The sequence below is a fragment of the Paenarthrobacter nitroguajacolicus genome, from assembly GCF_051027655.1.
Taxonomy (GTDB): Bacteria; Actinomycetota; Actinomycetes; order Actinomycetales; family Micrococcaceae; genus Arthrobacter; species Arthrobacter nitroguajacolicus.
In genome coordinates this window covers 3,994,002-4,050,101 of sequence record NZ_CP073234.1, presented here as the reverse complement: position 1 = coordinate 4,050,101, position 56,100 = coordinate 3,994,002, and the positions used below count along the sequence as shown (strand labels likewise).

The 56,100-nt window shown below is 61.7% G+C and carries 56 protein-coding genes (2 of these 56 running past the window's edge); 32 read left to right on the top strand and 24 right to left on the bottom strand.

All coding sequences use genetic code 11. The features are described 5' to 3' along the window. A protein-coding gene (locus KCX59_RS19060; RefSeq protein ID WP_179017697.1) for an FAD-binding oxidoreductase crosses the window boundary here: on the bottom strand, nt 1-167 show its 5' end (the start). Its footprint begins 1,168 nt before the window's first position; 167 of the gene's 1,335 nt are visible here — the first part of the coding sequence; its start codon is at nt 165-167; its stop codon lies off the left edge, out of view. Between the two features lie 246 nt (nt 168-413). On the opposite strand from KCX59_RS19060, the gene KCX59_RS19055 reads away from it, so the two are divergent. The 4 genes from KCX59_RS19055 to KCX59_RS19040 are packed head-to-tail and all read left to right on the top strand — an operon-like array spanning nt 414 to nt 3,520. Further along, on the top strand, nt 414-824 hold the full coding sequence (locus KCX59_RS19055) for a TOBE domain-containing protein (RefSeq protein WP_054809108.1): 411 nt from the start codon (nt 414-416) through the stop codon (nt 822-824). Further along, entirely contained in the window at nt 821-1,621 is an 801-nt protein-coding gene (modA, locus tag KCX59_RS19050) for a molybdate ABC transporter substrate-binding protein (RefSeq protein ID WP_179017696.1), read from the top strand. The genes KCX59_RS19055 and modA overlap by 4 nt, the downstream gene beginning before the upstream one ends. Nucleotides 1,622-1,637: 16 nt before the next feature. Next, complete coding sequence (locus tag KCX59_RS19045; RefSeq protein WP_179017695.1) at nt 1,638-2,450, top strand: ABC transporter permease; 813 nt, start codon at nt 1,638-1,640, stop codon at nt 2,448-2,450. Continuing rightward, nucleotides 2,447-3,520 (top strand): sulfate/molybdate ABC transporter ATP-binding protein, encoded by a 1,074-nt coding sequence (locus KCX59_RS19040; RefSeq protein WP_179017694.1) that lies wholly within the window; start codon nt 2,447-2,449, stop codon nt 3,518-3,520. The genes KCX59_RS19045 and KCX59_RS19040 overlap by 4 nt, the downstream gene beginning before the upstream one ends. Before the next feature lie 27 nt (nt 3,521-3,547). On the opposite strand, the gene KCX59_RS19035 is transcribed toward KCX59_RS19040, so the two are convergent. Next, a complete protein-coding gene (locus KCX59_RS19035; RefSeq protein WP_179017693.1) occupies nt 3,548-4,165 on the bottom strand; it encodes an MSMEG_1061 family FMN-dependent PPOX-type flavoprotein in 618 nt (205 codons plus the stop codon). A gap of 258 nt (nt 4,166-4,423) precedes the next feature. Between KCX59_RS19035 and clpB the strand changes: the two genes are divergently transcribed. Continuing rightward, nucleotides 4,424-7,081 (top strand): ATP-dependent chaperone ClpB, encoded by a 2,658-nt coding sequence (gene clpB / locus KCX59_RS19030; protein WP_179017692.1) that lies wholly within the window; start codon nt 4,424-4,426, stop codon nt 7,079-7,081. 9 nt (nt 7,082-7,090) lie between these two features. On the opposite strand, the gene KCX59_RS19025 is transcribed toward clpB, so the two are convergent. Continuing rightward, nucleotides 7,091-7,876, bottom strand: a complete 786-nt coding sequence (locus tag KCX59_RS19025; protein ID WP_370629191.1) for a septum formation family protein — start codon at nt 7,874-7,876, stop codon at nt 7,091-7,093. Between the two features lie 363 nt (nt 7,877-8,239). Here KCX59_RS19025 and KCX59_RS19020 point away from each other — a divergent pair, with 363 nt between their 5' ends. The 3 genes from KCX59_RS19020 (at nt 8,240) to KCX59_RS19010 (ending at nt 10,195) form a co-directional block, all read left to right on the top strand. Continuing rightward, nucleotides 8,240-8,464 carry a DUF3073 domain-containing protein gene (locus KCX59_RS19020; protein ID WP_011776148.1) on the top strand — a complete coding sequence of 75 codons (225 nt, stop codon included), beginning with the start codon at nt 8,240-8,242 and terminating at the stop codon, nt 8,462-8,464. Nucleotides 8,465-8,645: 181 nt separating this feature from the next. Continuing rightward, nucleotides 8,646-9,428 carry a VOC family protein gene (locus KCX59_RS19015; RefSeq protein ID WP_179017690.1) on the top strand — a complete coding sequence of 261 codons (783 nt, stop codon included), beginning with the start codon at nt 8,646-8,648 and terminating at the stop codon, nt 9,426-9,428. Next, complete coding sequence (locus KCX59_RS19010; RefSeq protein WP_179017689.1) at nt 9,425-10,195, top strand: VOC family protein; 771 nt, start codon at nt 9,425-9,427, stop codon at nt 10,193-10,195. The genes KCX59_RS19015 and KCX59_RS19010 overlap by 4 nt, the downstream gene beginning before the upstream one ends. 76 nt (nt 10,196-10,271) lie before the next feature. On the opposite strand, the gene purM is transcribed toward KCX59_RS19010, so the two are convergent. From purM to KCX59_RS18975, 7 genes are all read right to left on the bottom strand, one after another. Beyond that, nucleotides 10,272-11,420 (bottom strand): phosphoribosylformylglycinamidine cyclo-ligase, encoded by a 1,149-nt coding sequence (gene purM / locus KCX59_RS19005; protein ID WP_179017688.1) that lies wholly within the window; start codon nt 11,418-11,420, stop codon nt 10,272-10,274. Then, nucleotides 11,417-13,048 (bottom strand): amidophosphoribosyltransferase, encoded by a 1,632-nt coding sequence (gene purF, locus KCX59_RS19000; RefSeq protein ID WP_091470142.1) that lies wholly within the window; start codon nt 13,046-13,048, stop codon nt 11,417-11,419. The genes purM and purF overlap by 4 nt, the downstream gene beginning before the upstream one ends. A 136-nt stretch (nt 13,049-13,184) precedes the next feature. After that, on the bottom strand, nt 13,185-13,517 hold the full coding sequence (locus KCX59_RS18995; RefSeq protein WP_014922809.1) for a hypothetical protein: 333 nt from the start codon (nt 13,515-13,517) through the stop codon (nt 13,185-13,187). Nucleotides 13,518-13,607: 90 nt separating this feature from the next. Further along, the gene (uraH, locus tag KCX59_RS18990) at nt 13,608-13,949 is read right to left on the bottom strand and encodes a hydroxyisourate hydrolase (RefSeq protein ID WP_017199951.1); all 342 of its coding nucleotides are present in this window, start codon (nt 13,947-13,949) and stop codon (nt 13,608-13,610) included. Continuing rightward, nucleotides 13,946-14,455, bottom strand: a complete 510-nt coding sequence (gene uraD, locus KCX59_RS18985; RefSeq protein WP_178998023.1) for a 2-oxo-4-hydroxy-4-carboxy-5-ureidoimidazoline decarboxylase — start codon at nt 14,453-14,455, stop codon at nt 13,946-13,948. The genes uraH and uraD overlap by 4 nt, the downstream gene beginning before the upstream one ends. Nucleotides 14,456-14,610: 155 nt before the next feature. Beyond that, entirely contained in the window at nt 14,611-15,441 is an 831-nt protein-coding gene (locus KCX59_RS18980) for a phosphatase PAP2 family protein (protein ID WP_179017687.1), read from the bottom strand. Between the two features lie 81 nt (nt 15,442-15,522). Then, nucleotides 15,523-15,984, bottom strand: a complete 462-nt coding sequence (locus tag KCX59_RS18975; RefSeq protein WP_179017686.1) for a winged helix-turn-helix transcriptional regulator — start codon at nt 15,982-15,984, stop codon at nt 15,523-15,525. 63 nt (nt 15,985-16,047) lie between these two features. Here KCX59_RS18975 and KCX59_RS18970 point away from each other — a divergent pair, with 63 nt between their 5' ends. Both KCX59_RS18970 and KCX59_RS18965 read left to right on the top strand, forming a co-directional pair. Beyond that, nucleotides 16,048-17,289, top strand: coding sequence for an MFS transporter (locus KCX59_RS18970; protein WP_179017685.1), 1,242 nt, complete (start codon nt 16,048-16,050; stop codon nt 17,287-17,289). A 26-nt stretch (nt 17,290-17,315) separates the two neighbouring features. Next, the gene (locus KCX59_RS18965; protein WP_179017684.1) at nt 17,316-18,410 is read left to right on the top strand and encodes a pyridoxal-phosphate-dependent aminotransferase family protein; all 1,095 of its coding nucleotides are present in this window, start codon (nt 17,316-17,318) and stop codon (nt 18,408-18,410) included. A 161-nt stretch (nt 18,411-18,571) separates the two neighbouring features. On the opposite strand, the gene KCX59_RS18960 is transcribed toward KCX59_RS18965, so the two are convergent. The 12 genes from KCX59_RS18960 to KCX59_RS18905 form a co-directional block, all read right to left on the bottom strand. Beyond that, nucleotides 18,572-18,979 carry a hypothetical protein gene (locus tag KCX59_RS18960; RefSeq protein WP_434122531.1) on the bottom strand — a complete coding sequence of 136 codons (408 nt, stop codon included), beginning with the start codon at nt 18,977-18,979 and terminating at the stop codon, nt 18,572-18,574. Nucleotides 18,980-19,578: 599 nt separating this feature from the next. Continuing rightward, nucleotides 19,579-19,998, bottom strand: a complete 420-nt coding sequence (locus tag KCX59_RS18955; protein WP_179017682.1) for an ATP-binding protein — start codon at nt 19,996-19,998, stop codon at nt 19,579-19,581. Further along, the gene (locus KCX59_RS18950; protein ID WP_091470163.1) at nt 19,991-20,323 is read right to left on the bottom strand and encodes an STAS domain-containing protein; all 333 of its coding nucleotides are present in this window, start codon (nt 20,321-20,323) and stop codon (nt 19,991-19,993) included. Before KCX59_RS18950 ends, KCX59_RS18955 begins: the two co-directional genes overlap by 8 nt. Next, on the bottom strand, nt 20,313-22,289 hold the full coding sequence (locus KCX59_RS18945; RefSeq protein ID WP_179017681.1) for a glycosyltransferase family 2 protein: 1,977 nt from the start codon (nt 22,287-22,289) through the stop codon (nt 20,313-20,315). Before KCX59_RS18945 ends, KCX59_RS18950 begins: the two co-directional genes overlap by 11 nt. A gap of 19 nt (nt 22,290-22,308) precedes the next feature. After that, on the bottom strand, nt 22,309-23,427 hold the full coding sequence (locus tag KCX59_RS18940; RefSeq protein WP_179017680.1) for a PP2C family protein-serine/threonine phosphatase: 1,119 nt from the start codon (nt 23,425-23,427) through the stop codon (nt 22,309-22,311). A gap of 146 nt (nt 23,428-23,573) precedes the next feature. Next, nucleotides 23,574-24,041, bottom strand: coding sequence for a thioredoxin-dependent thiol peroxidase (gene bcp / locus KCX59_RS18935; protein WP_091470169.1), 468 nt, complete (start codon nt 24,039-24,041; stop codon nt 23,574-23,576). A 98-nt stretch (nt 24,042-24,139) separates the two neighbouring features. Then, the gene (locus tag KCX59_RS18930; RefSeq protein ID WP_179017679.1) at nt 24,140-24,880 is read right to left on the bottom strand and encodes a winged helix-turn-helix domain-containing protein; all 741 of its coding nucleotides are present in this window, start codon (nt 24,878-24,880) and stop codon (nt 24,140-24,142) included. Between the two features lie 10 nt (nt 24,881-24,890). After that, nucleotides 24,891-26,240 (bottom strand): allantoinase AllB, encoded by a 1,350-nt coding sequence (allB, locus tag KCX59_RS18925; RefSeq protein WP_179017678.1) that lies wholly within the window; start codon nt 26,238-26,240, stop codon nt 24,891-24,893. Further along, nucleotides 26,233-27,402, bottom strand: a complete 1,170-nt coding sequence (locus KCX59_RS18920; protein WP_179017677.1) for a glycerate kinase — start codon at nt 27,400-27,402, stop codon at nt 26,233-26,235. Before KCX59_RS18920 ends, allB begins: the two co-directional genes overlap by 8 nt. Before the next feature lie 28 nt (nt 27,403-27,430). Continuing rightward, the gene (gcl, locus tag KCX59_RS18915) at nt 27,431-29,206 is read right to left on the bottom strand and encodes a glyoxylate carboligase (protein WP_179017676.1); all 1,776 of its coding nucleotides are present in this window, start codon (nt 29,204-29,206) and stop codon (nt 27,431-27,433) included. A 127-nt stretch (nt 29,207-29,333) separates the two neighbouring features. Beyond that, a complete protein-coding gene (locus tag KCX59_RS18910; protein ID WP_179017675.1) occupies nt 29,334-30,212 on the bottom strand; it encodes a 2-hydroxy-3-oxopropionate reductase in 879 nt (292 codons plus the stop codon). Between the two features lie 128 nt (nt 30,213-30,340). Then, complete coding sequence (locus tag KCX59_RS18905; protein WP_026543504.1) at nt 30,341-31,144, bottom strand: hydroxypyruvate isomerase family protein; 804 nt, start codon at nt 31,142-31,144, stop codon at nt 30,341-30,343. Between the two features lie 733 nt (nt 31,145-31,877). Between KCX59_RS18905 and KCX59_RS18900 the strand changes: the two genes are divergently transcribed. The 9 genes from KCX59_RS18900 to KCX59_RS18860 all read left to right on the top strand — a co-directional run bounded on the left by KCX59_RS18900 (nt 31,878) and on the right by KCX59_RS18860 (nt 42,966). Further along, complete coding sequence (locus KCX59_RS18900; protein WP_179017674.1) at nt 31,878-32,663, top strand: hypothetical protein; 786 nt, start codon at nt 31,878-31,880, stop codon at nt 32,661-32,663. Further along, entirely contained in the window at nt 32,656-35,967 is a 3,312-nt protein-coding gene (locus KCX59_RS18895; protein ID WP_179017673.1) for a DEAD/DEAH box helicase, read from the top strand. The genes KCX59_RS18900 and KCX59_RS18895 overlap by 8 nt, the downstream gene beginning before the upstream one ends. Nucleotides 35,968-36,182: 215 nt before the next feature. Further along, nucleotides 36,183-37,178 carry a LacI family DNA-binding transcriptional regulator gene (locus KCX59_RS18890; RefSeq protein ID WP_179017672.1) on the top strand — a complete coding sequence of 332 codons (996 nt, stop codon included), beginning with the start codon at nt 36,183-36,185 and terminating at the stop codon, nt 37,176-37,178. Between the two features lie 200 nt (nt 37,179-37,378). Then, on the top strand, nt 37,379-38,692 hold the full coding sequence (locus tag KCX59_RS18885) for an ABC transporter substrate-binding protein (protein WP_179017671.1): 1,314 nt from the start codon (nt 37,379-37,381) through the stop codon (nt 38,690-38,692). A 2-nt stretch (nt 38,693-38,694) separates the two neighbouring features. Beyond that, nucleotides 38,695-39,654: a carbohydrate ABC transporter permease gene (locus tag KCX59_RS18880; protein ID WP_179017670.1), complete on the top strand. Its 960-nt coding sequence runs from the start codon at nt 38,695-38,697 to the stop codon at nt 39,652-39,654. Beyond that, nucleotides 39,651-40,553 carry a carbohydrate ABC transporter permease gene (locus KCX59_RS18875; RefSeq protein WP_179017669.1) on the top strand — a complete coding sequence of 301 codons (903 nt, stop codon included), beginning with the start codon at nt 39,651-39,653 and terminating at the stop codon, nt 40,551-40,553. The genes KCX59_RS18880 and KCX59_RS18875 overlap by 4 nt, the downstream gene beginning before the upstream one ends. A 37-nt stretch (nt 40,554-40,590) precedes the next feature. Then, nucleotides 40,591-41,694 carry a Gfo/Idh/MocA family protein gene (locus tag KCX59_RS18870; protein WP_178994084.1) on the top strand — a complete coding sequence of 368 codons (1,104 nt, stop codon included), beginning with the start codon at nt 40,591-40,593 and terminating at the stop codon, nt 41,692-41,694. A 1-nt stretch (nt 41,695) separates the two neighbouring features. Next, nucleotides 41,696-42,445 carry a ThuA domain-containing protein gene (locus KCX59_RS18865; protein WP_178994086.1) on the top strand — a complete coding sequence of 250 codons (750 nt, stop codon included), beginning with the start codon at nt 41,696-41,698 and terminating at the stop codon, nt 42,443-42,445. A gap of 110 nt (nt 42,446-42,555) precedes the next feature. After that, nucleotides 42,556-42,966 (top strand): hypothetical protein, encoded by a 411-nt coding sequence (locus KCX59_RS18860; protein WP_179017668.1) that lies wholly within the window; start codon nt 42,556-42,558, stop codon nt 42,964-42,966. 505 nt (nt 42,967-43,471) lie between these two features. Here KCX59_RS18860 and KCX59_RS18855 read toward each other — a convergent pair. Next, nucleotides 43,472-43,993, bottom strand: coding sequence for a hypothetical protein (locus KCX59_RS18855; protein WP_434122530.1), 522 nt, complete (start codon nt 43,991-43,993; stop codon nt 43,472-43,474). 295 nt (nt 43,994-44,288) lie between these two features. Here KCX59_RS18855 and mpaB point away from each other — a divergent pair, with 295 nt between their 5' ends. The 13 genes from mpaB (at nt 44,289) to KCX59_RS18790 (ending at nt 54,560) form a co-directional block, all read left to right on the top strand. Then, complete coding sequence (mpaB, locus tag KCX59_RS18850; protein WP_179017667.1) at nt 44,289-45,311, top strand: daptide biosynthesis RiPP recognition protein; 1,023 nt, start codon at nt 44,289-44,291, stop codon at nt 45,309-45,311. Beyond that, nucleotides 45,311-46,597 carry a daptide-type RiPP biosynthesis aminotransferase gene (mpaD, locus tag KCX59_RS18845; RefSeq protein WP_179017666.1) on the top strand — a complete coding sequence of 429 codons (1,287 nt, stop codon included), beginning with the start codon at nt 45,311-45,313 and terminating at the stop codon, nt 46,595-46,597. The genes mpaB and mpaD overlap by 1 nt, the downstream gene beginning before the upstream one ends. Beyond that, on the top strand, nt 46,594-47,796 hold the full coding sequence (gene mpaC / locus KCX59_RS18840) for a daptide-type RiPP biosynthesis dehydogenase (RefSeq protein WP_179017665.1): 1,203 nt from the start codon (nt 46,594-46,596) through the stop codon (nt 47,794-47,796). The genes mpaD and mpaC overlap by 4 nt, the downstream gene beginning before the upstream one ends. Nucleotides 47,797-47,816: 20 nt before the next feature. Continuing rightward, nucleotides 47,817-47,960, top strand: coding sequence for a daptide-type RiPP (locus KCX59_RS18835; RefSeq protein WP_179017664.1), 144 nt, complete (start codon nt 47,817-47,819; stop codon nt 47,958-47,960). Nucleotides 47,961-48,009: 49 nt separating this feature from the next. Beyond that, nucleotides 48,010-48,135: a daptide-type RiPP gene (locus tag KCX59_RS18830; RefSeq protein WP_256870618.1), complete on the top strand. Its 126-nt coding sequence runs from the start codon at nt 48,010-48,012 to the stop codon at nt 48,133-48,135. Between the two features lie 47 nt (nt 48,136-48,182). Beyond that, nucleotides 48,183-48,320 (top strand): daptide-type RiPP, encoded by a 138-nt coding sequence (locus KCX59_RS18825; protein ID WP_166660325.1) that lies wholly within the window; start codon nt 48,183-48,185, stop codon nt 48,318-48,320. An 85-nt stretch (nt 48,321-48,405) separates the two neighbouring features. Beyond that, entirely contained in the window at nt 48,406-49,224 is an 819-nt protein-coding gene (gene mpaM, locus KCX59_RS18820) for a daptide-type RiPP biosynthesis methyltransferase (protein WP_179017663.1), read from the top strand. Continuing rightward, the gene (locus KCX59_RS18815; RefSeq protein ID WP_179017662.1) at nt 49,221-50,450 is read left to right on the top strand and encodes a YcaO-like family protein; all 1,230 of its coding nucleotides are present in this window, start codon (nt 49,221-49,223) and stop codon (nt 50,448-50,450) included. Before mpaM ends, KCX59_RS18815 begins: the two co-directional genes overlap by 4 nt. Nucleotides 50,451-50,488: 38 nt before the next feature. After that, on the top strand, nt 50,489-52,165 hold the full coding sequence (gene mpaP / locus KCX59_RS18810) for a daptide biosynthesis intramembrane metalloprotease (RefSeq protein ID WP_370629190.1): 1,677 nt from the start codon (nt 50,489-50,491) through the stop codon (nt 52,163-52,165). After that, nucleotides 52,162-52,872: an ABC transporter ATP-binding protein gene (locus KCX59_RS18805; RefSeq protein ID WP_179017660.1), complete on the top strand. Its 711-nt coding sequence runs from the start codon at nt 52,162-52,164 to the stop codon at nt 52,870-52,872. The genes mpaP and KCX59_RS18805 overlap by 4 nt, the downstream gene beginning before the upstream one ends. Then, a complete protein-coding gene (locus tag KCX59_RS18800; RefSeq protein ID WP_256871448.1) occupies nt 52,869-53,636 on the top strand; it encodes a hypothetical protein in 768 nt (255 codons plus the stop codon). The genes KCX59_RS18805 and KCX59_RS18800 overlap by 4 nt, the downstream gene beginning before the upstream one ends. Next, on the top strand, nt 53,637-54,341 hold the full coding sequence (locus tag KCX59_RS18795) for a hypothetical protein (RefSeq protein WP_179017659.1): 705 nt from the start codon (nt 53,637-53,639) through the stop codon (nt 54,339-54,341). It begins immediately after the preceding gene. Nucleotides 54,342-54,371: 30 nt separating this feature from the next. Then, a complete protein-coding gene (locus KCX59_RS18790) occupies nt 54,372-54,560 on the top strand; it encodes a hypothetical protein (RefSeq protein WP_091470216.1) in 189 nt (62 codons plus the stop codon). A gap of 45 nt (nt 54,561-54,605) precedes the next feature. Here the strand turns inward: KCX59_RS18790 and ggt are convergent, their stop codons facing one another. Next, a protein-coding gene (gene ggt / locus KCX59_RS18785; RefSeq protein ID WP_179017658.1) for a gamma-glutamyltransferase crosses the window boundary here: on the bottom strand, nt 54,606-56,100 show its 3' portion. It continues 341 nt past the right edge of the window; only the last 1,495 of its 1,836 coding nucleotides appear in the window; its start codon lies beyond the right edge, outside the window; its stop codon occupies nt 54,606-54,608.

Sequence of the window (56,100 nt, the reverse complement as noted above, 5' to 3'; positions counted from 1 at the left end):
GAGCGCACGGCGACGTCCAAATTGTGGTTGTGCGCATAGCTCAGCGCTTCAGCCACTTCGCCGGGATCAGAGCATTTGGCGATGACAGCCGGTTTGCGGTCGATCATCGCATTGAAGAGTTTTCGGGCTTGGTCATAGTCCGGGCTGTCCGGACGAATCCATTCCATGGGACGTTCCTTCGCATCGGAAACTCTCCCCTAGAACAGGGTACGTCCGCACCTCCCATCGGACCATGGGTAAAGCAAAGAAGTACGACGACGGCGGCGCACCACTTCGCACCGAGCGCACCAGAGCTTACGGGCGCGTCATGCGGTAATGGGAGCGTCGTGCAGCTCACTATCGCTTGGCGGTCACATAACGTATGCGGCGGATTAGATGGCGAAGATCCGCAAATACGGAACTATGATGCATTTATGCCGCAGATACGAATATCCGAGGCCGCGCGCTTTCTTGGTGTCAGCGACGACACCGTGAGGCGATGGACGGAAAACGGAACGCTTACTGCCCGGAAGGACTCAGCCGGGCGCCTCGCAGTGGATGGCTTGGAACTGGCCACGCTTGCCCGCGACCAATCCCATCTCCCCGACGACCCCTCCCGGGCCGGAAGCTCAGCCCGAAACCGCTTCATCGGACTGGTTACCGGCATTACCGCGGACAAGGTCATGGCCCAAGTAGAGCTTCAGTGTGGTCCGTTTCGCGTTGTGTCGCTGATGAGCAGCGAAGCCGTCCGGGAGCTCGGGCTGGAACTCGGTTCGGTAGCCACAGCCGTGGTGAAGGCCACCACAGTCATCATCGAAACACCGCAGGGAAAGAGCGTCATATGAGGATCAGCCGCAAGCCTTTCGCCGCAGTGTTGATTGCGGGTGCCCTGGCGGTGAGCCTGGCAGCCTGTGCCCCCGGGACCACACGTCCATCCTCAGGATCGGCCAACCCGGAGTCGTCGATGTCCGGGGAGATTACCGTTTTCGCTGCGGCATCCCTGAAAACGACCTTCACGCAGCTGGCCAAAGACTTCGAAGTCCAGCACCCGGGAACCAAAGTCACTCTCAGCTTCGCAGGGTCCTCTGACCTGGTCACGCAGATCACCCAGGGTGCCCCAGCGGACGTTTTCGCTTCAGCAGATACCAAGAACATGGCCAAGCTCGCCGACGCGGATCTCGTGGACGGCACGGCAACGAACTTCGCCACCAATGTCCTTGAGATCGCAGTCCCGCCAGGCAATCCGGCGTCGATCTCTTCCTTCGCGGACCTCGCCAAGCCCGGCGTCAAAGTGGTGATCTGCGCCAGCCAGGTTCCCTGCGGCGCTGCAACGAAGACAGTCGAAAAGGCGACAGGAACCACGTTGAGCCCGGTCAGCGAGGAATCATCCGTGACCGATGTCCTGGGCAAAGTCACCTCGGGCGAAGCCGACGCCGGCCTGGTCTACGTTTCGGACGTCAAAGCGGCCGGCAATAAGGTCCAGGGCATCCCCTTCCCCGAGTCGGACAGGGCCGTCAACACCTACCCCATTGCCACGGTTGGTACCAGCAAGAACAAAGAACTCGCAGCTGCGTTCATTGCAAACGTCACTAGCGAAGCCGGCAAGAAGGTCCTTATGGACGCCGGCTTCGGAACGCCGTAGAGGAGGCCAGGGCATCGTGATCAGGCGCAGCGGCTACCACGGCATTCCGCGGTGGATTTATGTCATCGCAGCTGTGGGTGGACTCCTGATGGTGCTTCCCTTGGCGGCGATGCTGCTGCGGGTGAATTGGCCGCAATTCATTCCACTCATCACGTCGGAGTCGTCCCTTGCCGCCCTGGGCCTGAGCCTAAGGACGTCGGCTGCCAGTACCGTCCTCTGCGTCGTCTTGGGGGTTCCGTTGGCGCTGGTGCTTGCCCGCGGCGAGTTCCCCGGACAAAGGCTCCTCCGCTCCTTCGTCCTGCTGCCGCTGGTGCTGCCGCCCGTCGTCGGCGGACTCGCTCTCCTGTACACGTTCGGGCGGCAGGGGCTCCTCGGAAAGTCCCTTGAACTGGCTGGGATCCAGATCGCGTTCTCCACCTCGGCGGTGGTTTTGGCCCAGGCTTTCGTGGCACTGCCGTTCCTGGTTGTCAGTCTGGAAGGCGCACTGAGATCGGCCGGAAGTAGATACGAAGCTGTGGCGGCGACCCTCGGGGCACGGCCTACTACCGTTCTTCGTCGCGTCACGCTTCCGCTAGTGCTGCCTGGGCTTGCGTCCGGTGCTGTGTTGTCGTTCGCGCGAAGCCTGGGCGAGTTCGGTGCCACCTTGACCTTTGCCGGCAGTTTGGAAGGCATCACCCGCACCTTGCCGCTCGAAATTTACTTGCAGCGTGAGGCCGATGCGGACGCCGCCGTCGCGCTGTCGTTGGTGCTGGTGGCGGTTGCAGTTGCGGTGGTTGGGCTCAGCTATGGGCGCCGGCGAAGCAGCACTCCTGTGGAGGTCCAGCCATGAGCTTCGAGCTGCAGGCAAGCGTCCGCGCCAGGAACTTCGACATGTCCCTAAGCCTCGCTGAAGGTGAGACTGTGGCCATACTCGGTCCGAATGGTGCCGGGAAGTCCACTCTGCTGGGCGTGATCGCCGGGCTGCTGCGGCCGGATGCCGGCTCGGCGCGAATCGGCGACAAAGAACTGTTCAAGCTCGACGGCGGCACTCACTCTTGGAGCCCGCCACATCTGCGGGGGACTGCGCTTCTGGCCCAGGAGGCTCTCCTGTTTCCGCATCTGAATGCCTTGGACAACGTGGCATTCGGGCCGCGAAGCGGGGGTGCTTCGAAGGCGGCCGCACGGGAAATTGCACAACACTGGCTGGCCGAAGTTGATGCCCTGCCACTGGCTGACCGGAAGCCCGCCCAGTTGTCTGGAGGGCAGGCCCAACGCGTCGCCGTGGCACGCGCCCTGGCTGCTCAGCCCGAGTTGTTGCTTCTTGACGAGCCGATGCCCGCCCTCGATATTCACGCAGCACCATTGCTCCGCCGCGTCCTCAAACGAGTCCTGCGGGACCGCAAAGCCATCATCGTCACGCACGACATCCTGGACGCCTACATGCTCGCCGACCGAGTCTTCGTGGTGGAGAAAGGGCGCATCGCGGAAGAAGGACCCACTCGTCAGGTCCTTGAAAGACCACGAAGCCACTTTGCCGCTGGCCTCGCCGGCCTCAACCTCGTCGCCGGGACCATTGCTTCCGAGGGAATTACGACGCCGGATGGCCGGCTTTTCGCGGGCCGGCATGATCCGGACTGGTCACCAGTACTCGGCCAGGCAGGCGTGGCCGCCTTCCCGCCGTCGAGCGTTTCCGTCTTCCTGGGCGATGTGCACGGAAGCCCCCGCAATTCCTTCCCGGTGACCATCACTGACCTGGAACCCTACGGGGACCAGATCCGAGTCCGCGCTAGCGGGGTGCATTCGGCACAAGCTTTGTCAGCTGACATCACGCCCGCGGCATCAGCCGATCTTGGTCTGGTACCGGGCATGGAAGTCAGGTTCGTGGTCAAATCTGCGCTGGTATCGGTCTACCCGGCCTGAAATACGCTTGGCCGAATACCCTTGGCGCTACTCGCGATACATCCGCTCCGCATAGGACGGCCCGTAGTAGGACTCCAGATCCTCCAGTGGTGTTTCGGGTTGCGTGTAGGTCTGGGACAGCATGGCGATGCTCGGCAGGCCGTCAGTGTCCCAGGTTTCCGGTTGCCACAGTCCGCTCCGCATGAAGGCCTTACCGCAATGGGTGAACACTTCCTCCACAGCAACCACAACAGCGGCGCGCGGCCGGTGCCCCTTGACCACCAGATGATCGAAGAAGCCGGCGTCACGGACAATCTGTGCCGTGCCATTGATCCGCAGGGTATCCGTTCTGCCCGGGACCATGGACAGGATTCCTACGTTCGGGTTCTCCAGGATGTTGTGGAAGCCGAACGCGAGCTTGTTGCCGGGGCGTTCCGGTATGGCGATTGTGTGCTCGTCCAGGACATGAATGAAGCCAGCGGGATCGCCCTTGGGTGAGGCGTCCACGCGGCCCTGTGCGTCCGAAGTCGCGATCACGCAAAACGGGCTGGCTGCCAGCCATTGGCGGTCGAAATCGCTGAGGGATGTGCGCACTTTCCGGCGCACACGGTCCAAGGGCAATCCGATCAGTTCTTCGAGTTCATCCACGCTGGAAATGGTGTCCATGGCCCCAGCCTACGGGTGTTTTTGGCCCGTGGACCGCCCGCGCCACTTGCCGCCATCCGCGCCGGTTCTCGCTGGTGCGATAGGCGGAAACGGGAGCGAGAGCTATGAGAAGACCCCCCGATATTCACATAGCCATGGTTTTGTGTGGACAGCAGTTTCGCCGTGGGCAAACATGGTACTCAACGGGCCAAAAGCAAAGTTGAGCGTAGTAGACTCAACTTTGTAATCATAGGTATCACTCCAGAAAGGGAGCACTCTTTGGACGTCAAATTCACCACCAAAAGCCAGGAGGCCCTTTCTGCGGCCGCCATGAACGCCTCGACTGCCGGCAACCCGCAGCTTGAGCCTGCCCACCTGTTGAAAGCCCTCATGGACCAGCGCGAGGGCGTCGCCGTGGCACTTCTGCGTGCCACCGGGGCCGATCCCGATGCCGTGAGCGTTCAGGCTAGCTCAGCCATTAAATCGCTGCCGTCGTCATCGGGCAGCTCGGTCCAGCAGGCCCAGTTGTCACGCCAGTCCATGCAGGCCATCCAAGCTGCCCAGAATGAGGCCGACAAGCTCGGCGATTCCTTTGTGTCCACGGAGCACCTGCTGCTCGGACTCTCGGCCGGAAGTGACGCCGTGGGTAAGTTAATGCGCGACGCCGGTGCCTCCCACGAAGCGCTGCTCGCCGCCCTGCCGGGTGTCCGGGGGGACCGGAACGTCAACTCGCCGGATCCGGAAAACACCTTCCAGGCCCTGGAGAAGTTCGGCACGGACCTCACTGCCGTGGCCCGTTCAGGCAAACTGGATCCTGTCATCGGGCGCGACAGCGAGATCCGACGCGTCGTGCAGGTCTTGAGCCGCCGCACCAAGAACAACCCCGTGCTGATCGGTGAGCCGGGCGTTGGCAAGACCGCCGTCGTCGAAGGCCTTGCGCAGCGCATGGTGGCCGGCGATGTCCCCGAAAGTTTGCGCGGCAAAACGCTCATCGCCCTGGACCTCGCGTCCATGGTGGCCGGAGCAAAGTATCGCGGCGAATTCGAGGAACGCCTGAAGGCCGTTCTGGAGGAGATTAAGAACTCCAACGGGCAGATCGTGACGTTCATCGATGAAATCCACACGGTTGTGGGTGCCGGCGCCACGGGTGAAAGCGCCATGGACGCGGGGAACATGCTCAAGCCCATGCTGGCCCGCGGTGAGCTGCGCCTGATTGGTGCCACCACCTTGGACGAGTACCGCGAGAACATTGAGAAAGACCCTGCACTGGAACGCCGCTTCCAGCAGGTCTATGTTGGCGAGCCCAGCGTCGAAGACACCATCGGCATCCTCCGTGGCCTGAAGGAACGTTACGAGGCGCACCACAAGGTGGCTATCGCCGACTCTGCTTTGGTCGCAGCCGCAACGCTGTCCAACAGGTACATCTCGGGACGCCAGCTTCCGGACAAGGCAATCGACCTCGTGGACGAGGCCGCGTCCCGGCTGCGCATGGAGATCGATTCCGCGCCGGAAGAAATTGACCAGCTCCGCCGCGCCGTCGACCGTCTGACCATGGAGGAGCTGGCTCTGCAAGGGGAAACTGATCCTGCTTCGGTGGAACGGTTGGCTGCGATCCGAGCAGACAAAGCAGACAAAAATGAAGAGCTCAGCGCTTTGAACGCGCGCTGGGAAGCTGAGAAAGCCGGACTCAACCGGGTGGGCGATCTTAAGGCGAAGATCGACGAACTGCGCTCGGCAGCGGACAAGTCTCAACGCGAAGGTGATCTCGAGTCGGCGTCGCGGATCCTGTACGGCGAACTGCCCGCTCTGGAACGGGAGCTGAGCGCCGCTGCTGAGGAGGAGTCCGCCCGGAGCGATTCGAAACCGGAACTGATGGTTGCCGAGGACGTGACCGCTGACGACATTGCGGAGGTCATCTCCGCCTGGACCGGTATCCCTGCCGGGCGAATGCTCCAAGGTGAGTCCCAGAAGCTCCTCCACATGGAGGAAGAACTCGGCAAGCGCCTCATCGGCCAGACCAAAGCCGTCCAGGCTGTCTCAGACGCTGTGCGCCGTGCCCGTGCCGGTATCAGCGACCCCAACCGTCCTACGGGCTCGTTCCTGTTCCTCGGTCCTACGGGCGTGGGTAAGACGGAGCTGGCCAAGGCCTTGGCGGACTTCCTCTTCGATGACGAACGCGCCATGATCCGGATCGATATGTCCGAGTACAGCGAGAAGCACTCCGTCGCCCGTCTGGTGGGTGCCCCTCCGGGATACGTCGGCTATGAAGAAGGCGGCCAACTCACAGAGGCTGTCCGTCGCAGGCCCTACTCCGTCGTGCTGCTCGACGAGGTGGAGAAGGCCCACCCTGAGGTCTTTGACATTCTCCTGCAGGTTCTCGACGACGGCCGCCTCACCGATGGCCAGGGCCGCACCGTGGACTTCCGCAATACCATCCTGGTGCTGACCTCCAACTCCGGAAGCCAGTTCCTTGTAGACCAGTCGCTGGATGCAAGGGCCAAGCGGGACGCCGTCATGGCCGTGGTCCAGGCATCGTTCAAGCCCGAGTTCCTGAACCGGCTGGATGAGATCGTCCTCTTCGATCCGCTGACAGTCGAGGAACTTGCCCGGATCGTTGAGCTGCACGTCGCCGAGCTGAGCAACCGGCTCCGCGATCGCCGCCTAAGCCTTGAGGTAACTGATGGGGCACGCGCATGGTTGGCCATGTCCGGCTTTGATCCCGCCTACGGTGCACGGCCGCTGCGCAGGCTGGTTCAACGGGAGATCGGCGACCGCCTCGCCAAGGAGATTCTTGCAGGCGAAATCAGCGACGGCGACACAGTGCTCGTGGATACCGCTGCGGACCTCGACGAACTCACCGTTGAAGGCTTCGAAGCGCTGACAGGTCCCGACGGCGGAGCTCCCGCAGGTACGGGCCTCACGGTTCGTCGGAAGTAGCGTTTCAGGCTACTTCGCGAGGAGATCTTCGGTGATGGTGTTGCCCGAATCCACCACGATGAAGCAATCAACGCGGCGGTCGCCCCGATCCCAACTGGTGGTGCTCGGGTATACGTTCTGCTGAAGCAGCACGTAATTGTCGGCCGCTGCGTTGAGCTTCACGTCCTTGCAAACCTCGCGCCCTTTGTCCCTGAGGGCATTGGTTCCAGGGAAGGATTCGTCAGCCCCGTATGAGTGGACGGCTCCGAGTTGGGCCGAGTGCTCAGTGTCGCAGGCTACGGCCCTGGCTTTTGAGGCGTTGGCATCAAAGTCGGCAAAGCAGTCACCCACTTGGAAGTCCTTAGCCTCTGCATCACGGGGGAGTGGGCCGGCGGTCGGAGCTGCACTGGGTGTGGATACGGCGGCTTCCGGCCGGGTGCCCAGCAAGTTGAGCAGGACCCAAATCACGACGCCAATGAGTATGAGCACGCCAACAACGATTCCGCCGATAACCAACCGCTGCCGCTTGACCGGATCACCATGAGGTTCCGGCTGCCCGTGCAGGGCTTGATTGCCCTGCGGCTCCGGCCTCCATTCCTGACCCGTGTATGGCTGTTGGCCGGCGAAGGGTTGCTGCCCCGCGTAAGCAGGCGCATTGGCGTGAACGGGTGCATGGGCATTTTCCGGCGACGCTGAATCCCCAGCTGGCTGTGCATCCGTGGGTGGCAACGCGGGATCGGGCTGGCCTGCCGGATTGGTAACAAAGTCAGGATCGAGCTCGGGTGCGGGATCCGGTTGCAGACCCGAGGGTGGCACCCAGGGAGCGGATGGCGGTTGCTGACCGGGCGAAGGTGGTGTTTGGGGCGCAGGGGGCACTCCATCCTCGCCTTGTTCGCGTCGTGAACCGTCACGGGGTGAAGTGTTGTCCTGGCTCATATTCCGGGGTGTGCCTTCCTGCTGTGGAGCCGCATTGAGGCAGACTCTACCCAATTTTTGCTTCTCTTGGAGGTGTAACCGCGTGGTTTCAACCGTAGTCGGCCCGGACGCGGGGCCGTGGTGGCGCGCAGGCACCCCCGAAAGCATGTAATCTAGACATACGACAAATTGACCAAACATTCCGGGGCCTCACCGATAGCCAAGGTGACCACCTCCGGTCCAAGTACAAAAGGGGGTCACGCCATGGGGCGCGGCCGTCAAAAGGCAAAAGCTACCAAGCAGGCTCGGGATATTAAGTACTATTCCCCGAACACTGACTATTCGGCACTTGAGCGGGAGCTCACGGGTCCGTCCAGTCGTGTCAAGAGCCACTTCCCCGACGATCCCCCGGAGCCGGACTATTCGGCCTACGAGGACAAGTACGCGGAAGATGACGACGACGAGGTAGACACCCGTCGGATCGGATAGCTGTCGCAACCAACAGGTGCTTATGGCACTGAGTTGCGGACCGCCGTCGTACAAGGTCATCGAGCATTTCCGAATGCCGTATATCTTTTGAAAAGGGCCTCCAGGCCACGCCATTCTTTGGCGTACCCTGGGGGCTCTTTTTTGCGTAGGCTTGAGTTCGGGCGCATCGAAAGGGAAATCCATGCCGGAGGTCGAGAGTTATCAGCAGGGAACACCGTGTTGGGTGGACCTGTCCTCCACCGACATAGAAGTTTCCAAGAAGTTTTACAGCGACCTCTTCGGGTGGGGGTTGGATGCCATGGATGCCGGAAATGGCATGACCTATTACATGGCCAAGCTCAAAGGCCGCTACGTCGCCGGAATGATGCAGCAACTGCCCGATGCCCCGGAGGGAATGCCTTCCTATTGGGCGAACTATCTTGCCGTTGATTCCGCTGACGAGGCCGCCCGGCGCGTGGAAGGCGCTGGCGGAACCCTGCTTTTCCCTCCAGATTCGGTTCCCAACGGCAGCGGACGTATGTTCTTCGCCACAGATCCGACGGGTGCTCAGATCGGCTTCTGGGAAGCCGGTAACCATCCCGGTTCGGGCTTGGTCAACGAGCCTGGGACCATGATTTGGAATGAACTGCAGACAGATGACGTCCACAAGGCCGTGGCGTTCTACGAGGCTGTGACAGGTTGCACCAGCGAGACTGCGCCGGCCGGCGACCTGCAGGAGTACACGAGCCTGCTGGTGGATGGAAAGCGAATCGCGGGTGCCCTTAAGTTGCCTATTGAAGGCCTGTCACCGTTCTGGATGACGTACTTCAACGTGGTGGACATCGATGACACGGTGAAGCAGGCCGTTGAGCTGGGCAGCCATATCATTGCACCGGCTTTTGATGTGTCGGGAGTTGGGCGAATGGCCGTTCTCATGGATCCAGCGGGAGCAGCGTTCAGCATCATGACAGGCTTGGCAGCATGACATCACGAAAGCACTATGCCAGTGGAGAGCCGTGCTGGGCCGACCTTCAGACACGGGACGTCGCGGCAGCCAAGACTTTCTATGGACAGGTCTTCGGCTGGACTTTCAAGGACCTGCCTACGCCGGACGGCCGCAGTTATGCGCAGGCCTTCGTCAAGGATCAGTTGGTGGCTGTGATCGCCCCGCAGAACTCCATGCAGGAGGCCGCCGGAACGCGTGGCCAGTGGAACATCTACATTTCGGCCACCGACACCGAGGAAATCGCGGAGGACGCGGTCCACGCGGGAGGGAAACTCCAGTTCGGCCCAGAGGCTGTGGCCGACACCGGGGTCTTGGCGTTCATCGAGCCTCCGGGCGGCGGCACCACGGGCATCTGGCAGGCCGGCACCCATGTGGGAAGTCACTTGTTCAACGAGCCCGGGGCGCTGGCCTGGGCGGAATTGCTGACGCCCGAGCCGCAAGCCGCCGTCGCGTTCTTCCAGCAGCTTTTCGGGCATGAGGTCACCGAATATCCCCAGGACGACGGCGGCAGCTACAGCACGCTGATGGTCAAGGGCGACGAAGTGGCTGGCATAGTTCCTGCCGATGAAGGTGACGAGGCCGGCTGGCAGATCTACTTCGGCGTAGCGGATCTGCGAAAAGCAGCGGAAGCAGCAGCCGCAGCCGGTGGAGAGCTCCTCGTTGAACCGGAGGCTAAACCCGAAACGGGGTCACTTGCCACCATTCAGGACCCGCAGGGTGGTGTCCTAAGCCTGGTACAGGTCTAGGAGGGGCAGCAGCAGAAAAGAGCGGCCGGGCAGTCCATGACTGCCCGGCCGCTCTCTTTATGAAGCGATAACGCGCTTAGGCGTAGGCGTTCACCAAACGGACAGCGCCGCCGTCGACGCCCTTGGCGCCCTGGACGTAGTCCGGACCGGTCTTGTCGATCGAGTCGCTGTCGGCTGAAACGGTACCCATGACCCAGGACGGCAGGCCGCGGTCGTTGAGGCGGGCCACTGCAGCATCGGCCGCTTCGGAGGAAACAATGGCAACCATGCCCACACCGAGGTTCAGCGTGCGCTCCAGGTCCGCCAGCGGAACGTTGCCGAGCTCGGAGACCAGCTTGAAGATCGCAGGCAATTCCCAGGTGTTGCGGTCCACCGTGGCTACGAGGCCCTGCGGGAGGACACGGGCCAGGTTGGCAGCCAGGCCGCCACCGGTGACGTGGCTGAAACCGTGCACTGCAGCACTGCCCGTGACCGGGAAGGTGCGGGCGAGGTCAAGGCAGTCAGCTGCGTAGACGCGGGTGGGCTCCAGGAGTTCTTCGCCCAGCGTGCGGCCGAGTTCGGAGACCTGGCGGTCCAGGGCCCAGCCGGCGTGGTTGATGACGCGGCGGACCAGGGAGTAGCCGTTGGAGTGCAGGCCGGAGGAAGCCATGCCGATGACCACGTCGCCAGCGCGGACGCGGTCCGGGCCGAGCAGGGCGTCTGCCTCGACGATGCCTGTTGCGGCACCTGCGACGTCGTACTCGTGCTCACCCAGGAGACCCGGGTGCTCAGCGGTTTCGCCACCCACCAGGGCGGTGCCGGCCACGGAACACGCAGCAGCGATACCGCGGACGATGTCCGCGATGCGCTCCGGGACAACCTTGCCGCAAGCGATGTAGTCGGTCATGTAGAGCGGCTCAGCACCCACCACAACGATGTCGTCCACCACCATGCCCACCAGGTCAAAACCGATGGTGTCGTGGATGTCCATGGCCTGCGCAATGGCAACCTTGGTGCCAACACCGTCAGTGGACGTTGCCAGCAGCGGCTTCTTGTAGGTCAGCAGCCGGGAGACGTCGTAGAGGCCAGCGAAACCGCCGACGCCGCCAATCACCGAAGAGTTGTGCGTCGCCTTGATGGCGCCCTTCATGAGTTCGACTGCGCGGTCGCCCGCTTCAACGTCGACACCCGCAGAGGCGTAGGTGATACCGGAGTTATTCTCAGCGGCGGGTGTTGCGGAGCTCATACAGACTCTTTCTTGTCGGCGTCGGTCAAACGATCAGCGTCGGTAAGCAGGTTTTCGAATTCGGCGTCGGGTCCGGGATCGCAACCCGTGGCACCTGGCTTCTCGGCAGGGTCCTCGGAATCGTCCACCGAAGCGGCCTCGTCTGCAGCAGGCAGGCCGCCAAGGTCGGTGCGCTCCAGCAGGTTCTTGCCCAACTTGTCCGCGTGCGGCAGCTCGATGGGGTACTTGCCGGTGAAGCAGGCCGTGCAGAGGCGTTCGCGCGGCTGCTGGGTAGCGCCGATCATGCCGTCTTCGGAGATGTAGGCCAGCGAGTCAGCGCCGATTGCCTGGGAGATCTCCTCGATGGTGGCGCCGTTGGCGATGAGTTCCGCGCGGGACGCGAAGTCGATGCCGTAGAAGCAGGGCCACTGAACCGGGGGAGAGGAAATTTTGACGTGCACTGCGGCGGCGCCGGCTTCGCGGAGCATCCGAACGATGGCCCGCTGGGTGTTGCCGCGGACGATCGAGTCATCCACCACAACAATGCGCTTGCCACGGATCACGGATTCCAGGGCGTTGAGCTTGAGACGGATACCCAGCTGGCGCAGGGTCTGCGACGGCTGGATGAACGTGCGGCCCACGTAGGCGTTCTTGACGAAGCCGTGCGCAAACGGAATGCCGGACTGTTCTGCGTAGCCCACAGCGGCGGGTGTGCCGGACTCGGGCACCGGGATAACAAGGTCCGCCTCATGCGTGTTTTCGCGGGCCAGCTGGCGACCCATTTCCACGCGGGCCTCGTACACGGAGCGGCCGGCGATGGCAGCATCCGGGCGGGCGAGGTAGACGTATTCGAAGACACAGCCGGCGGGGGTTGCCTCGGCGAAGCGCTGCGAACGGACGCCGTCCTCATCAATGGCAATGAACTCGCCGGGCTCGATCTCGCGGATGAAGCTCGCGCCAACAGTAGCCAGGCCGGCCTGCTCGGAAGCGACAACCCAGCCGCGCTCCAAACGGCCCAGGCACAGCGGACGGATGCCATAGGTATCGCGGGCTGCGTAGAGGGTTCCCTCATCCATGAAGACGAAGCAGAAGCCGCCCTTGATCTTGGGCAGCAGCTCCAGGGCAGTCTGCTCCAGGGTCTTGCCCTCTTCGCCCTCGAGGAGAGCGGTCACCAGTGCGGTGTCCGAGGTGTTGCCCTGCTTCATTTCACCGGTCAGCTGGCCATCGTTGCGCTCAAGGATCATTTCCCGAAGCTCAGCGGTGTTGGTCAGGTTGCCGTTGTGAGCCAAGGCAACCGTGCCGGTTGCTGTCGCACCCAGGGTTGGCTGCGCATTGGCCCAGTGGCTTGCACCGGTGGTGGAGTACCGGCAGTGGCCAACGGCCAGGTGCCCGGTAAGGGTGTTCAGGGTTGTCTCATCGAAGACCTGGGACACAAGGCCCATGTCCTTATAGACATTGATGCGCTTGCCGTCACTGGTAGCAATACCAGCCGATTCTTGTCCGCGGTGCTGCAGCGCATACAGCCCGTAATAGGTGAGTTTTGCTACTTCTTCACCGGGAGCCCAAACCCCAAAGACGCCACAAGCGTCCTGGGGGCCTTTTTCGCCGGGGAGAAGATCATGAGAAAGTTTTCCGTCGCCACGTGCCACTGGTCGATTGTCTCATGTTGTGGCCGTGGTACGTTCCCCCGCTGCCTATGTGACCCCTTGAACTGGCGTGTTCCCGCGAAAATGCGGTGTGTCTCACATTCGGGACCCCTGTGAAGAGGCGGGCCGGGCGCCTGACTTAGCGGACGTCGTCGTTCTCTGGTCCTTCATCCGGAACCGAGTCCGGAACGGGCTCCACCACGGCGCGCTGGGTGCGCTTGACGCTGAGGCGGTCCAGGATCAGGGCGAGGATGGAGAACAGGATGACGCCGCCGCCTGCGCAGACGATGAGGAAGAATCCGAACACCGTGCCGGCATCAAAAGCGGGGTCGGCCTGGCGGCCGTAGGCGATGATTGCAGCCACGATTGCACCAACCACGGCTCCCAGAATCATGAAGGGTACGAACTTGGGTGCCCGGCGAACCGTGATCTCGCGGCGGGCGGAGTTGGGGGTGGTGTCCTCTGAAGCCATGCCTTCAAGCGTACCTTTCTCCGCCCAAGTGACAGATAAACCCCATGTTTCCGAAGAACATGGGGTTTATCTGTGAACTCGGTGGGGTGGCTAGCTGCCGCGGTAGGTCGAGAAGGCGAACGGGCTCAGCAGGAGCGGCACATGGTAGTGCTCGCCGGCGTCCGAAACTGTGAAGTTCAGGTCGACTTCCGGGAAGAAAGTCTCCGTGCCGAGGCCCTCATAGTAGGCGCCGGTCGCGAAGTTCAGGCGGTAAGCACCACCTGGAATCCGTTCCGGACCAAGGGTCTTGATGCGGCCATCGGCGTCAGTTTCGCCCTTCGCCACCAAGGTCCAGTCGTCACCTTCCCGGACGTAAAGTACGACGGCGACACCCGCCGCCGGGCGGCCGGAACCGGTGTCCAGGATGTGGGTTGTTACTTGTGAAACGCTCATGCGTTGACTCCTTCGCTGATCAGTCCGGAGAGGCGCAGCAGTGCGATCTCCCGCAGCTGGCCGGCCACGATTGTGTCTTCTTCTTCGGGGGTGTGGGTGAGGCGCTCCTGAAGGGCACCCAGCATTTCCTGCGCGCTGCGGCCTGCAGCGCGGATCAGGAAGACCCTGCCGAATTTTTCTTCGTAGGCCCGGTTTCCCTCGGCGAGTGCCGCTGTTGTCTGGTTGTCGCCGGGATCCACACCTGCCTGCTCCGAACGCGACATGGCCGCCTCGGTGGTCTGGGCCTTGGGACGTTCGCCAATCCGTGGGTGGTGTGCCATGGCGGACTCCACCTCGGCCGCGGTAAACGGCTCGGCGGCGCGCTGGGCTTGCCCCAGCAGCTCGTCGACGCCGGCGTAAGGGCGCGCGTCGACGATTGCTTCCACCCAGCGGCTGATGTCCAGGCAGGGGGTGAGAGTCCTGATGGCCTCGTCACGGTCAACACTGTTGAATACTGCAAGCTCCATGCTTGTGTCATCCTCATGCAAAATGCTGGCATCCATGGTGTGGGCTATGCGGAACTCCTGCTGGTACAGGAGGAAGCCCGTGCTTCAAGCTTCCGCATCATGGAACTGTTATTTCAGCATACGTAATTCAATTAAGCCGAGTGAACGGGCTGGTGTCAAGAGACTATCGCCCTGTGACGGCGTGTTCGGACCGTAAGGTAGAGGCGGTGGGCGGTAATTACCAACGCCAGCCAAGCGATGCCGATGGCCCATGCCGCCAGGACGTCCGTCAGCCAATGGTGACCTAGATAGACCCGGCTTAGACCCATGGTGAAAGCAAACACTAAAGCCACGAGTACCGTGATGACCCTGGCCTTTGCCGTCTTGAGCCTGAGGATAATCAAGTAGGCCACGATTCCGGCGATCACTAGTGAGTTGAGCGAGTGACCGCTGGGGAAAGATGCCGAGTGCTCGTAGGGCGGGATTGCATCTGCGATATCCGGACGGGTACGGCCGAAGATCGGCTTGCCGAGCAGGGTGATGATCAGCGATCCCAGTCCGGCTGCGAGCATCAGGATGACAGGTGTCCATGATCGCCGTTTGGTGGCCAGGAAAATCATGATGCCCACGGCAATGATGGGCATGCCGACGGTGCCGCCAATATTGGTATAGGCCGTGGTGGCCATGTCCAAGGCGGGGGAGCGCACCGTCTTGGCTGCTGCTAGCACGGGATCATCCAGTCCGGCCACGCCGTCGGCTTCCGTCACCGACTCGTAGACCTCGCCGAACACAAGGGCCAGTGACAGGGCGATGCCAAGTCCTGCGATAAGCGTGATAATCAGCGCTGCATAAGGGCCGAGCAGGGACGTGACTTTTTCAGCGCCGCCTGCCAGCGCCCGGCCGGCAGGGGATTTCCAGCGCGTCAGGTCCTGCCCGGCGACGAATCGGTCTTGGCTTACCTCGCCGCTGACGCCTTGCTCTGGCGCCTGTTTTCCTTCAGTCGTCACTCTCGTCCCCTATCCGTGGCGGCCTCAGTATTGGTGAGTAACCTTAGCAGTTTGGACTTGGCGGGTCCTGAGAGCGCGGCTTTACGGCAGCGATTCGCCAACCTTGACCAGCAGTGTTTGTTCCGGTGTAAGTTCCGCGCCGTCTTCCCGGAGTGGGTGGAGCTGCGGGACCGGCTCACCCGTCGCCGGGTCCACGAGGGCGGAGTGGGCTTCGCCGTCGTTGAAGGCGTTGCGTTCGCCCCATTGCCGGAGGCTGAGGATCAACGTAAAGAGGTCTCGTCCAGCGCTCGTTAGCTCATATTCACTCCGCGTCCCGCGGTCATTCGGGATACGGGTCAGGACGCCCCTGTCCACGAGGAGGCTAAGGCGGTCCGAGAGGATGTTTTTCGCCACCCCCAGCGACCTCTCAAATTCTGAGAACCGCCGCTTGCCGTCCAATGAGTCCCGAATGATCAGCAGGGTCCATTTGTCGCCCACGAGGTCCGCTGCCCTTGCCACCGGACATTCGGGGTCAGTCCACTCGATATCACTTGGTTGCAACATGAAACCATTCTGCCATAGGCTCGAATGGTTGCATATTGAAACCGAAAGTGTGAGGCCGGAAAAATGAGCAGTGATCAGCTGTCGAAAACCACACAGGGACTCAGTCGTGGCCTCTTGCTGCTGCTCGCCGTCGTGGCCGGGTTCATGGTGTCGAACATCTACTACGGCCAGCCCCTCTTGGAGCGCATCGGTTTCGACCTGAGTATCCCCGCGGCGAGCATCGGATGGGTCGTGGCATCATCACAAGCCGGGTATCTTGTGGGGCTGGTTCTCCTGGTGCCATTGGGAGACTTGGTGGACCGCCGCATACTCATCACCGTTCAGGTGGCAGCGAGTGCTGTGGGTGCCTGTGGCGTGACCCTGGCTTCATCCCAAGCTGCCTTGCTGCTTGCGTTCGGGATACTGGGGTTGGCCTCATCCGTTGTACAGGCCATCGTCGCGTACACCGCAGCCTCCAGTACCCCGGACAAAAGGGGCGGAGACATCGGAACTGTCACCGCCGGCGTCGTGAGTGGCCTCATCCTTGCGCGGACCGTGGCCGGTGGCATGACGGACCTCTGGGGTTGGAGGTCGGTTTACATCTTTGCCGCAGTTGCTGCTGTTGTCCTGTCGGTGGCAGTCCTCCGCGCCATGCCACGGGAACAGACATCAAGGGGCGAGGTGCGTTATTGGCAGGCCGTTTCATCAGTGGTGGTCCTGACGCGGCGCATTCCCGTTTTCCGTACCCGTGCGCTTATCACCATGCTGCTGTTCGCGTCTTTTGGGGTGCTGTGGAGCGGCATGTCGCTTCTGCTCAGCGGCCCCGCCTGGAACCTTCCGCCAGGGGTGATCGGGCTCTCTGGGCTTGCCGGTCTTGTAGGGATACTGGCCGCATCCAAGGCCGGTGCCGCTGCGGACAGGGGATGGGGCCAACGGGTCACGGGTTTGAGCCTGGTGGCGCTCTTGGGCTCGTGGCTCGCGTTGTCCTTGGGGAGCTGGTCGCTGCTCTGGTTCATCGCCGGCATTGTGGTGCTGGACGCCGCGGTGCAGGCCGTCCACGTGACCAGTCAGACCATGATCGTGGCGGGCGCCGAAGAGTCGGCCAGCAGCATCATTGGCAGCTACATGGTGTTCTACTCGGTGGGAAGTGCCGTGGGAGCAGCAGCCGTTGCGCCGGTCTTCGATGCCTGGGGTTGGACCGGTGCCAGCCTTCTGGGGGCAGTCTTCGCGCTGGGCGCTTTGGTGATCTGGGGCGTTGACCGGGCTCGGCTGCAGGGTGCTGGGGTGCGTTTGGTTCGCTCCTCACAGCCCGCTGGGGCAGAATGACCTCAACCAGCTGAAGGAGTTCGCACATGCCGCACATTCTGACGTCCAGGTTCCTGTTCGGTCCCGGCCCGAGCAATTGCTACCCCGAAGCCATGGCTGCCTTGGCCTATCCCGTGCTCGGCCACCTTGATCCTGTGTTCATCGAGCGACTCGACCATACCTGCGAAGGTCTCCGGACTGTTTGGGGTACCTCCAATGCGCGCACACTCCCGTTGAGTGCCACAGGTTCCGGCGGGATGGAAGCGGCTTTCGTGAACACCGTGTCCGACGGCGACGTGGCTGTCATCGCTGTCAACGGACTCTTCGGGGCGCGCATGTGTGAAGTCGCCCGGCGTTGCGGGGCCACGGTGGTCCGCGTCGATCACGAGTGGGGCCAGCCCGTAGATGCCGAGCGCGTTCTGTCCGCGCACCCGAAGCCCAAGGTGATCGCCGCCGTCCACGCTGAGACTTCCGTCGGCGTGCTCTCGGACATCGCCGCGCTGGGTGCCGGTAATGGAGACGCCCTGCTGATCACTGACGCCGTGACGTCCATTGGCGGACTGGAGCTCCGAGCGGACGACTGGGGGATCGACGTCGGATACGCCGGAACGCAGAAATGCCTTGGTGTGCCGCCAGGACTTTCGCCCTTCACGGTGTCCGACCGTGCCTTTGAGCGCCGCGTCAAAGATCCGCGCTCCTGGTACCTCGACATCGGGCTCCTGGGCGGGTATGTCGGCGCCGCCAGCGGTGCCCGGACGTACCACCACACAGCGCCGGTCACCATGATCGCCGGACTCGAAGCCGCCTTGGACCGCATCCTTGCTGAGGGCCTTGAGAATGTGCAGGCCCGGCACCGTGCCGCCGGGGCGGCTTTGCAGGCCGGGCTTCAGGAGATGGGGCTCGAATTGTTCGCTGCCGAAGGCGCCCGGTTGCCGAGCCTCACCACCGTGAAAGTGCCCGACGGCGTCAACTCGGCTGCCGTCCGCGCTTACCTTCTGGAGAACTTCAGCATGGAAATCGGCTCGGGCGTCGGGGAGTTCGCGGACACTGTATGGCGCATCGGCATGATGGGCCCGAACGCCAACGGCGCTTCTGTCACGCTGGTTCTCGGAGCTCTGAAAGAGGCAATCGCGAAAGCCTAGCCCTGTTGCTCTCTCATGTCCCGCTGGTTTGGGCGGGTCGCTCTCTCATGTCCCGCGGGTTTGGGTGGGTCGCTCTCTCATGTCCCTCGGGTTTGGGTGGGTTGCTCTCTCATGTCCCTCGGGTTTGGGTGGGTTGCTCTCTCATGTCCCGCGGGTTTGGGTCAGCTGGCCGGGATTTCTTTCGGGTCGCAGCTCTCGGACTTAACCGGGACTGTGAGTTCGAGGTAGGCCGGGAACTTTGATCGGATGCTCAACGTGGCGCCAACAGCATCTGTGCTGCGTGTTACCACCCACCCGCCGGGAACGGGATCGATGCCGTTGAAGGCAGGAAATCCGTGCTTCTCCAGGACGGGATCGGCCGCAGCGAAGAGATCCTCAAAGTTCTTGGACGGTTCCACGATGTCCGCGCTGCTTTGCATGCTTTGCAGATAGAGCATGCATCTGCCGTCTTGGGCTGGGCTCATGTCTGCCGTATCGTCCACGGCCCAGGTGATGCCGGGCATCTTCTCTTCCAGGGCGGCAACAAGTTCCGCGGTCAGAGCGTCGTACTTGGCGATGCTTTCAGCCACAGGAGCAGGTTCGGAAGTAATGGGAGGTGCCTTGCTGGGTTCCCGTTTGGTTTCGCCGGGGACGCTGCAGCCGGCAATCCCAACAGATCCCACGACAAGGGCAGCGGCCAGCGCGAAGGGGCGTGCTGATGTTCGAAGCGTGCGGCAATTCATCTAGTCCCCAGTTTCGTTTAGCGCTCGACGGCGGATCTCACCGAATGCTTTCACGCAGAGTTGTCGCGCGGCGATGGGCAGAACAACCCGTTGCGCTCAAGCGCGCGGGAGGTGATAGAGCATTGCGCCTGAAGCGCGCGGGAGGTGAGAGAGCATCGCGCCTGAAGGGCGCGGGAGGTGAGAGAGCATCGCGCCTGAAGGGCGCGGGAGGTGAGAGAGCGTTGCGCTCAAGCGCGCGGGAGGTGATAGAGCATTGCGCCTGAAGCGCGCGGGAGGTGAGAGAGCGTGGCGTTGAAGGGCGCGGGTGGTGAGAGAGCGTGGCGTTGAAGGGCGCGGGTGGTGAGAGAGCGTGGCGTTGAAGGGCGCGGGAGGTGAGAGAGCGTGGCGTTGAAGCGCGCGGGAGGTGAGAGAGCGTGGCGTTGAAGGGCGCGGGATGTGAGAGAGGATCAGGTGTTGCGGGTCAGGATCCACGTGTTGGTGCCGTCTTGGCGCTCGAAGGTCACAGTGGTCACCAGCGCCTCGATGAGCGCGAGCCCGCGCCCGGACTCCGCATCCTCATCCGGCATATTGGCCTGCATGTCATTCGCAAATGGCTCACGGGCGTTGAACGCACTGACCCGTGCAATCAGCCGGGAGGGTCGGACGCTGATGTCGACGTCGATCTCCACAGGCTTCTCCGCCACGGGAAGCGCATGCTGCACGATGTTCGCCGCAGCCTCGATGACGGCCGTAGCGAAGGTCATCCGGTCCATGTCGGGCACGAAGGAGGCGTCGTCCCACAGGGCGTCCAACTCATTGTGGATGGCCTCGATGGCTTCCTCGTTGGACGGCCCGTGAAAGCCCCGGTGGGCGATGACCTCAGTCATCGCCGAATGCAGCTTCTGCGGTGGGGTACGCCGTGAGTACCCTGTCCATGTTGGTCAGTTCCAGGACCATTTTGACCTGCGGCTGCACGCCTGCGATCCGGAGATCACCGCCTGCCTGACGCGCAGCCTTGAGGCAGCCGATGAGTGCGCCGAGCCCGGAGGAATCCATGAAGTCGGTTTCTGCCAGATTCACCACCACCCGGCTTGAGCCGGCGGCCACAACCTCGGCCACTACTTCCCGTAGCTTGGGCGCTGCCACCATGTTCAGCCGGCCCACGCTCTTCACCTCCGCGTAGGAGTCGTTGACCTCATAGCTAAACTGCATCTGCATTCCTCTCCTCGGGGCGCTCTGGCCCGACAACTTCGGGCACGAAACCCTTGTACAAAACTGCTTTGACCAGCACGCTCAGGACCACCAGATCGAACGCAACCCATGCCACGTTCACCAGTGTGCCAAGGGGCTCGGACATTCCGGCGAGCAGCCGGATAAGGCCAACAACCAGCGCCACCGCCAGCAGCACCGCCACGATGATCTGCGGCCGGATCAGGCTCCAACTGGGCCCGCCGCTTTGCCGGGCTTTGGGGGTGACCGCGAACCCGAGGGGACGGCCGAACCAAACGTTGCGGGCCGCCGTCGTGCAGGCCTTGATCCAGGTGGGGAACAGCGCGAGGCTGTACTGCTGTCCGCGCCAGGTGGGAATCCCATGTCCGGCCACCAGGAACAGCAGTTGATTCACCACCATGAATGGAATGAAGCGGATGAAGAAGTCGAAACTGATGCTGTTGACCGGCAGGATGCCGAGCGTCAGGTAGATGATGGGCGCCGCGAAATAGACCACGGCAGCGAAGCCGCTCAGGTACGTCCACATGGTGGAGAAGTACATGAGTCGCTGGCCCCACGTGAGCCGGCGTTGGACCAGGGGGTTCTCGCGGAGGAGGACCTGCATGGTGCCTTGGGCCCAGCGGAGGCGCTGGGTCAGCATGGTCTTGACGTCCTCAGGGGCCAGCCCATTGGCGAGGATTTCGTGGTGGTAAACGCTCTTCCAACCCAGGCCGTGCAGGCGCATCGCGGTGGCCATGTCCTCTGTGACGGAGATGGTGGCCAGCGGCATGATTGGCTGGGCCTCGTCGGCGCGTTCCACCGAGATGGCGTCCAGGACAGCGTGAACCGACTCGAGCGCACCCAGCGGGGACCAGTCGCGTCCGGACATACGGTCGACGGCGTCAGTCGCCACGGTGGTCACGCCCGACTCGCCGACGTGGGCGAGTTCCATGGCTGCGATCTCCTCGAGGTCCGATTGCAGTGCTGAGAAGTCGGCGGCCACGAGGGTGCGAACGGCATCGTCCACTTGGCGGCGAACCCGGTACGTGATTTCGCTGAGGGATGCCCCGGCTTCGAGTTCCTTCTGCGCGGATTCCGTAGCGGCCTCCACCTCGTTCAGCATCTGCTCAACCAGCGGGTTCTCGGCCTCGGGGGATCGGCGTGCCTTCTTAATGGCGGTACGCGAAGCGGCGAGGGCTCGCCGGACACTCTTCTCGGTGGCTTTGACGTAGCCCACCAGGCCCAGCTGCATGAGGGCTTCCCGGCGGAGGACCGCGTTGGACCCGCAGAAGAACGCCGCATTCCAGCCGTCCTTGCCCTGCTGGATGGGGCCGTAGAACAGGGGCGCCTGGCTGCCGAGGGGGTCGTCGGCAGGGACGTTGGTGAAGTACTGCGGAGTCTGGACGAGCGCCACTTTGTCGTCGTTGAAGTAGCCCAGCGTCTTGTCCAGGATGTCAGGCTCGGGGATCTGGTCGGCGTCGAGAATCAACAGGTACTCGCCCGAGGTGACCATGAGTGCGTTGTTCAGGTTGCCGGCCTTGGCGTGCCGCGGCATGTCCGGCGTCCAATCGGCGCCGCGGGTGACGTAGCCAATCCCGTTGGACTCGGCGAGTTCGCGCATTTCGGGCCGGTCGCCGTCGTCGAGGATCCAGGTACTGTGCGGCCAGCGGATGTCCTTGGCCGCCAAAGCCGTGGTCATCACCAGATCCAAGGGCTCGTTGTACGTGGTGATGAAGACGTCCACAGTGGCCGTCTCCGGGGCAGAGGGTGGCGGTTTCCGGAATTTGATGTTCCACACGGTCAGGCCGAACAACATGACGTCGATCAGGCTGTACGTCTCGGCGATCACCAGCGGGACGGCGATCCACCACGCGTCCCAGTTCAGCGACGCCATCCACCGCCACGCCACGTAGTTGACGCCCAGAATGACCGTCAGCACAACGATCAGCCGAGTCCAGAAACGTGTCACAAATCCCCCCTTTTGCGGTCTACAGTCCTGCGTTTGGTTTTCGGCGTACGACGACGGCGGTCACGTCATCTTCGGCGGTCGCCGCCGGTGCCAACTCGAGCAGGGCGGCGCACACATCGTCTGCAGTTGCTCCGCTCCGTGCCACCTTCTCCACGTTCCGCTGGAAGTCCTCCAAGGAATTGTGGGCGTCGAGAACGCCGTCGCTGACGATCACCAGGGAATCGCCCGGTTCCAGGTCGAGCTCCGACGCGGGCCACAGTTGGTCATCCAGGATCCCGACGGGCGGTCCGGCGGAGACCAGCCGCCGCGCCGCCCCCTCAGCGGGAACATGCAGCGCAAGCCCATGGCCGGCATCGATATAGCTGAGCGTGCCCGAGGCGCTGTCCAGCCGCGCGTGGAACATGGTGACGAAGGACTCGGACTGGTCCAGGTCAGAGGCAATGGTGGCGCTGGCCGAGCCGAACGCAGCGTCTATGGCCGGGGTGTCCGCCACGGACCGCATCACGGCGCGGACCGTTGCTGCGATCAGCGCGGCACCCATGCCCTTGCCCATGGCGTCCGCGAACGTGAAGTGCATGCCGTCACGGGTCTGGTACCAGTCATAGAAGTCCCCACCAACGCTGCGCGAAGGGCGGAAGGCGCCAGCGACGTCGTAACCGCTGAGGCGGACCGTTTCGCGCGGCAGGAGGCTCTGCTGCACCACTGCTGCCCGGGCGAGTTCGTCGCTCTGGCCGGTGTCCTCGGCGGGTGCGGCAGGCGTGCGGGCGCGGCGGAACAGGGCACGGATGCGCGCCTGGAGTTCCTTGGGGCTGAAGGGTTTGTTGATGTAATCGTCCGCGCCGGTGTCCAGCCCGTTGAGCCGGTCAATCTCGTCGGCCCGGGCGGTGAGCATCAGGATGTAGGCGTCGGAGAATTCGCGGAGGCGACGGCAGACTTCCATGCCATCGATGTCCGGAAGATTGATGTCCAGCGTCACCAGTTCGGCGTTGGTTCTGCGGACAGCTTCGACGCCGGAGAGACCGTCGGGTGCTTCCGTCACCACGAAATAGAGCTGCTCCAAAATGAGGACGAGAAGGCCGCGGATGTCAGCGTCATCTTCGACGACGACAGCGTGGCGCACGGGTGGGGAGGAGACCATGGCTCCATTAACTAATGCTGCTGGGTATTTGTCACGTTTAGTCACGACACATGAAACGCCCGCTCACAAAAGTGGGCGGGCGTTACACGATTTGTGCAGTTATGTGCGAGAGGGTTTCCCTCAAGCACTCGGGATGTGAGAGAGGGTTAGACGCCCAGCTCTTCCTTGAGCGCCTGGACGTGGCCCTGCGCGGAAACCTGGTACTGGGTGAGCTTCACGGTGCCTTCGCCGTCGAGGACAACGGTGGAGCGGACCAGGCCTTCGACGATTTCGCCGTCGACCAGCTTCTCGCCCCAAGCGCCGTAAGCGAGTGCCACGGAGTGGTTTTCGTCGGAGAGCAGCGGGAAGGTCAGGGCGAATTCACCTGTGAACTTAGCGAGGTCCTCAGGGCCGTCCGGGGAGATCCCGATGACGTCGTAGCCCTTGCCCTGCAGGCTGGCGAGGTTGTCGCGGAAGTCGCAAGCCTCGGTGGTGCAGCCGGGGGTGGCTGCCTTCGGGTAGAAGTACACAATGACGTTGCGTCCGCGGTAATCGGACAGCGAGACCTTGGTGCCGTCGGCGTCGAGAAGCGCGAAATCAGGTGCTTGCGTTCCGACGAGGAGTTTCTGGGTCATGGCGATCCTTTACGTTTCACCGGCAAACAGCCGGCCTTCATTTCAAACAACAGCGGTCATGCAAATTGCGGGGGCGTTGATCTTTAACAACAGCGAACTTAGATGCTGTATTCCGCAGGTCCGCGCACTGTGGCATAGGGCCCTGGCACGAACTGGTAGCCGCCACCACGGACGGTGGCGACGGTGTGTCGGGCGGAGCCTAGCTTCCGCCGCACCCTTCCAACATAAACGTCGATCGACCGAAATGCCGCGCCGGGGAGGTCAAATGACTCCAGAAAACGTTGCAATTCTTCACGACTGATGGCCCGTGAGCAGTTGACCACGAGGTAGCGCAGCAGCTTATATTCCATGCCAGTAAAGGAAACCGGCTCGCCGTCCAGCAGCACTACTTCAGCGGCGAGGTCCACCGCAAGTTGGCTGCGTCGGCTCGCCAACGTTACGGGCTCGACGGCGGTGCTGTCGCCCTCTGCTTCGCGCTCCGCCTCTTCCGCGCGGGTCACCGAACGCGCCTCCGCGAGGGCTTCGGCGAGCGACAGCGAACCGTTGGTACCGGCGTCGGCGGCTTCCTGCGGAGTGCCGCCCCAGGAAGTGTCGCCGACGCCGGAGTGCTCTGCCCCGGTGGCGGGCCAGATGCGGACTTCCGCCTCCGGGGCAAGTTTCATGGCGCGGGCCAGCACAAGGCGTGCTGCCCGTTCCCAGACTTCAGGATCGATCTCGTCGCCCTCGGCCGGGTTGACCCAGAGGGCCAGCCCGTGCGCTGTCAGGCCGTTCCGGCGCGCGGAAGACCCGCGGGCTGCGGATCCTCGCGACGGCGGTGGCCCGTAGGCATTGACTGCCATGGCGGTTGACCTAAACGTTGCCGCGGCGGAGCAGCTTGCCGCCGGGGTTCTGGCCGTCGATCGGGGTGCCGCGCAGGTAGGTCTTGCGGACGACGCCGGCCAGCGGACGGCCGTCGTACGGCGTGATCGGGTTCTTGTGCTTGAGCTTGGTGACGTCCACAACGAAGGCTTCGTCCGGGGCGAAGATGGAGAAGTCGGCGTCGTAGCCCAGGGCGAGCTGGCCCTTGTTGTGCAGGCGGGCCAAGGCGGCGGGCTTCTCGGCCATCCAAGACACGACCTGCTCCAGCGGGATGCCGCGGTGGCGGGCTTCGGTCCAGATCAGCGACAGGCCCAGCTGCAGCGAGGAAACGCCGCCCCAGGCCACGGCGAAGTCGCCGTTTTCCAGGTCCTTCAAATCCAGCGTGGAGGGGGAGTGGTCCGAGACGATGCAGTCGATGGTGCCGTCCTGCAGGCCCTTCCAGAGGAGCTCGCGGTTGGAAGCCTCGCGGATGGGCGGGCAGCACTTGTAGGCCGTGGCGCCGTCGGGGATTTCTTCGGCCATGAGGGTCAGGTAGTGCGGGCACGTCTCAACGGTGAGGTTGACGCCGTCGCGCTTTGCTGAGGCGATCATGGGCAGCGCATCCGAGGAGGAGAGGTGCAGGATGTGGGCGCGGGCGCCGGTCCAGCGGGCGCGCTCGATGACCTCGGCGATGGCCTTGTTCTCGGCACCGCGGGGGCGGGAAGCGAGGAAGGTTTCGTAGTGGTCGCCGCCGGGGTGCGGGGCGCGGTCAATAGCGTGGGAGTCCTCGGCGTGCACGATCATAAGGGAGTCGAAGGACTTGAGCTCAGCCATGTCCTCTTCCATCTCGTCAGCATCGAGGTGCGGGAACTCGTCCACGCCGGAGTGCAGGAGGAAGCACTTGAAGCCGAAGACGCCTTCGTCGTGCAACGGGCGGAGGTCGGCCTTGTTGCCCGGGATGGCACCGCCCCAGAATCCGACGTCCACGAACGCTTGGTCCTTGGCGACCACGCGCTTCTGCTCCAGGCCGTCCACGGTGGTGGTGGGCGGGATGCTGTTCAGCGGCATGTCGATGATGGTGGTCACGCCACCGGCAGCTGCGGCGCGGGTGGCGGAGGCGAAGCCTTCCCACTCGGTGCGGCCGGGCTCGTTGACGTGGACGTGGGTGTCCACCAGGCCGGGGATGAGGGTTTCGTCGTCTGCGAGTTCGATGACCTCGTTGCCCGTCAGGCCGTTGCCCAGGGGTTCGATGGCGACGATGATGCCGTCGCGGATGCCAACTTCGCGGGCTGCGAGTCCGGCGGTGGTCAGGATGCGCTGGCCCCGGATAACGAGGTCATAGGCGCCGATTGCTTCAGACATTGAGGTACTCCTTGTTTTCGGTCCGTTCCGCCAGGTACACGCCTATGTGCTTACCTAATTGTTCAAGCAACGGACCTGCTTCAGCGATACATTTTTGGACATCTTTTTCCAGATCGGTCAGTGCGTGGACCGTGTGGAAGCCGGCATCCGTGAGTTGTTCACGGCTCAGGGTACTCCGCCCGCACACTGCGATCACGGGAACCCCGTTCCGTTGTGCCGCCCGCGAGACGCCCATGGGGGTCTTGCCGAGCAGGCTTTGCTCGTCCAGGCTGCCTTCTCCGGTGATCACCAGATCGGCGCCCTTGAGCCTGTGCTCGAGTTCAGTGAATTCAAGCACGACGTCGATACCCGGCCGGCGCTCTGCCTTCAGTGCCGCTATGGCTATGTAGCCAACGCCGCCTGCCGCTCCGGCGCCTTCGGCTTTGGCCGCAAACTTGGCGTGCTGCCCGGTTGCTGCTGCGAGCACGTCCACGAAGTGGCTTGCAGCGGCGTCCAGTTCGGCGACGTCGTCCGGCGTCGCGCCCTTCTGCGGACCGAAGATGGCTGGGGCTCCGCTTGCCCCCAAAAGGGGATTGTCGACGTCGGACGCCAACACGAACTCTGTGGCCTCGACGCGGACGTCGAAGTTGGAGAAGTCGATGCTGTCTATTTCCGCGAGGGCCGCGCCGCTGCCGGGGAGTTCGTTGCCGTTCTTGTCCAGGAACACGGCGCCGAGGCCCTGCAGGACTCCAGCGCCGGCGTCGGTGTTGGCGCTGCCGCCCACACCCAGGATGATCTTGCGGCAGCCGAGGTCCAACGCGGCGCGGATGAGTTCACCCGTGCCGATGCTGGTTGCGGTTTTGGCGGTCTGGGACGTGGGGCCGTCCGGGAGGAGGGCGAGACCGGAAGCTGCCGCCATTTCGATGACAGCTTCCTGGTCCCGCAGTGCGAAGTCGGCCTTCACTGGCTCGCCGAGCGGGCCAGTGACGGTGGTGGTTCGGCGGGTGAAGCCGGAGCCGATGGCGGCGTCGATGGTTCCTTCGCCGCCGTCGGCCACCGGGATGCGTGTTGCTTCAAAACCCTTCGAACCGAACCCCGCGAGCAAGCCTGTTGCCAGGTGCTTGGCGACGTCGGGCGCGGACAGCGAGCCCTTGAATTTGTCCGGGGCGATGACAACACGCATTCCGGTGCCTCCCTTCTTTTACTGTTACTTACGCTTTGGTCAGGATCGCGGTGGGAGCGTCCGCCGCGGTTTCTGCCAACTCTTCGAACTCGTTCACGCCGTTGATCTCAACGCCCATGGAGATGTTGGTGATCTTCTCCAGGATCACTTCAACAACCACGGGAACCTTGAACTCGCCCATCAGAGCCTTGGCCTTGTCGAAAGCGGCCGGCAGATCGTTCGGGTCCTCAACGCGGATGGCCTTGCAGCCCAAGCCCTCGGCAACCTTGATGTGGTCAACGCCGTAGCCGTTGGTCTCCGGGGAATTGATGTTCTCGAAGGCCAGAGAAACGTTCTGCTCCATGTTGAAACCGCGCTGGCTCTGACGGATCAGGCCCAGGTAGGAGTTGTTCACCACGACGTGGATGTAGGGCAGGTTGAACTGCGCGCCCACGGCCAGTTCCTCGATCATGAACTGGAAGTCGTAGTCACCGGACAGGGCAACAACGGTGGCATCCGGGGTTCCACGAACAACGCCCAATGCAGCGGGAGCGGTCCAGCCCAGCGGGCCAGCCTGGCCTGCGTTGATCCACTTGCGGGCACCGAACACGTGCAGCATCTGCGCGCCGGCGATCTGCGACAAGCCAATGGTGGACACGTAGGTGGTGTCGCGGCCGAAGGCCTTGTTCATCTCCTGGTACACGCGCTGCGGCTTGATGGGCACGTTGTCGAAGTTGGTCTTGCGGTGCAGGGAGCCCTTGCGCTCCTGGCACTCGGCAACCCAACCCGAGTAGTCCGGCAGTTCGTTTGCAGCCTGGCGTTCGCGTGCCAGCTCCAACAGACCGTCCAGCGCCGCACCGGCGTCGGACGCAATGCCCAAGTCCGGCGAGAAAACGCGACCGATCTGCGTCGGCTCGATGTCGATGTGAACGAACTTTCGGCCTGCCGTGTAGGTGTCCAGGCCGCCGGTGTGGCGGTTGGCCCAACGGTTGCCGATGCCGATCACGAAGTCGCTCTGCAGGAACGTCTCGTTGCCGTAGCGGTGCGAGGTCTGGAGGCCAACCATGCCGGCCATCAGCTGGTGGTCGTCCGGGATGGTGCCCCAACCCATCAGCGTGGGGATAACCGGAACGTTCAGGATCTCGGCCAGTTCAACCAGCTGGGCCGAAGCGCCGGCGTTGATGATGCCGCCACCGGCAACGATCAGCGGGTGCTTGGCGGCGGTCAGCAGATCCAGTGCCTTCTCCAGCTGCTTGCGGGAAGCCTTGGGCTTCTCCACCGGCAGGGGCTCGTAGGCGTCGATGTCGAATTCGATCTCGGCCATCTGAACGTCGATGGGCAGGTCCAGCAGAACCGGGCCCGGGCGACCCGAGCGCATCAGCTGGAAAGCCTTCTGGAACGCGCCGGGAACCTGGCCCGGTTCCAGAATGGTCATGGCGAACTTGGTCAACGGCTTGGCGATGGACTCGATGTCCACAGCCTGGAAGTCTTCCTTGTGCAGCTTGGCAACGGGTGCCTGGCCGGTGATGCAGAGCATGGGGATGGAATCAGCCTGGGCTGCGTACAGGCCGGTGATCATGTCCGTGCCAGCGGGGCCCGACGTGCCGATGCAGATGCCGATGTTGCCATCAGCTGCGCGGCTGTAGCCGTCAGCCATGTGGCTGGCGCCTTCAACGTGGCGGGCCAGCGTGTGGCGGATGCCGCCGTGGGCACGCATTGCTGAGTAGAAGGGGTTGATCGCTGCGCCGGGCAGACCGAAAGCTTCGGTTGCGCCTTCCTTTTCCAGGATGGCTACGGCCGCATCAACGGTGCGCATCTTTGCCATGGTGTACTCCTTGTTTTTTGCCCTTTCGGGCGAAGTCTGTGGTGTTTTTGGGTGTGGTGAGGGAGCCGCCGTCGTTTAAGTACGACGGCGGGTTCCCTGCTGTTTGTTGCTTGGTGCCCTTTTGGGCTTACTTACGGCCGCTGAGCTGGAGGACCTGCTTGAAGAGGCCCGAGTGGTCGAGGCCGCCGTCGCCTTGGTTGACGGTTGCGGCGACGAGCTGGGCGACGACTGCGCCGAGCGGGACGGCGACGTTGGCTTCGCGGGCTGCGGAGGTGACGATGCCCAGGTCCTTGTGGTGGAGGGCCAGGCGGAAGCCGGGGTCGAAGTTGCGGTCGAGCATCTTCTGACCCTTCTGGTCGAGGACCTTGGAGCCGGCCAAGCCGCCGCCGAGGACCTTCAGTGCTGCGTCGGTGTCTACGCCGTAGGCCTCAAGGAAGGCGATGGCCTCGCCGAGGACCTGGATGTTGACGGCCACGATCAGCTGGTTGGCTGCCTTGACGGTCTGGCCGGAGCCGGACGGGCCGACGTGGACGATGGTCTTGCCCACTGCGTTGAGGACATCCTGTGCTGCCTCGAAGTCAGCTGCTTCGCCGCCGACCATGATGGACAGGACGGCGTCGATGGCGCCCTGCTCACCACCGGATACGGGAGCGTCGAGCGGGCGGATGCCGGCTGCTACTGCGTCTTCGGAGAGGCGCTTGGCGACGTCCGGGCGGATGCTGGATGCGTCGATCCAGATGGTGCCCTTCCTCGCGTTGGCGAAGACGCCGTCCTTGCCGCTGACAACACCCTCAACATCGGGGGAGTCCGGGACCATGGTGATGACGACGTCGGCGTCCTTGACTGCGTCCGCGATGCTCGTGGCACCCTGGCCGCCCTCGGAGACAAGCTTGTCGATCTTGTCCTGGCTGCGGTTGAAACCGATGACCGTGTGGCCGGCCTTGACGAGGTTGATGGCCATGGGAAGGCCCATGATTCCGAGTCCGATGACTGCAACGTTGCTCATTGTGGTTCTCTTTCTGGGGAAGTCTGTGCGTGTTTTAACCCGGGTGTGCTTACCCAACTAGGTGACAGCAAGCGTCCTAATGAGTGCTCAGTGGAGCGTTTGCTGTTACCTAGATGGGGCTGCGATGCCTAGTTGGCGTTGGCGCGCTGGCGGATTGCCCAGCTGAAGGCCGTTTCCTGCGGTTCCTTGTACTCGAGGCCGATGTAGCCGTCGTAACCGAGTTCGCGGCTGCGGGCGATCCATTCGCCGAGGGGGAGGGTGCCGGTTCCGGGAGCGCCGCGGCCGGGGTTGTCGGCGATCTGGATGTGGCCGAAGTCCTTGGCATGGTTCTCGATGACGGATTCGACGTCGTCGCCGTTGACTGCCAAGTGGTAGAAGTCGGCGAGGAGCTTGATGTTCTGTGCACCGGATTCTGCCTTGACGCGGGCGATGACCTTGAGTGCGTCTTCGGCGGTGAGGAGCGGGTACTTGGGTGCGCCGCTGACCGGTTCGAGGAGGACGGTGCCGCCAATGCGGGCAACGCCTTCTGCAGCTGCGGCGAGGTTCTTTGCCGCGAGTTCGTCCTGCTCTTCAGGGGTGAACTCGTCCTGGCGGTTGCCGTAGAGGGCGTTGAAGGCCTTGCAGCCGAGGCGCTCACCGATGCCGGCTACGACGTCGATGTTGTCCTTGAACTCGGAGCAACGTCCCTTCCAGGAAACCAGGCCGCGATCGCCGCCGGGCATGTTGCCTGCGTTGAAGTTCAGGCCCGTGAGCTGAACGCCGGCGTCCTTGATGGCTGTTTCAAACTCTGTTGTCTCTTTGTCGGTGGGAACCGAAGTGGCGAAGGGCCACCAGAACTCGACGGCGTCAAAACCGGCTGCCTTCGCGGCGGCGGGGCGCTCGAGCAAGGGCAGCTCCGTCAGGAGGATGGAGCAGTTCACTGTGTACGTCATCGTAGGTCCTTCCGAGGAGGGGCTTTGGATCTATCTTCCGGTTGCTTGGCTGCTGCCTTGGTGATTGGCTTCAGTTTCCGCTTTGTGGAATTTAGATTCTGCTTTATGAAAAGTTTAGGGAAGGTGGGGGTGGGAGTCAAGGGGGTGGCGGGGGATACCAAAGTGATGAGTGCTCGGCTGGGGAGTCCTGTGAAGAGGTTGCAGTTGGTAGCCTAAGGCAACAAGTGATCAGTCCCCCGGTTCTCCAGGAATAAAACGAGTGGAACAAGCTGTTTATTCACCCTCGTGTTGAGTCTCAAACATCGGGCGAGTGCCCGCGCAACCGTCCTAGCCTTCTGATGCCACAGACGAGCTCTTTCGCTTGAATCATCCTTCTACTTGGATCCTGAGGTCTCCGACATCCCGCAATTTCTGCCGGCGCCACGCCAGGGGACCTTCCGAGGAGCATTGGGCCGATGAGGCTTCCTGGTGCTCCAATTCTGGCGATCCGCACTGTCAACTGGCTTTGCGTTCACAACTAGCCACTTCGGTTGGTTGCCTTCCCGATCCCAGCAGTGAACTCAAGACTCAGGCAAAAGTGGTTGATCTCGTTTCGATGAGGCGGCGTGGGAGCGCGGACTCGCGCGACAGTGCTGGCCGGAAAATATTTGGATTAGACTTAGAGCGATTTATGCATTGGGTCTTTCTCAATATCCAGAGATGTTTCTGCGTTTCCATTGAAAGGTGACTAGTCGTGGTCTTGCAGCTGACTCCGGTGTCGCAAGGCGGCCTGTGTCATGGAAACTCTTGGGAAGTCATAGATCGCGATAGTCTGGTATATTATCTTGCTTTGGCCGCGCTGGGACGAGCTCGGCACGCCTATAAGATTCTGGCGGGAGATGCGCAGCTTCAGATAAATCAAAGGGCTTTCGCCTCGGCCATCAAAAAGTTTGATCTAACATCAGGTAATGATCCGTTTCACCGCGATGGCTGGATGTTTCAAGTGATCTCATGGTTGGCGGCAAATATCACCAACCCAGGAACGTTCGTAACAGCGCCTCATATCATTCGTGCTGACAAGGGCCTTGACGGGCTGTTGCTGGAACTCAACTCCGCCACGACCGAGATCATGGCAGCAGTAGTCTTCGAGGATAAAGCAACTACAAATCCGCGGAACACAATTCGAGATGATGTGTGGCCGGAACTCAAGTCCTTTGAGGACGGCGAACGAGATGATGTGCTTACTGACGGGGTGTCAGCACTCTTGCAGACCGCCGAGGGTCTTGATGCAGAAGATGTCGTGAACAAGGTGATCTGGGAAAGAATTTTGAAATATCGCGTGAGCATAACAATAGGCGGTTCGCACAATAGAACTGATGGATATGCTCGATTATTTGATGGTTATGATCAGGTCGTAACCGGATCGGATGATCGTCGTCGTGGAGAAGTTTTTTATTGTCAAGATATGAGGCAATGGATGAAGGAACTTGCTGCGGATTGCGTAGCAAAACTTGAGACGATGCGGTCTCAAAATGTTTGATGCCGCAACGTCAACCCTTTTTCAGGCAGCTCCAGCCTTGGCGGATCTGCCAAATAATGAGATTGGCAGCTTGATATCTCGCACCTATGCAGCGATTTTTGCCGAGAGGCTGAAAACGCGGGCAGATGATGCGCAGTCCAATGATGTATTGGAGGCCGTCAGCAGGCTTCGTCGTCTTGGTTCATCAATGGAAGCCCTCGTCGCTGCCAGCTTGGACCGTCCCAACGTGAAAGCAGCTGCGTTCGTCGGCGCTACAGCGCACCTTGTGGCAACGAGTAGCCTGAGAAATCATAATGCGGCACCACGCAGCTTTGTGGGGGTGCACTCAATATCCTCAGATCTGGCCGGCGTGCTTCTATATCTCGCGGCCGAGTCACCAGCAGATGCCGTAGAAATGACACGCCAGTTCAATATCCCGGTGGAGGTTGGGGTTGAACGCAGCTTATTTCTCACAATCTCCAACATCGCAACGGGCAGGTTGCAGGCAGTCGTTGGTCAACGCGTGCCCGATGCAGACATCGGTCAAAGATCTACGTCGGAGTTTTCGGAAGACGAACTTGCGGTGCGCGAACTCTATCGCCGGATCCTTATTTTGCTTCAGCGGTGTGCTTCCTGCATGATTTTAGAGCAGACGACTCAGCGTTCATCAGTGTCGCCGTCTAACTTTGACGAGGAGCTTGACGGCATAAGGGCCCTTTGTGTCGAAACATGGACCTCACCTCTTGATCTAGATAAGAAGGTGATGAGCGTTTACGCTGGTCCGCTGCACCTGGCTACTCTGCTCAAACCGGCTATCCGATTTCTACTCGAATCATCACTGGTAGCTATGGATAAGCCTGAGAGCGTGTCCGATGAAGCCTGGGGATACGTTGTGGAGCGTTTGGCTGGTCGCCGGCCATATCTATGGCCGAACCATCGCCAAGCCATTGAGCAAGGGTTGCTCCAACAAGGAACGTCTTCGGTCGTTAGTTTCCCCACCGGAGCAGGAAAATCTACACTCTCTGAACTCAAGATCGCGACGACTCTCGCCGCGGGCAAAAAAGTCGTATTCCTCGCGCCGACTCTGGCGTTGGTCGATCAAACACATGACGCCTTGACGCGCTCTTTCCCGGACGTTGCGTTGGAAAGCGATGACATGTTCGACCTCCTCGGACAGGAGGAGCCGCTTCAAAGTATTACCGTCATGACGCCTGAGAAATTCCTCGCGCATCTAGCGTTTACGGAGGAAGCCTTTAGTGACGTCGGTTTGCTGGTATTTGATGAATGCCATCTGATCCATCCAAAACAGGGCGGGCGAAACACCAGAGCCATAGATGCAATGCTGGCAATCCTTCTTTTTAGCAGCCTAGTACCCAACGCAGACCTCTTATTATTGTCGGCCATGATCGATAATAGCGAAGAATTGTCCGCGTGGCTGCAGGAACTGACCGGCCGCCCAACCGTGCCTCTCACCGGTGGTTGGAAGCCAACACGCCAAGTGCGTGGTTGTGTAGTCTACGACTCAACTGAAATTCAGGAACTGCGTGAATATCTAGCGTTCGAACGTATGCACCGGACTCAGAAGGCTCCTCCGAAAGATGTCAAGGAACAGCTCTTGGTGCGGCCAATGGCCGTTTTTGGCTTGCATGCGCTTTGGGAGTCGAATGAATTTGACGACTACGCCCTTATTCCACTACTTGATGGGGATATTCAGTTGGCCGCCGCACACAACACGCGAAATGCCAACAGTTGGTATTTGACTCCGAACGCTAATAAAGTAGCCGCTGCCATCGCTGGCGCTGCAAGCAGTTCCGGTGTGAAAACTCTTGTTTTTGGCGAGAATGTTGTTTTTGTTTCAAGTATCTCAACCTCGATCGTCGAGATTCTACCGTCCCGCACTGTCCTTATGAACTCCAAAGAGGTGGGACTATTTAGGTCCGCCCTCGAAGAGCTTGGGGCCGTTGAGGCTTTGTACGCAGATGTGGACGCATCGCACTTGAGTGTTATCTCTACGAGCCTGCCGCACCACAGCCTCCTACTGCCAGCAGAGCGTTTACTGCATGAGTCACTGTTCTCACGATCCGACGGAATAAACGTATTGGCTGCAACGTCCACCCTTGCGCAAGGAATGAATCTACCGGCCTCGCTTGTGATTATCGCCGGCGACACTCGTTACGACGATACCAATGAGATGCGCCAGAATGTGGCTGCGCATGAGCTTTTGAATGCGGCAGGCCGCGCTGGGCGGGCTGGTGAGAATTCATATGGCATGGTCCTGCTGATTCCAGGACAAATAGTCTCAGCAACTTCTGTGGACCTTCCTAGCTCGAACTCATGGCACAGGGTCCAGAGCGTATTTTCGATGAACGACCAGTGCCTCACCATTCAAGATCCACTTGAAGACGTTCTGGACCGAGTCCTGACAATGGACATGAACCCCGATGCCGATTATGTGCTAAGGCGTTTGGCCCCAACCCTCGGTGCAGAGGAAACTGTTGACAGGGTCGAGACGATAGTGAGACGGACGCTGTCGTCGTACCGAGCCCGAAGCAGGGGGGACCGTGAATGGATTGACCAGCGCGTGGCTGCTGTTAAACGGGCCGTTGCCAGAGAGACAAATGATGTTTCAAATTATTTACAGATGCTCGCGGCTGGGGCAGGCGTTCCTCTCGAGTCTTTGCAAATTATCAAACAAGAACTTGATACCAACTCTCCTTCCGATGCAGTAACCGTCTCAGAGGCAGCGGAGTGGTTAATTGCTGTGCTGTCGAAGCGCCCTGAGCTTCTTGAGTCCATGTCCCGAGGAAGACTTGCTGATGAACTCTCGGTTCAGCCCGACGACGTCTCCGGTTCAGCAGACGAGGCGGCTCTGAACGCGGCGACTCGCTGGGCGTGTCTCCGACTGTGGATGGGCGGCAGTACTCTACAAGCAATAGAGGCTCGACTTGCTGATTCGTTGGGAAAGAAGCCAGATGTGAGGTGCAAACGCGCTCGCGCGTTCGTTATGCGTTTCGTGCGCGACGTGTCCTTCATTTTTGGGTTCCCGGGAAAGATCATGGCAATGGAAGGTTCAACCGCTGAAAGCGAAGATGGGGAGTTCAGCCTCCCGATGGTTTGGGAGCATCTGGGGCAATGTGTAAAGCATGGTTTTGACGACCCGGTTCAGTTTGCCTTATGGATTGCGGCGGATAGGACTATTTCTCGGCCGCGCTGCCACGCGTACGCTCTCAGTCTTGAGGGTTTTGCGGCCAATCCTGGTGAATCTTTCCAACAGACCGTAGCGAGGTTCCGTACTAACATCGAACACGCCACCGATTTGCTTTAGCAGCTCGGGCCTGTCTCGTCGATTTTGTCTTTTGACCTAATTGTGCCTGTTCGGTTGCACGTGTCTCCTGAGGCTTCGGCGGGTGGCTCATTATTCACCAAAGATGCAAGAGATTCGATGCCCTTTCCCTGTCTCCAGCTATGCTGAGGAGCGTCGTGGGCACCGCAGCGGCATGGCGGCAGGGACCATCGACACTGCTCGCGGAAGGACAACGAATGGCTCGGCCGACAGTTCAGGACGTCGCCAAAACGGCGGGCGTGTCCGTGGGGACGGTGTCGCGGGTCTTGAACGGGAGTTCGTCAGTAAGTGAGGCGGCCAAGGAGAAGGTCAATGCTGCCATCCGTCAGCTCAGCTATCGTCCTCTCGCCTCGGCAAGGGATCTCCGAAGAGACCGCACAATGCGAGTCCTGGCCCTCGCCAAAAACCTGGACTCCCTCGTGATCAGTGAAGTCTTCCGAGGTGTCGGCGACGCTGCGGCGGACTCGGGTTACGTCAGCCTCATAGCAGCGACGGACGGAGACCTGGACCGCGAACAGCAGCTCGTGGACATGCTGCGCAACGGCTCCGTGGACGGTTTGGTGATCTTCTCGCCGACGATGCCGGACGACGACGTCAATACGGTCGCTGAGCAAATGAGCGTGGTCCAGGTCTGTGAAATCGTCGACGCCGAAGCGGCATTCGGGGTGTCCATTGATGACCGCCAGGCCGCCTACGACATCACCAAGCACTTGATCGACACGGGCGCCAAGAAGCTGGCCATGCTCGCCCATAGGGGAGCCCGCTCGGGCCGGTTGCGCGAGGAAGGATTCCGCCAAGCTCTCACGGAAGTGGGCTTGGAGCAGGACCAGATCCTGCTCGGGGAGGGCAACTTCGGGTTCCATGCCGGGCGCAGCCTCACGAAGAAGCTCCTGGAAACAAAGGACCTTCCGGATGCGATCTTCTGCGGAACCGACGTTGTCGCGGCAGGCTGCGTCCGTGAACTCACCGACGCCGGACTACGAGTTCCGCATGACATTGCAGTCGCAGGTTTCGATGACTCTGCCCAAGCAGAAATGTGCGTCCCGGAACTGACCACTGTTCGGCAGCCCGCCTACGAGATGGGCCGCGTAGCCTTCGCTGAACTCCTCGAACGAATGACCGTCGAGGGTCCACATCGCAAGGGAAGAACCTTCCTCCCTCACGAGCTCGTCATCCGAGACTCCACGAAATAAAGAGGGTTGACAGCCCTCAATGGTCCCTGTCACACTACTTTGGAATCGATTCCACGGCCGCAAGGCCGATTCTTTTGAACACTTTTGGAATCGATTCCACGGATCAGAAAGAACCATCGGCAAAGAAGCCACCCACAGCACGCGGGACAGCCAAAACGCGCGCTGAACCCCACCGCCCACAGCCACCAAAGGAGCCACTTGTGGACTTGAACCGACCTGCTCTCCCGCTCCAGAACAAAGCCCCCCGAAACCGAAAAGCCCTCGGAGCGGCTACCGCCATAGCCGCAGCCCTCCTCCTCAGCGCGTGCGGCGGGGGAGCGGCGCCCCAAAGTGCCGAGCAAGCGGCAGCTGCCGACCCGGCGTCGGGCGCTGATGCCAGCGGTGCCGTCAACATCTGCGGCGTCAAGGACGCGAGCGGTATCTACAAGGGCACGGCAGAGGCGTTCACGAAGGCGAACGGCAAGGTCACGGCCAAGTACACGGAGATCGGCGCCACCACGGACGAAGCCCGCACGCAGATCGTGCAGCGGCTTGAGGGCAAGTCCACCGAGTGCGACCTCTTCCTCACGGACGTCATCTGGACCTCCGAGTTCGCCTCCCAGGGCTGGCTGCTGGACCAGACCAAGCTGGTGGAAGCCAACAAGGACCGGCTCATTCCCTCCACTGTGGAAACCACCAAGTATGAGGACAAGTACTGGGCTTCGCCGTTCTTCACCAACGCCGGCTTGATCTACTACCAAAAGGACAAGGTGGCCAAGCCCGAGTCCTGGCAGCAGCTCTACGCAGAAGCCGCCAAGGCTCCCGGCAACGGATACGTCTACCAGGGCAAGCAGTACGAGGGCCTCACGGTGAACTTCCTCGAAATGCTCTACAGCGCAGGCGGCGAAGTCCTCAACGACCAGGGCGACGTCAAAATCGACTCCAAGGAAACCCGCGACGTCCTCAACTTCATGAGCGACGGCCTCAAGAACGGCTCAGCCGACCGCGCCGTCCTCACCTACAACGAAGACCCGGCCCGCCTCGCCTACGAGTCCGGCGACTTCGGATACCAGCGCAACTGGCCGCACGTGTACCGCCTGCTCAACGCGACACCGCTGGCGTCCAGCTTCGGCGTCGCACCGCTGCCGGCATGGGAAGGCGGCAAGGCCTCCGGCGTGCTGGGCGGCTGGAACCTGGCGATCTCGGCCCACTCCACCAACCAGGCTGGAGCTGTCGCATTCATCGACTTCGCCACCACCCCGGACTGGCAGAAGCACGTGGCCATGGACTACTCCCAGGCACCCGTGAATGAAGCTGCCTACTCTGACCCGGCGGTTCTCCAGAAGATGCCGTTCGCCACGGAACTCCTCGCCTCCGTGAAGGGTGCCAAGCCGCGCCCGATCTCCCCGGTGTACCCGCGGATCTCGCAGGCAATCTATAAGAACGTCTACGCCGTCCTCTCCGGCACCGCCACCACCGAGGAAGCCGTGCAGAAGATGGCCGAGGAAATCACTGCCGCCAAGGCGAGCTTCTGATCATGGCCATCAAGACACTCCTACCGGGCCGCGGCGCGCCGAACCGCGGCGCGCCGGCCCGCGCAAGCGGCCGCGACCGCGCGGAACGCAAGCTCGCGTTCCGCATGACCGCACCGTCGCTGGTCATCATGGCGCTGGTTGCGGCGGTCCCTATCGGCTACGCGATCTGGCTCTCGCTGAACCAGTACAGCGTCCGCACCGCAGGTCTGTCCCGATTCGTCGGCCTGGAAAACTACATCAACGCCCTCGCAAGCCAGGAGTGGTGGGCTGCGTTCGGCCAGACGTTCCTCTTCGCTGGTCTCTCTGTCAGCCTGGAACTCATCCTCGGCACGGCCATGGCGCTCCTGCTGAACCTCGCGTTCAAGGGCCGGGCCGTCCTGCGCACCGTGGTTCTGTTGCCGTACGCGATCATCACCGTGGTCAGCGCCATCACCTGGCAGACGATGTTCCAGCCCAATATGGGCCTGGTCACCAACGTCCTCTCCGCACTGGGCCTGCCCGGCGGCGACGTGGTCTGGCTCGGTGAGCACGGCTATGCGATGGCCGTGATCGTCATGGCCGACGTCTGGAAGACCACCCCGTTCGCGGCGCTCATCATCCTGGCCGGCCTGCAGGTCATCTCCGCCGAAACGTACGAGGCCGCGGAGCTCGACGGCGCCAGCAAATGGCAGACCTTCGTGAACATCACCCTGCCGCTCCTGCGTCCGGCGATCGTCCTCGCCGCGATTTTCCGCACCATGGATGCCCTCCGCGTGTTCGACCTCCCGTTCGTCCTCACCCGCGGCGCCAACGGCACCGAATCCATGTCCATGCTCGCCTACACCCAACTGCGCGAAAACCGGCTCGTGGGCGAAGGCTCGGCGCTGTCCATCCTGACCTTCCTCACCGTCATGGTGGTCTCGGTCATCTACGTCCGCTTCGCCGGCGGCAACATCCGCGACGTCGCGAAGGAGGAACAATGAGCACGCTGACTGCAGAACGCCCGACGGCGGAACTCACCTCGCGCCCCAAGGCGCCGAAGCGTCGTCGGTTGCGTGGGGAAGCGAAGCTGCATCCGATGGTTTGGGTGTTCGTCATTGCCGTGATGGGCTTCTCGCTCATCCCGTTCTACTGGCTGGTCAACACCTCCCTTAAGAAGGGTGCGAGCCTGTCCCAAGGCGAGCTCTTCCCGAGCCAGCCGACCCTCGAGAACTATCTGGTGGTCTTCCAGAACCCCGAGTTCCTCCTGGCCTTGCGCAACTCGGTGATTATCGCCGTCGTGACTACAACAGTGGCGCTGGTATTCGCGTCCTTCGCCGCCTATGCGTTGGCCAGGCTGAAGATGCGCCGCAAGGCGATGATCCTGACGCTGATCCTCTCGGTCACCACGTTCCCGGCCATCGCCATCGCGGCCCCGATGTTCTCCATCTGGCGTGAAATCGGCCTGTACGACACATTGCTCGGCCTCATCATCCCGAAGCTGACCTTCGCGTTGCCGCTGGCGATCTACACGCTGACGTCGTTCTTCAAGGAGATCCCGCGTGAGCTGGAGGAATCCGCGTATATGGATGGCGCCACACCGTTTGTCGCCTTCCGGAAAGTCATCCTGCCCTTGGCCATCCCCGGCCTGGCGACGACGGCGATCCTGGTGTTCATCTCGGTCTGGAACGAATTCCTCCTGGCCGTCACTCTGACCACATCGCCGGAATCACGTCCCGTCCCGGTGGCCATTGCGTTCTTCAGCGGAACCAGCGAGTTCGACCAACCCCTCGGCACCATCAGCGCAGCGTCGGTGATCATCACCATCCCGCTCGTTATCTTGGTGCTCCTCTGCCAGAAGCGCATCGTGTCCGGCATGACGGCCGGCGCGGTCAAGGGCTAACCCCAAACCTAGTAACCACAGAAAGAACAGGAACAACGTGAGTATTCAGCAGCAGGCCCCGTCCACAACCCTCAAGGTGGGAGTTGTGGGCATCGGTTGGGCCGGCCAGCAGCACCTCAAGGCGTACAGCAATATCGACGGCGTCGAGATTGTCGCCGTCGCCGGTATGGAGCAAGACCTTCTTGCCCAGCTGAAGGAGGAATACAGCATCCCCCACGCCTTCGCCCGGTGGGAGGACATGATCGAGCTCGAAGGGCTCGACGCCGTCAGCGTCGCTGTGCCGACTTTCCTTCACGCACCGATCGCGATTGCGTCGCTCGAGCGGGGACTGCATGTGCTGAGCGAAAAGCCGTTGGCGCGCAACGCCGTCGAGGGTCAACAGATGGTGGACGCCGCCCGCAAGGCCGGCCGCGTGCTGGACGTTGCGTTCAACCACCGCCGCCGCGGCGACATCCAGGCGCTCAAGGAAGTGATCGACGCCGGCACGCTGGGTCGCCCGTACTACGCCAAGGCATCCTGGCTTCGGCGACAAGGCATTCCGATGCTGGGAAGCTGGTTCACTAACCCCGAACTCGCCGGTGGCGGACCGCTTGCTGACATCGGCGTGCACGTCCTGGACTACTCACTGCACCTCCTCGGCGAGCCCAAGGTACTGGCCGTCTCTGCGTCGACCCATTCCGAACTCGGCCCGCGCGGCCTCGGAGGAAACGCCCGCTACACGGCCTCGAACTCCAGCCATAAGTTTGAAGTGGAGGACTTCGCGTCCGCGTTCATCCGGCTGGAAGGCGGCGGTACCTTGATCCTGGAAGCGGGATGGGCCACGTACCGCGACGAGCGGGACCTGATGGACTTCACGGTTTACGGGACCGACGGCGGTGCGGACTTGCGCTCGGTTGGCGCCTCCGAGAACCCGGTAGCGGACGTGCACGTCTTCACGGAGAAGGACGGCGAGAACGCCGACTTCGAAGTTGTGGCCGAACCCGGGCGAGCCCACCAGGCCGTCGTCGACGATTTCATCGCTGCCGTGCGCGGTGGCGAAACTGTATGGGGAAGCCATGACGGCTCACTCGCCCTGAGCCGTGCCCTGGTGCTCGATGCTTGCTACAAATCCGCCCTCGAACAACGTGAAGTGGTGCTCTGAAATGTCTGATGCGAAATTGAAGGTTGTCGTCTGGAACGAGGCCGTGCACGAGGCCCGCAACGAGCCTGCAACCATTGGCGAGATGTACCCGGAAGGAATCCACGGCGCCATCGCCGCCGGACTGCGCGGCTTCTACCCGGACTCCGAAATCTCGACGGCGACACTCGCCGATCCCGAACATGGACTCTCTGAAGAGGTGCTGGAGCAGACCGACGTGCTGCTGTGGTGGGGGCACATTGCGCATGGGGAAGTCGCTGATGAGGTGGTGGAACGCGTGCAACGCCACGTCCTTGGCGGCATGGGCTTGGTGGTGCTGCACTCAGGGCACTTCGCCAAGATCTTCACTCGATTGTTGGGGACCACGTGCTCCCTGAAATGGCGCAACGAGGGCGAACGCGAGCTCGTATGGACGGTCAAGCCCTCGCACCCGATCGCGGCTGGTATCGAGAGCCCGATCGTGATCCCTCAGCAGGAAATGTACGGCGAACTGTTCGACATCCCCGAACCCGATGACCTGATCTTTATCAGCTCCTTTGAAGGCGGCGAGGTGTTCCGCTCCGGCGTGACATTCTCCCGAGGCAAGGGCAGGATCTTCTACTTCAGCCCGGGCGATCAGGAATACCCCGTGTACCACCAGCCGCAGATCCAGAAGGTCATCGCCAATGGGGTGGGCTGGGTTGCCCAGCCCGGTGTTTTCCGGGAGGCGCCCGAGGTCTCCAACCCTGCGCGGGGGTGGTTCGAGGAGGCGTAGGCCGTTCGGGGTTCCGCCGTCCGGTTCTCTGTTCCACACTGGTCTTAGCGGGTTCCGCCGCTGGGCGGCGGAATGGAAACCCTTAGGGGCGGGCCGGAACGAGGAATGCCATGCGGAAAGCGCGCATCGCGGCTGTGCTGACCTGGATCTACGCTGCGGCGTTCGGGATACCTGCGATTCCGGTCAGCATCTACCTCCTCCAGAACGGGTACCTGCCCATGTTCATGGACCTGTTCCCGATGTACGCGGGACCGTGGGACGGCCTGGACGGCTGGGTCTTCGTGACGCTGCTGATGGCATTCCTGCTTGTGGTGTTGGTGGCGTCGTGGGCTGCTTGGCTCGCATGGAGGGGACGCCGGTCCGGGCTTGTTCTCGGGCTGGCTCTCCTACCTGTGGAGGCGGTGTTCTGGCTAGGCTTCGACCTACCGTTTCCGTGGTTGTTCGGTGTGGCCCGGGGGTTACTGGACGCGCTCGCTTTGATGTCCTTGCGTCAACGTCCGCAGGGGCGACTGGCTGGTTAGACCCGTGCCCACACGTGTAGAGCGGGCGATGGCGGTCACGCAATGGTAATTCGCTTATGTGTTCCACAATATTTGCGGATTTAGCCAGGCGGTCGCCAAGCACTGTCCTTTAAGCCGCAAGGCGCTTTTGACCGAGGATATGTATTTGTTTGCATAGTAAGGGAAGCAGAAACTAAGGATCTCGAATCCGTCGTCGATTTGCCTAACGCCCAGGTCTGTCTGAATGTGTGGCGCTCTCTCGGCTGTGGCCGCGGGGCCTTCGCGTGTTCCTAAACTGGTCGTCGAGCTCTGCGATGCGATGATGCAGCGACATCAATTGCAATTGCCGCGGCCGCTACCGCGAGGCCGTTGCCAAGCGCTGACAAGGCGCCATAAATTGGCCAGAATATTGCAAATGAGATGAATCCGGCCAGAAAGACGATGATAGTGCGACGCATTCGTATAGTCACTTTCATGGGACGACGCTACCACGGCAAAAATGCCGGGTAGCGTGCGCCTTGGTGGGCTAGACCGAAGCCGTGACAAACTGCTCGATTCGTTCGAACACTTCCGCTTGGGCCTGTTGGGAGGCCCGCCAATCGTTCGGAATCTGCAATGAGTGGTCGGCTCCCGGCACCTCAAAGAACATTCCTGCACTCTCGGATTTACGTCCGCCGTCCCAGAGCTTGTCCAGTGAACCTCCGATAAACAGGTCGTCCTTCGACGACGTGCCGATAGTACTTCTGACTCTGTCATCTGTGAGCAGGGGCGTCAGCCAGATCCCAGGGATGTCAGCTTCCTCGGCCCAAGGAATACACAAACTGCTGAATGATTTGGCGACAATCAGTCGGTGATCGGCTTCGGGCGAGGCAGCAAAAGCCTGCTCGGCAGCATTGGCCGCAAATTCGTGATGCGCAGCACCCGGCGAATCGTCAAGAGTCCACCGGACAGCCTGAACATGCCATCCAAGCGAACCCAACATTTCGCCTACCCAGAAAAGGACCGGGCCTTCCACTGGATATCCGGAACCGGGAAGCAGAACGGCCACTTTGTTTGTATCCGGTTGATTTGTGGAGGCTTTCGCCCAGGTAAAGGATTCCATATGGCATGGTACTGGCTGGCTTCGCGCTCCATATCTGATCGAGCGAAGTCACCACCTAGACAACCCCTGGCCACCACCTAGGGGCACCCAAATCACACCTATTTTCGGCTCCATCCACCACCTAGTTCCTCCTTTCCAGCCTGGGGCCTCCCAGCGCGCCCATAGTGTCCTTCTCAGAACGAGCCCCGGCCAACCGCCGGCCGCTCCCCGGGAAACACGGACAACTATTGGGGTTGGGGAATTGAAGCTGAGCCAGGAACAGAGCACCGCCGCCGCAATGGATCAGTGGATCACCGGCGTCCCGGGGCGAATCCCGGGCCACGTGATCTTCGTGGAGAACCCCAAACATACCGACTACGCGAAGACGCTGGCGAGCCAAGGCTCCACCATCCTGGTCCTCAACGGCGACAAGGATGTTGAAGGCACCGTAAAGGTTTCGGGATCGTATGACGCCGCCGGGGAGGAACTCCTGGTCGACGGATCTCTGAGCCTGGAGATCCAGGATTACGTGGCCATTCCGTTCGTGAACCTTGTGGGTGTGACCATTGTCCGGATCACTACCGAAGAGGACTGGCAAGCATTCTTTGACGATGCCCGGGAAGCCTGGACCTCGGGGCACTTCATCCAACAACTCACTGAAGCCAATGCCGTGTTGGCTGAGCGCGCGTTGCTGACAGGGCAAAACAAAGAGGATCGCCTCCTTACAAGGCTCCACATCGCTTGGGATGGAACCGTCCTCAACGGACCTTACGGAACCATGATCGGCAAGGTGGGTGACGGACTGGCAGACCTACGCGTGAGGTCCGTTGCCCTGCGTCCGGAGTCTGCTGTCGCCTCGGCCTCACCGTCAATACACATTCGCGACCTACTTGCCGCCTCGCCATGGATTCCCCGCTATCTGGCGGCGCTGGACGCATGGAAGTTCATTCCGCGTGAAGAACGCGCCGGCACGCGCTTGGTCGGCTTCGGAGTCAGCCTGTACGGCTCCGCCCTCAACGATGGTCCACCATCTGCAGGTGCTCCGTTCATCCTCATAAAGGGAAACCAGCACACGCTTCTGGACACCTCAACGGGCAGGCTCTTCACCATCGGAGCTGATGCCGCCGTCATTGTGGAAGCACTATCCAACATGGGGCAGCTCACCAAGGCTGCCAGCGTTGTAGCAGCTGCCATCAACGTGTCACCAGCAGTAGCCGGCGACGCTGTGCATGCGGTCTTCACACATTTCGAGCAGCTGGGCATCGACGTCATTGGGGCGCGCTGATGACGTCCGCAGTAAGTACGGCTCCGGGGATGCAGCGCCCGCTGTGGGTTCCCCTCACCACGCAGCACGACTTCCCGGACAGGAGCCACACGGCAGTCAGCGCCCACGGCGTCCACGTCTCCTTTGAAGACGGGCAGCAACGGATCTGTGCCAAGAGCGGCCTCTGGAACACCAACTTGGGCTACGGAAACCCACACATAGAAGCGGCGATCACGGGAGAACTCCGCTCGGCTTCCTACCTTCCACTCTTCCGGACGGCTCACAGCAAAGCCATCGAGGCTTCACGAGCCCTTCTCTCACTACCCGCGCACAACTTCCAGCGCGTGGTCTTTTCCACCTCGGGAGGAGCGGCGAACGACGCCGTCATGAAGTTGGCACGTCAGTTCTTTGTGCTTAACGGTCAACCCGAACGGAAGCTCATCATCGGGCTGAAGGGCAGCTATCACGGGCTCACTTATGGGAGTCAAGCCCTCAGTGGAGATGAACTCGGACAGTCCGTGTATGGCGTAGACCGGCGCAATATTCGCCACATCTCGTTCCAAGATCAAGGCCAGGAGCTGGCTCAGTTGATGCAGCGGGAAGGCCACAGGATCGCAGCGGTAATCGTGGAACCGGTTTTGGGTTCGGGCGCAGAGGCAGTGCCGGGCGAATTCATGGCGGCCCTGCAAAAACACCGCCAAGAGCACGGATTCCTCCTGGTCGCAGACGAGGTTGCCACGGGTTTCGGACGCGTCGGCGGCTGGTTTGCGTCGGACGATTGGCAACAACAGCCGGATGTCATCGTGACCTCCAAAGGACTGACCAACGGAACCAGCGCATGCGCCGCCCTTCTGATAGCCCAGCGCGTGACCCAACTCTTTGACACAAGCGAGTCCGTGTTTGTCCACGGCGAGACCCAGGCCGGCACACCGCCAACATGCGCCGCCATCCTTGGCACCATCGCCGAAATGACAAGGCTTGATCACAACACCCTGAGCAAACAGGTGGCCGCTGGTCTCAACAAGCTTATTGAAGAACTTCAAGGCACCCGCGGCGTAGGTGACTCAACAGGTCGCGGCTGCATGAGGGGAGTCAAACTCCACAGCAGGAACGGTACGCCGCTCTCCTCCGAAGGTGTCTTGGCAGTGGTGAGGAGCATCCACGAAGCGGGTGCCATCGTCCAGCCCGGTCCGGGCCGAATCCAACTCCTGCCAGCTCTTATTTACACCGAGGAGAACTTCGCTGAACTCCAAACGGCAATAAAGGCAGGCCTTGCTGGGGCCCAAAGCGACGGAGTCTTCGAATGATCGCCGATCACCTCTGGAGGACCCGTTGTGTCATCGTCGACGCCGGAGAGGCGCCCAAGTTCGTCGGCGGACTCACCCGCGGAAGAACGGGTTTGGTGGTGGACCAAGAGCTGCCAGAGCACCGGGATGCGCTGATGGCGGGCGACCTCAAAGGCGTGCCGGTCCTTGAACTGAACGCGGCTCCCGTCACGGTGGGAACTTTGCGGGAGGTGGGCAGCTTCATTCGCGAGAACGGTCTTCAGACCGTTGCAGGGCTCGGCGGAGGCTCAGTTTTGGATGCCGTGAAACTCGCCGCACTCTTCACCGCAGACCCCGGCCTGACCATCTTCGCCGAACGTCACGCCAAGCGTTCCGGCCTGCTCGTCCTGCCTCCCATCACAAACCCCAAAGACCGTCCGAAAACCATTCTGATGCCGTCCACCGTGGGGACCGGCGCGGAAGTCAGCGCTGTAGCTTGCCTGGACACCGCCGTCGGCCGCCGCCTGATTGTCTCGCGGCATCTGGCAGGTGACGTGGCAGTGCTCGACGCCGGACACCTCGCCACCCTGCCCAAGCACCTGGTCTTTGAGGGTCTGCTCGAAGCCCTCCTGAGGGTGGCGGGAACCATGATTGGCAGCAAAGAGAGCATCTTCGACGACGACGGCTACGTTCTCATCCAGCGGATAGTCCGGTTAGGGCAGAGGCTGACACGCGAGGATTCGCCCATGCTGCGCCTGGCCGCAGGGCACCTCAGCATGGAGACACACACTGGATGGGCGCTGATAGGTCGCGACCCCTACGGAGCCAAGCACTGGTACCTCGCCAGCGAGCTCGCATACGTCACTGGCGCAAGGAAAATGACCGCCACGGCCTCGGCGATCGGTCCCGTCTGGGAAGAAATCGGCAAGGGCGCCAGCGCTTGGGGCGACGCAGGACGCCTTCAACGGCTCTGGTCCATGGTGGCCGCTGCTGAGCCCTCTGTGGATCCGGACCCCGTGCAGGGCATCAAGGAACTGATGTGGAACTGGGGCATCACCGGGCTCGAGCGCATCAGCGAGGAAACGCTGCTGCAAACCACTGACGCAACCATCCGCAACTGGGGCGGGGCGCTTCCCATGCTCCGGGGAATCGATGCCCTCCAGATTCAGCATGTCCTCAATGCGGCAGCGAGCGGACAGCACACATCTTGCCAAGCCCAACGGGCGAACGAACAGCGGTAAGGGAAAGGAGGTGAACACACATGATCAGCAGCACAGCACTTAAGAGCCTGGACCTCACCGTCCAGGAACTGGAGCCGATGGATGTCCCGGACGACTGGGACGAACGAATCAAGGGAATCTCCGCAGGACTGGCCTTGGTAGGGATCGCCGTCGCGATTACCTGATCCAACCCCCGTGCATCAAGGAATTCGCAAGGAAGGGAGGTGAACACATATGCAGAACCAGCTCAACATCTCCATCCAGGAGATCGAGTCATTGGATACGCCGGACTTCAACAACTGGTTTATCGGCGTTACCCAAGGCGTTGCCATAGGCATCATCGCCGTCAGCATCACGTAAGGCAGCAACGCCGGGTCCATACGCACAAGCCAGGAAAGGAGGAGCCAATGATCGCAAACTCGAACCTTCAGCTGTCCATCGAAGAGCTGGAGAACCTCGACACCCCGGATGATACGCCGTGGTACATCCGCGTTGGTGACGTCATCATCATCGCCGGCATCGTCGTCGGAATCGCCGCCACATAGCCGTTGCACGCGGGTGGTGCAGATGATTTTGCCACCGCCCGCGTGTACCCCGGACCTCCACCAAACTCCCGGAGAGTACACGCTGATGAACAACGAACCTGACAAGACCGCTGATGCCATCCTTCGCATCTTGGGCCACCTGGATCCGCCGGAGGATATGTACAGTGCGTCAGGGTCCCGTCTTTACGATCAAATCACGGCCAATGACCTCACTGAACTCCCCGAGATCCTCGCCGCGGCGCGCAAGACCACTGGGCCAATCCTGGAGTTGGCCGCCGGTTCCGGCCGGATCACCCGCGCACTCCTGGCCCTCGGGCGTCCGCTGACCGCCGTCGATTCTTCGGTGGAAATGTTGGCGATGCTTAAGGAGAAGGCAGAAGACCGCACCTTCAACCCCCGCACTGTGCCGGTTGAGTTGGTGGAAGCGGACATGTCCGGCTTCGACGTAGGAGGCGAATTTGGTTGCGTGGTGCTTGGCGCCAGTTCCATCACCCTCCTTGACCCGAGCGGACGACGGGAGCTGTTCCGCAGGGTGGGGGATTCATTGGCACCTGACGGCCGGTTCCTGCTGACAGTCCTGAATGCCGACGGTACGGCGGGGTCGGAACATCACGACGGCGGCTCAACAGTTTCGCCGTTGGGGGAAGATTCCTTCCTGATCACGGTCGAAAGCCGGGACATTGCCAATGGCGCACGGAACGTGACCATGATCCACGTGGGCTTCAATGAAGGCGGTACGTATAGATCCTCCGCCTATTCCAGCCGTATCGCCTTTGTCAGCAACAGTCTTATCGAGGAAGACATCCTTGCTGAAGGCCTCACTATCGTGGAACGTCGCCCAGTCCGGATTGCCACCCGTACTCCAGGACTGAACGACATCGAGCTATGGGTGTGCAGCAAATGAGCATCGACGCTGCACGCACCCTTGACCCTGCCCTGGGGCTGGTATCCGAGGCATCCATATACCTGCCGAATGAGGTGGGCCTCTGGCGGACGGTGGGGCTGCTGGCCAATGCCGGCACGGGCGTAAGCGGGTTCGCGTCCGCAGTGGGTGCCTTTGACGTCAACAGACGGGCCTCCATAACGCGAGGGGCCGGAGAAGCTGTTGAACGTTTTGCGCTGGTCCCGGCGGACGCTGACTCCGATTGCCTGTTAATGGCACACCTCCAAGGCGCAGACATGGCCAGTCAACGGATTGATTACGTGACGCCAGGTTTGGGAATGGCCTCGGCGCTCGCCTATGAGCTGCCCTGGTACGCGGCAACGGACCTGCTGACAGGAAAGGAATCCTGCGTACCGGCACCTGTAGTGGATTACGGCGGCGGCATCCTGAACCCTTGGGACGCCTTCTTTGATCCCTCACCAAACGGTGCCGCATCGGGACCATCCGGGGCTTTCGCCAAGGCTTCCGGTGTTGCCGAAGTGATTGAGCGTGACGCATTTCTTGCTGCCTGGCGGACGCGCACGGCGCTGCAGCTATTCCATGATGGCGGGATTCCGGATCCATTGCGCGGGACCCAGGAAACCCAGCGCCTCTTGGGCCTCCTCTACGCTGCCCATGCCCGCGGCATCTCGCCCACCCTGGCTTTCATCCCGTCCGACGAGGGGCCGCTGCACACGGCCGTTTGCATCATCATCGGTAAATCTGACGACGGCGGTGCCCACCAACGGCAGTTTGGGGCCGTGGGTATCAAGGCAGCTTCCGATCCCATGGCAGCACTGAGGGGAGCGCTTCAAGAGGGCCTGCAAATTCGCGAGCTTTTCCTTGCCCGCACGCCTTCCGTCATGCCGGTGCTAGAGGTTACTGATGACGGATCACGGGCCGGTTATTGGACTCGCCCGGAGTCCATTGCCGAACTGTCCGAGTGGGCCCGGTCCTTCGGGGCTTCAGAATTTCCAGCGGCAAAAGCTGCAGCCGATGCAGACGCACTGGTGAAATGGCTGGACAGCCGAGGCATCAAAACCTATTGGGTCAGCCTCACCCATCGGCTGCCTCCAGCCATCCAGGAGCTTGGATGGGTTACGGGCAAAGCGGTTTGCCCAGGCACCATTCCCTTGACCATGGACGAAACCAAGGGGCTGGCCCGGATGCCGGGTGGTTCGTCCACGACACCCCATCCGTTGATATGAGGGCTTTTAGGAGGAACTCTTCTGAAGCCACGCCCGGAGTGGAATGGCCCGTAAAGCTGGCGTCCTCGGCATCCATCGATGCTCCTCTGCAAGCTGGTGCGCCTTGGATCGTTGCCATGGCCAGTGTCCCCAAAGCGCGTGTTTCCACCGATGTGGCCGCCGTCCTGAACGCGCTGGATGGGGTCCGGAACCCTGCGCAGGTGGCCCAGTACCTTGGGATTCCCTGGACTGCCGCCGACGTCATGGGAATTGTCCGGCAGCTAGCCAAGACAGGAATTTTCGACGCCGGCAAGCAGCCGAGCGGGAATGGAAGGATCCAGTTCAGGCCACCCCTGACTGTTCAACTCACCTTGTTCAACCCAGCACCCCTGCTGCAGTCCATCCGCCCGCTGATGACGACCGTGTCCGGACCGAAGGCGGTGGCGGCTGCTGTGCTGCTCCTGCTCGGCGGCGTGGCAGGTGTCTTCATTGCTGGACCCAGCATCGGCCGCGTCTTATCAACGCCACTTCCATTGGAGGCCTATCTGTTTGTAGCGGTGGCCATGTTCGCTTCCACGCTGCTCCATGAATTCGGGCACGGGCTGGCGCTCACTTGTTGCGGCGGCACTCCCAGACGTATCGGAATCATGCTGTTCTACCTGTCGCCGGCCTTCTTTTGCGATGTAACCGATGGATGGAGGCTGGGGTCACGGAAGCAGCGGGTATTCGTGGCGCTCGCAGGTCCACTGGTTCACCTCGGTCTCGGAAGCTTCGCCCTGTCGGTCCACGGCTTCCTCCGGGTGTCATGGCTGCAGGATGCAGTTCTCCTCTACGGAGTCATTTGCTACGCGGTGGCCATTCTGAACTTGTTTCCGTTCATCAAATTGGATGGCTATGTCGCTTTGATGTCAGCCGTGGACGTTCCGCATCTGCGGAACAAGTCCTTGAGCGTCACGGGGGATTTAGTGAGCTCACACGTGCTGGGTTCACTGCCCAAATACCGCAGCTACGGTTGGCTGGCCTGGTTCGGGCTCGCGAGTTTCGTCTCCGGTATCGGGTTCATGGTGATTGGGTACCAGCGGCTTGTCCCTGTCTTCCTCCAACTGGGGATTGCAGGGCACATAGTTGTCGCGGTGGTCCTGTGCCTGCTGCTGACGATGGCGGGAAGGTCTATCGTCCGGTTCTTCAGTACTGCTGCCGCGAACGGAAGTCCGCTGTGGCGGCGGGCGTTCGCAGCGCTCCTGGGAACACTGGCGATCACACTCCTGGCGGTTTTCATCCCAGTGAAAGCGGTGACGGTGGCCGGTTACACGTATTCGGACGGTGCGCTGCAGATCGTGATGCCTCCCGATGCCGCAGGCAGGACGATCCGGCCGGGAGATGAAGTTGTACTTCAGTCGCAGGGAATGATCTTCCACGAAAAGCTGGGTAGTGCCACGATCGGTGACCAACCGCCGTCGGGATCCTTGGCACCGCTGGACACGATCGTTCCCATCGCTTTGGAAGGCAACAGCCTGCCCGTGCTTGCCTACCCAAGCCACCTCACCGGGGAGTCCAAGCTTGCTGCCGCGGAACGTCTTCCCGGATCCGGGCGAGCCGAAGTGACCAGCCAGCGCCACATGAGCCTAGGGGAGTGGCTGTGGGATTCCGTGACCCATTCGATGCTGTGGCCCGGTCGAAACGCGGATGCCAGTGACCACTCCAAGACTGAGGATTCCATGAAAGGGCACTCATGACAGTCACTGCCAGCTTTGAGCAGTTCAGTAAGAAGAGGGACGGGCGGTTCGCGGTCCAGGAGCTGACCTTCGATGTTCAGGCCGGCCGGGTAGTGGGCCTCATCGGCCCTAACGGCGCAGGCAAGAGCACAGCGCTCGCAGGATTGACCGGTCTGGTGGAACCCACCTCTGGACGGGCAACAGTCTTTGGGACTGACTACCGATCGCTGCGGCGGCCCGCCACCAAAGTAGGAGTGAATTTGGACGGAATGGACATAGAACCCGGGCTGACAGGACTCCGGCACCTTCAGATCTGCCAGCTAGCTGCCGGCGCTGAGCGTCAGGCCGTGGATCAGATTCTTGAGCAGGTTGACCTTGCTGCGGAGGCAAAAAAGAAGGTCCGGGACTACTCGCTGGGCATGCGGCAGAGGCTGGGGATCGCGTCCGCACTGATAGGCAGACCCCAGTTGCTGGTGCTGGACGAGCCCGCCAACGGCTTGGATCCGGAGGGCATCCAGTGGTTGCGCCGCTTCCTCAGGGACTTCGCTGCTTCCGGCGGCAGTGCGTTGGTCTCGAGCCATCAGCTGATGGAACTGGAACAGGTTGTCGACGAAGTGGTGATCCTCAAGCAAAGGACGCTTTTCCGGGGAACGCTGAAGGAGGCCAAAGCTCTGGGTGGCGGAAGCCTGGAATCTGCCTACTTCAAGATTCTGGATCGAGCCCGATGACCAGGGATGTTGTGGCCACCGAGGACCGTGTGGCTTGGCTGCCCACCGGACTTCGATCGGAGCTACTGAGGTATTTCAGCGGGTATTCCGTGGTGGGTATTCTGGCATTCAGTGCCCTGGTGCCTTGGTTCGTTGCCAACTTCCTTGGATGGCCGGGCAATTCAGGGGAGCTTTCGGCCGGCCAGAATGTCCAGGTGTTCTGGGCCCTGGCCGCAAGCATTGCTCCAGTGGCCACGTTTGCCGGGAGTTATCTCGTGACCCGGGAGTCCTACTACGGCACGCTTCGGCGAAGCATCGTAACGACCGGACTGCGGCAAGTGCTGCGGGCAAAGTACGTGGCCGCGCTGGTCATCGGCCTTGCCACTGCCATCACAGGAGTGGTGGTGTGGGGTGGAAGCGTGGCGTTGTCGCTCCCGCCAGAAGTGCGGGGAGCCCTTTTGTCTGCGGAGTCGTGGCGGGAACTGCCCGGCGTGGTGATGGCCTCGGCGCTGGGATCTATTTGGGGGTGTTCGCTCGGCTGGATCATCCGGCATTACTACGCGACGACGATCCTCACTTTACTGATCCCACTCGCCGTTGAGTTGCCCTTGTTGCTGAGCAGCTCGGAGGTTGCCCGCTGGCTTCCATCAGGCGCCTTGGCCGGAATCGCGTCACTGCCCTTTGAAGGGTTACTCGAGCCCGTGCCGGCGTTCCTGGTGTCATGCGGGTGGCTGACTGTGGCGGGTGCCGGGGCCGTGCGGACGGTCAAGGGGCGGGAGTTCTAGATGCTCAACCTGGTGCCAGCTTTCTGCTCTGATCTGCAGCGGCCATGGCTGTGGAAGGGCTCGGCCTTGGGGGCTTTGTTGGTATTGGGGCTTCTAGGGTTGCTCATTGTCGCTGCCAGCCTTGAGTCCCAAGCACCAACGCCGGGGTTGGACCGCGTCCTGCGTAAAACCGGGCTCTCCCTCATGCTCACCGGGGCCTCCATTGTGGGTGCATTCTCATTCACCGCGGACTACCGCACCGGTAGCCTCAACAGGAGGGTTTTACTGTTTCAGCGGGGCCCTGCATTCACCGGCCGGGCTGCAACAACCACCTTGGCAGCCCTCATCAGCGGCGCACTGGTGGGGACTGCCTTCGGCTTGTTCGGAGTATTTGCGGACGGCGCGTGGCATCTCAACCCGGTTACCGTTCTGGGCTTCTGTGTGACTTCCGGCATGGGGTCGTTGTGGGGCTTCGCCCTGGGATCCCTCATCCGCAACCACTTGGTGAGCCTCTTCGTTGTGCCTCTCAGCTTGGCACTCCCGGAACTCCTGTCCCCGTCGCTGGGGGAGACCGAGCGGCTCATCTTTCCAACCCTCGCCGCCAACTGGGCGGAGAACGTGGCTGTCAACATACCCGCGTTCGCATCTTTCGCCGGGGCCCTTTGCTGGCTTGTAGTGGTATCAGCGGCAGCCAGCTTGGTGTTTCTCAGGCGAGACCTCGCCTGACACTCCAATCATCAAATTAAGGAACACATAGTGAATACCAAACCGTTGGTCTGGCTCCTTCTGGCCCTCACGCTCGCTGCCTACGCTGTCTCCATCTTCATCTCGAACCGCGGTGAATCAGTGTGGTCAACTGTGTCGGGAGTCATCATGGTGGTCGCAGCACTCGTTATGTTCTGGCGATATCTTCAGGGACGCAGAGCAGGTCAGAACGAACAGTGACCCGCTTGCCACGGAATAGTTGGTCCGCGGCAAGCGAGCCCGTAGTTACTTGCCCGGTCTTGCTGGTTTGACCACCATCGCTGATCCACCACCCCGGCGGTCAGGTTCGGCAGCAGCTGTCAGCGATCCATCCGGGTTGAACTCGATGGCTGTGGCCGCACCGATTTCGGCCGCTGATGTAAAGGCATCGCCAGCCGGAACCAGATCATGCCCCAACGATTTCAAACCTGGACCGTAGGCCTCGATGAAGGCTGGCTCGGAGGTGACTGTGAGGCCATTCCGGGGTGACGTCCGCGGAGCTGCGAGGGCTTCGGAGACGTCCATTCCCAGGTCAATGCGGTTCAGAATGGTTTGCAGCACGGTAGTAATAATGGTCGAACCGCCGGGGGAGCCGAGAGCCAGGAACGGATCGCCATCCTTCAAAACGATGGTCGGCGACATCGACGACCGGGGGCGCTTACCCGGCTGAATCCTGTTCGGATCAGTCTCGCTGTAGACGGTACTGAAATCGGTCAGCTCGTTGTTCAGCAGGAAGCCACGGCCCGGCACAACGATTCCCGAACCACCGGTCTGCTCAATCGTGAGCGTGTACTCCACAACGTTGCCCCATTTGTCGGCGACAGTCAGGTTCGTCGTGGAGATATTCTCTGTATCCGTTTCATCGGCGAGCGGTGCAACGGCAGCCGGGCAGGCGCCGTCGTAATCTTCCACGTTCCCGGGGGCGAAAGGCTCGGGGGCGGCTGCCGTCGGATTGATATTGCAGGAGCGTTCCTTAGCGAAGACGTCATCCAGCAGCTTCTCGGTGGGGACATTCACGAAGGCCGGGTCGCCAACGTAGGCGCCACGATCCGCGAACGCCAAGGAGCTCGCCTCGAGGTAATGGTGGAGGGCGTTGACGGGTTTCATTCCCTTGAGGTCGTAGTTCTCCAGAATGTTCAGCGCCTCACCTACGGTGGTGCCGCCGCTGCTGGAAGGAGCCATGCCATAGACCTCGTAGCCGCGGTACTCCACCTTGGTGGGGTCCTGGTTCAGCACCTTGTAGTCGGCCAGGTCCTGTGTGGTCATGAAACCGACGGGAACGGGCAGGCTAGTGTCGCCCGACTTCGGCGGAGCCTTTACCGTGTTGACGATTTCCTCCGCGAGCGGACCGCCGTAGAAGGCGTCAATGCCTTCGTTGGCGATCAGGCGATACGTCGCCGCAAGGTCGTGGTTCTTGAAGACACTTCCGACGGCGGGAGCGTCACCGCCGGGAAGGAACAGATCCTGCGTGGACGTGAAGGTGTCGAAGCGGACCTCGTTGTCCAGGGTTTGCTGTCGGAAGGTTTCGTCGACAACGAAACCGCGGTTGGCTACCTTGATGGCGGGCTTCAGAGCCTCTCCCAAATCCAACGTCCCCCAGCGTTCCAGGGCCCGCTCCCATGTTGCGGGTGTCCCTGGGACGCCCACGGAGACGCCGCTGGTGACGAGTTCCGGGGTGAATTTGTAGGGTTTGCCGGTAGCGGGGTCAATGAAAGCGTCGGTCGGCATGCCCGCCGGAGCG

What these genes read in the sequence shown, in the direction of transcription:
- KCX59_RS18805 (WP_179017660.1), top strand. Translation starts at nt 52,162, where the DNA reads ATGACAGTCACTGCCAGCTTTGAGCAGTTCAGTAAGAAGAGGGACGGG.
- KCX59_RS18970 (WP_179017685.1), top strand. Translation starts at nt 16,048, where the DNA reads ATGAGCAGTGATCAGCTGTCGAAAACCACACAGGGACTCAGTCGTGGC.
- KCX59_RS18920 (WP_179017677.1), bottom strand. Translation starts at nt 27,402, where the DNA reads ATGCGTGTTGTCATCGCCCCGGACAAATTCAAGGGCTCGCTGTCCGCG.
- KCX59_RS19040 (WP_179017694.1), top strand. Translation starts at nt 2,447, where the DNA reads ATGAGCTTCGAGCTGCAGGCAAGCGTCCGCGCCAGGAACTTCGACATG.
- KCX59_RS18880 (WP_179017670.1), top strand. Translation starts at nt 38,695, where the DNA reads ATGGCCATCAAGACACTCCTACCGGGCCGCGGCGCGCCGAACCGCGGC.
- KCX59_RS18910 (WP_179017675.1), bottom strand. Translation starts at nt 30,212, where the DNA reads ATGAGCAACGTTGCAGTCATCGGACTCGGAATCATGGGCCTTCCCATG.
- KCX59_RS18940 (WP_179017680.1), bottom strand. Translation starts at nt 23,427, where the DNA reads ATGGTCTCCTCCCCACCCGTGCGCCACGCTGTCGTCGTCGAAGATGAC.
- KCX59_RS18995 (WP_014922809.1), bottom strand. Translation starts at nt 13,517, where the DNA reads ATGGCTTCAGAGGACACCACCCCCAACTCCGCCCGCCGCGAGATCACG.
- KCX59_RS18875 (WP_179017669.1), top strand. Translation starts at nt 39,651, where the DNA reads ATGAGCACGCTGACTGCAGAACGCCCGACGGCGGAACTCACCTCGCGC.
- KCX59_RS18950 (WP_091470163.1), bottom strand. Translation starts at nt 20,323, where the DNA reads ATGCAGTTTAGCTATGAGGTCAACGACTCCTACGCGGAGGTGAAGAGC.
- mpaD (WP_179017666.1), top strand. Translation starts at nt 45,311, where the DNA reads ATGACGTCCGCAGTAAGTACGGCTCCGGGGATGCAGCGCCCGCTGTGG.
- uraD (WP_178998023.1), bottom strand. Translation starts at nt 14,455, where the DNA reads ATGGAGCTTGCAGTATTCAACAGTGTTGACCGTGACGAGGCCATCAGG.
- KCX59_RS19020 (WP_011776148.1), top strand. Translation starts at nt 8,240, where the DNA reads ATGGGGCGCGGCCGTCAAAAGGCAAAAGCTACCAAGCAGGCTCGGGAT.
- KCX59_RS18830 (WP_256870618.1), top strand. Translation starts at nt 48,010, where the DNA reads ATGCAGAACCAGCTCAACATCTCCATCCAGGAGATCGAGTCATTGGAT.
- KCX59_RS18800 (WP_256871448.1), top strand. Translation starts at nt 52,869, where the DNA reads ATGACCAGGGATGTTGTGGCCACCGAGGACCGTGTGGCTTGGCTGCCC.
- KCX59_RS19010 (WP_179017689.1), top strand. Translation starts at nt 9,425, where the DNA reads ATGACATCACGAAAGCACTATGCCAGTGGAGAGCCGTGCTGGGCCGAC.
- KCX59_RS18825 (WP_166660325.1), top strand. Translation starts at nt 48,183, where the DNA reads ATGATCGCAAACTCGAACCTTCAGCTGTCCATCGAAGAGCTGGAGAAC.
- KCX59_RS18815 (WP_179017662.1), top strand. Translation starts at nt 49,221, where the DNA reads ATGAGCATCGACGCTGCACGCACCCTTGACCCTGCCCTGGGGCTGGTA.
- KCX59_RS18930 (WP_179017679.1), bottom strand. Translation starts at nt 24,880, where the DNA reads ATGGCAGTCAATGCCTACGGGCCACCGCCGTCGCGAGGATCCGCAGCC.
- mpaC (WP_179017665.1), top strand. Translation starts at nt 46,594, where the DNA reads ATGATCGCCGATCACCTCTGGAGGACCCGTTGTGTCATCGTCGACGCC.
- KCX59_RS18895 (WP_179017673.1), top strand. Translation starts at nt 32,656, where the DNA reads ATGTTTGATGCCGCAACGTCAACCCTTTTTCAGGCAGCTCCAGCCTTG.
- purM (WP_179017688.1), bottom strand. Translation starts at nt 11,420, where the DNA reads ATGAGCTCCGCAACACCCGCCGCTGAGAATAACTCCGGTATCACCTAC.
- KCX59_RS18865 (WP_178994086.1), top strand. Translation starts at nt 41,696, where the DNA reads ATGTCTGATGCGAAATTGAAGGTTGTCGTCTGGAACGAGGCCGTGCAC.
- gcl (WP_179017676.1), bottom strand. Translation starts at nt 29,206, where the DNA reads ATGGCAAAGATGCGCACCGTTGATGCGGCCGTAGCCATCCTGGAAAAG.
- modA (WP_179017696.1), top strand. Translation starts at nt 821, where the DNA reads ATGAGGATCAGCCGCAAGCCTTTCGCCGCAGTGTTGATTGCGGGTGCC.
- KCX59_RS19055 (WP_054809108.1), top strand. Translation starts at nt 414, where the DNA reads ATGCCGCAGATACGAATATCCGAGGCCGCGCGCTTTCTTGGTGTCAGC.
- KCX59_RS19015 (WP_179017690.1), top strand. Translation starts at nt 8,646, where the DNA reads ATGCCGGAGGTCGAGAGTTATCAGCAGGGAACACCGTGTTGGGTGGAC.
- KCX59_RS18975 (WP_179017686.1), bottom strand. Translation starts at nt 15,984, where the DNA reads ATGTTGCAACCAAGTGATATCGAGTGGACTGACCCCGAATGTCCGGTG.
- KCX59_RS19035 (WP_179017693.1), bottom strand. Translation starts at nt 4,165, where the DNA reads ATGGACACCATTTCCAGCGTGGATGAACTCGAAGAACTGATCGGATTG.
- mpaM (WP_179017663.1), top strand. Translation starts at nt 48,406, where the DNA reads ATGAACAACGAACCTGACAAGACCGCTGATGCCATCCTTCGCATCTTG.
- uraH (WP_017199951.1), bottom strand. Translation starts at nt 13,949, where the DNA reads ATGAGCGTTTCACAAGTAACAACCCACATCCTGGACACCGGTTCCGGC.
- KCX59_RS18835 (WP_179017664.1), top strand. Translation starts at nt 47,817, where the DNA reads ATGATCAGCAGCACAGCACTTAAGAGCCTGGACCTCACCGTCCAGGAA.
- KCX59_RS18965 (WP_179017684.1), top strand. Translation starts at nt 17,316, where the DNA reads ATGCCGCACATTCTGACGTCCAGGTTCCTGTTCGGTCCCGGCCCGAGC.
- KCX59_RS18860 (WP_179017668.1), top strand. Translation starts at nt 42,556, where the DNA reads ATGCGGAAAGCGCGCATCGCGGCTGTGCTGACCTGGATCTACGCTGCG.
- KCX59_RS18890 (WP_179017672.1), top strand. Translation starts at nt 36,183, where the DNA reads ATGGCTCGGCCGACAGTTCAGGACGTCGCCAAAACGGCGGGCGTGTCC.
- bcp (WP_091470169.1), bottom strand. Translation starts at nt 24,041, where the DNA reads ATGACCCAGAAACTCCTCGTCGGAACGCAAGCACCTGATTTCGCGCTT.
- KCX59_RS18905 (WP_026543504.1), bottom strand. Translation starts at nt 31,144, where the DNA reads ATGACGTACACAGTGAACTGCTCCATCCTCCTGACGGAGCTGCCCTTG.
- KCX59_RS18955 (WP_179017682.1), bottom strand. Translation starts at nt 19,998, where the DNA reads ATGACTGAGGTCATCGCCCACCGGGGCTTTCACGGGCCGTCCAACGAG.
- allB (WP_179017678.1), bottom strand. Translation starts at nt 26,240, where the DNA reads ATGTCTGAAGCAATCGGCGCCTATGACCTCGTTATCCGGGGCCAGCGC.
- KCX59_RS18795 (WP_179017659.1), top strand. Translation starts at nt 53,637, where the DNA reads ATGCTCAACCTGGTGCCAGCTTTCTGCTCTGATCTGCAGCGGCCATGG.